41 protein-coding genes and 1 pseudogene (1 of these 42 cut by a window edge) are annotated in these 46,110 nt (G+C 62.7%); 29 read left to right on the top strand and 13 right to left on the bottom strand.

Going from position 1 to position 46,110, the window contains the following annotated elements:
• Nucleotides 1-362: 362 nt before the first annotated feature.
• The 7 genes from QFZ69_RS23190 (at nucleotide 363) to QFZ69_RS23160 (ending at nucleotide 5,238) form a co-directional block, all read left to right on the top strand.
• Nucleotides 363-1,019, top strand: a complete 657-nt coding sequence (locus tag QFZ69_RS23190) for a helicase associated domain-containing protein (RefSeq protein ID WP_307000812.1) — start codon at nucleotides 363-365, stop codon at nucleotides 1,017-1,019.
• A 348-nt stretch (nucleotides 1,020-1,367) separates the two neighbouring features.
• Nucleotides 1,368-1,799 carry a LexA family transcriptional regulator gene (locus QFZ69_RS23185; protein ID WP_307000810.1) on the top strand — a complete coding sequence of 144 codons (432 nt, stop codon included), beginning with the start codon at nucleotides 1,368-1,370 and terminating at the stop codon, nucleotides 1,797-1,799.
• On the top strand, nucleotides 1,792-3,090 hold the full coding sequence (locus tag QFZ69_RS23180) for a Y-family DNA polymerase (RefSeq protein WP_307000808.1): 1,299 nt from the start codon (nucleotides 1,792-1,794) through the stop codon (nucleotides 3,088-3,090). The genes QFZ69_RS23185 and QFZ69_RS23180 overlap by 8 nt, the downstream gene beginning before the upstream one ends.
• Nucleotides 3,091-3,134: 44 nt before the next feature.
• On the top strand, nucleotides 3,135-3,473 hold the full coding sequence (locus QFZ69_RS23175) for a hypothetical protein (protein ID WP_307000806.1): 339 nt from the start codon (nucleotides 3,135-3,137) through the stop codon (nucleotides 3,471-3,473).
• Nucleotides 3,470-3,886 carry a hypothetical protein gene (locus QFZ69_RS23170; protein ID WP_307000804.1) on the top strand — a complete coding sequence of 139 codons (417 nt, stop codon included), beginning with the start codon at nucleotides 3,470-3,472 and terminating at the stop codon, nucleotides 3,884-3,886. The genes QFZ69_RS23175 and QFZ69_RS23170 overlap by 4 nt, the downstream gene beginning before the upstream one ends.
• A gap of 43 nt (nucleotides 3,887-3,929) precedes the next feature.
• The gene (locus QFZ69_RS23165; RefSeq protein ID WP_307000802.1) at nucleotides 3,930-4,211 is read left to right on the top strand and encodes a hypothetical protein; all 282 of its coding nucleotides are present in this window, start codon (nucleotides 3,930-3,932) and stop codon (nucleotides 4,209-4,211) included.
• The gene (locus tag QFZ69_RS23160) at nucleotides 4,198-5,238 is read left to right on the top strand and encodes an ATP-dependent DNA ligase (RefSeq protein WP_307000800.1); all 1,041 of its coding nucleotides are present in this window, start codon (nucleotides 4,198-4,200) and stop codon (nucleotides 5,236-5,238) included. Before QFZ69_RS23165 ends, QFZ69_RS23160 begins: the two co-directional genes overlap by 14 nt.
• A gap of 67 nt (nucleotides 5,239-5,305) precedes the next feature.
• Here the strand turns inward: QFZ69_RS23160 and QFZ69_RS23155 are convergent, their stop codons facing one another.
• Together QFZ69_RS23155 and QFZ69_RS23150 are read right to left on the bottom strand one after the other, a co-directional pair.
• On the bottom strand, nucleotides 5,306-8,062 hold the full coding sequence (locus QFZ69_RS23155) for a DNA methyltransferase (protein WP_307000798.1): 2,757 nt from the start codon (nucleotides 8,060-8,062) through the stop codon (nucleotides 5,306-5,308).
• A gap of 554 nt (nucleotides 8,063-8,616) precedes the next feature.
• Nucleotides 8,617-9,657 (bottom strand): hypothetical protein, encoded by a 1,041-nt coding sequence (locus QFZ69_RS23150; RefSeq protein ID WP_307000796.1) that lies wholly within the window; start codon nucleotides 9,655-9,657, stop codon nucleotides 8,617-8,619.
• 424 nt (nucleotides 9,658-10,081) lie between these two features.
• Between QFZ69_RS23150 and QFZ69_RS23145 the strand changes: the two genes are divergently transcribed.
• Entirely contained in the window at nucleotides 10,082-10,765 is a 684-nt protein-coding gene (locus tag QFZ69_RS23145; RefSeq protein WP_307000793.1) for an Abi family protein, read from the top strand.
• Nucleotides 10,766-10,826: 61 nt separating this feature from the next.
• Nucleotides 10,827-11,222: a hypothetical protein gene (locus QFZ69_RS23140; protein WP_307000790.1), complete on the top strand. Its 396-nt coding sequence runs from the start codon at nucleotides 10,827-10,829 to the stop codon at nucleotides 11,220-11,222.
• Between the two features lie 87 nt (nucleotides 11,223-11,309).
• Here QFZ69_RS23140 and QFZ69_RS23135 read toward each other — a convergent pair whose 3' ends face one another.
• A complete protein-coding gene (locus QFZ69_RS23135; protein ID WP_307000788.1) occupies nucleotides 11,310-11,858 on the bottom strand; it encodes a recombinase family protein in 549 nt (182 codons plus the stop codon).
• Between the two features lie 750 nt (nucleotides 11,859-12,608).
• Here QFZ69_RS23135 and QFZ69_RS23130 point away from each other — a divergent pair.
• Nucleotides 12,609-12,911 carry a hypothetical protein gene (locus QFZ69_RS23130; protein WP_307000786.1) on the top strand — a complete coding sequence of 101 codons (303 nt, stop codon included), beginning with the start codon at nucleotides 12,609-12,611 and terminating at the stop codon, nucleotides 12,909-12,911.
• Here the strand turns inward: QFZ69_RS23130 and QFZ69_RS23125 are convergent.
• The 4 genes from QFZ69_RS23125 to QFZ69_RS23110 form a co-directional block, all read right to left on the bottom strand.
• Complete coding sequence (locus QFZ69_RS23125) at nucleotides 12,908-13,573, bottom strand: hypothetical protein (protein ID WP_307000784.1); 666 nt, start codon at nucleotides 13,571-13,573, stop codon at nucleotides 12,908-12,910. The two genes, QFZ69_RS23130 and QFZ69_RS23125, sit on opposite strands and share 4 nt — an antisense overlap.
• Nucleotides 13,570-14,394: a ParA family protein gene (locus QFZ69_RS23120; RefSeq protein ID WP_307000782.1), complete on the bottom strand. Its 825-nt coding sequence runs from the start codon at nucleotides 14,392-14,394 to the stop codon at nucleotides 13,570-13,572. Before QFZ69_RS23120 ends, QFZ69_RS23125 begins: the two co-directional genes overlap by 4 nt.
• Before the next feature lie 1,482 nt (nucleotides 14,395-15,876).
• A complete protein-coding gene (locus QFZ69_RS23115; protein WP_307000780.1) occupies nucleotides 15,877-17,727 on the bottom strand; it encodes a MarR family transcriptional regulator in 1,851 nt (616 codons plus the stop codon).
• A 194-nt stretch (nucleotides 17,728-17,921) separates the two neighbouring features.
• Nucleotides 17,922-18,155 (bottom strand): hypothetical protein, encoded by a 234-nt coding sequence (locus QFZ69_RS23110; RefSeq protein ID WP_011689691.1) that lies wholly within the window; start codon nucleotides 18,153-18,155, stop codon nucleotides 17,922-17,924.
• Nucleotides 18,156-18,672: 517 nt separating this feature from the next.
• On the opposite strand from QFZ69_RS23110, the gene QFZ69_RS23105 reads away from it, so the two are divergent.
• From QFZ69_RS23105 to QFZ69_RS23090, 4 genes are all read left to right on the top strand, one after another.
• A complete protein-coding gene (locus QFZ69_RS23105; RefSeq protein WP_307000778.1) occupies nucleotides 18,673-19,176 on the top strand; it encodes a hypothetical protein in 504 nt (167 codons plus the stop codon).
• On the top strand, nucleotides 19,176-20,162 hold the full coding sequence (locus tag QFZ69_RS23100; protein ID WP_307000776.1) for a hypothetical protein: 987 nt from the start codon (nucleotides 19,176-19,178) through the stop codon (nucleotides 20,160-20,162). Before QFZ69_RS23105 ends, QFZ69_RS23100 begins: the two co-directional genes overlap by 1 nt.
• 569 nt (nucleotides 20,163-20,731) lie before the next feature.
• Entirely contained in the window at nucleotides 20,732-21,313 is a 582-nt protein-coding gene (locus QFZ69_RS23095; protein WP_307000773.1) for a S9 family peptidase, read from the top strand.
• A gap of 80 nt (nucleotides 21,314-21,393) precedes the next feature.
• Nucleotides 21,394-21,789: a hypothetical protein gene (locus QFZ69_RS23090; protein ID WP_307000770.1), complete on the top strand. Its 396-nt coding sequence runs from the start codon at nucleotides 21,394-21,396 to the stop codon at nucleotides 21,787-21,789.
• Nucleotides 21,790-21,905: 116 nt separating this feature from the next.
• Here QFZ69_RS23090 and QFZ69_RS23085 read toward each other — a convergent pair whose 3' ends face one another.
• Entirely contained in the window at nucleotides 21,906-22,220 is a 315-nt protein-coding gene (locus tag QFZ69_RS23085; protein WP_307000768.1) for a helix-turn-helix transcriptional regulator, read from the bottom strand.
• Between the two features lie 101 nt (nucleotides 22,221-22,321).
• Between QFZ69_RS23085 and QFZ69_RS23080 the strand changes: the two genes are divergently transcribed.
• Genes QFZ69_RS23080 through QFZ69_RS23030 form a run of 11 tightly spaced genes read left to right on the top strand, consistent with a single transcriptional unit; the run spans nucleotide 22,322 to nucleotide 33,736 of the window.
• Nucleotides 22,322-23,398 (top strand): CHAP domain-containing protein, encoded by a 1,077-nt coding sequence (locus tag QFZ69_RS23080; RefSeq protein ID WP_307000765.1) that lies wholly within the window; start codon nucleotides 22,322-22,324, stop codon nucleotides 23,396-23,398.
• Nucleotides 23,395-23,910 carry a hypothetical protein gene (locus QFZ69_RS23075; RefSeq protein WP_307000760.1) on the top strand — a complete coding sequence of 172 codons (516 nt, stop codon included), beginning with the start codon at nucleotides 23,395-23,397 and terminating at the stop codon, nucleotides 23,908-23,910. Before QFZ69_RS23080 ends, QFZ69_RS23075 begins: the two co-directional genes overlap by 4 nt.
• A gap of 39 nt (nucleotides 23,911-23,949) precedes the next feature.
• Nucleotides 23,950-25,386, top strand: coding sequence for a chromosome partitioning protein ParA (locus QFZ69_RS23070; protein ID WP_307000758.1), 1,437 nt, complete (start codon nucleotides 23,950-23,952; stop codon nucleotides 25,384-25,386).
• A gap of 33 nt (nucleotides 25,387-25,419) precedes the next feature.
• Nucleotides 25,420-26,031 (top strand): DUF6668 family protein, encoded by a 612-nt coding sequence (locus QFZ69_RS23065; RefSeq protein WP_307000755.1) that lies wholly within the window; start codon nucleotides 25,420-25,422, stop codon nucleotides 26,029-26,031.
• 11 nt (nucleotides 26,032-26,042) lie between these two features.
• Nucleotides 26,043-26,312 (top strand): hypothetical protein, encoded by a 270-nt coding sequence (locus QFZ69_RS23060; RefSeq protein WP_307000751.1) that lies wholly within the window; start codon nucleotides 26,043-26,045, stop codon nucleotides 26,310-26,312.
• A gap of 26 nt (nucleotides 26,313-26,338) precedes the next feature.
• Entirely contained in the window at nucleotides 26,339-27,094 is a 756-nt protein-coding gene (locus QFZ69_RS23055; RefSeq protein ID WP_307000749.1) for a hypothetical protein, read from the top strand.
• 1 nt (nucleotide 27,095) lies between these two features.
• Nucleotides 27,096-28,406, top strand: a complete 1,311-nt coding sequence (locus QFZ69_RS23050; protein WP_307000748.1) for a hypothetical protein — start codon at nucleotides 27,096-27,098, stop codon at nucleotides 28,404-28,406.
• Nucleotides 28,393-29,901, top strand: a complete 1,509-nt coding sequence (locus tag QFZ69_RS23045) for an SCO6880 family protein (protein ID WP_307000745.1) — start codon at nucleotides 28,393-28,395, stop codon at nucleotides 29,899-29,901. Before QFZ69_RS23050 ends, QFZ69_RS23045 begins: the two co-directional genes overlap by 14 nt.
• The gene (locus QFZ69_RS23040) at nucleotides 29,901-31,490 is read left to right on the top strand and encodes a helicase HerA domain-containing protein (protein WP_307000743.1); all 1,590 of its coding nucleotides are present in this window, start codon (nucleotides 29,901-29,903) and stop codon (nucleotides 31,488-31,490) included. Before QFZ69_RS23045 ends, QFZ69_RS23040 begins: the two co-directional genes overlap by 1 nt.
• On the top strand, nucleotides 31,487-33,247 hold the full coding sequence (locus QFZ69_RS23035) for a type IV secretory system conjugative DNA transfer family protein (protein ID WP_307000741.1): 1,761 nt from the start codon (nucleotides 31,487-31,489) through the stop codon (nucleotides 33,245-33,247). Before QFZ69_RS23040 ends, QFZ69_RS23035 begins: the two co-directional genes overlap by 4 nt.
• A gap of 6 nt (nucleotides 33,248-33,253) precedes the next feature.
• Nucleotides 33,254-33,736 carry a DUF4913 domain-containing protein gene (locus QFZ69_RS23030; RefSeq protein ID WP_307000739.1) on the top strand — a complete coding sequence of 161 codons (483 nt, stop codon included), beginning with the start codon at nucleotides 33,254-33,256 and terminating at the stop codon, nucleotides 33,734-33,736.
• On the opposite strand, the gene QFZ69_RS23025 is transcribed toward QFZ69_RS23030, so the two are convergent.
• Nucleotides 33,726-34,376 carry a TetR/AcrR family transcriptional regulator gene (locus QFZ69_RS23025; protein ID WP_307000737.1) on the bottom strand — a complete coding sequence of 217 codons (651 nt, stop codon included), beginning with the start codon at nucleotides 34,374-34,376 and terminating at the stop codon, nucleotides 33,726-33,728. The two genes, QFZ69_RS23030 and QFZ69_RS23025, sit on opposite strands and share 11 nt — an antisense overlap.
• Nucleotides 34,377-34,521: 145 nt before the next feature.
• Here QFZ69_RS23025 and QFZ69_RS23020 point away from each other — a divergent pair.
• Nucleotides 34,522-35,363 (top strand): annotated as a pseudogene (locus QFZ69_RS23020) (IS5 family transposase); the annotation flags it as partial.
• Nucleotides 35,364-35,579: 216 nt separating this feature from the next.
• On the opposite strand, the gene QFZ69_RS23015 reads toward QFZ69_RS23020, so the two are convergent.
• Entirely contained in the window at nucleotides 35,580-35,891 is a 312-nt protein-coding gene (locus QFZ69_RS23015) for a hypothetical protein (RefSeq protein WP_307000734.1), read from the bottom strand.
• Nucleotides 35,892-36,061: 170 nt separating this feature from the next.
• Nucleotides 36,062-37,270 (bottom strand): LLM class flavin-dependent oxidoreductase, encoded by a 1,209-nt coding sequence (locus QFZ69_RS23010; protein WP_307000732.1) that lies wholly within the window; start codon nucleotides 37,268-37,270, stop codon nucleotides 36,062-36,064.
• A gap of 679 nt (nucleotides 37,271-37,949) precedes the next feature.
• Here QFZ69_RS23010 and QFZ69_RS23005 point away from each other — a divergent pair.
• Both QFZ69_RS23005 and QFZ69_RS23000 read left to right on the top strand, forming a co-directional pair.
• Nucleotides 37,950-38,537: a flavin reductase family protein gene (locus QFZ69_RS23005; protein ID WP_307000730.1), complete on the top strand. Its 588-nt coding sequence runs from the start codon at nucleotides 37,950-37,952 to the stop codon at nucleotides 38,535-38,537.
• Nucleotides 38,538-38,894: 357 nt separating this feature from the next.
• Nucleotides 38,895-40,490, top strand: coding sequence for a GMC family oxidoreductase (locus QFZ69_RS23000; protein WP_307000728.1), 1,596 nt, complete (start codon nucleotides 38,895-38,897; stop codon nucleotides 40,488-40,490).
• An 876-nt stretch (nucleotides 40,491-41,366) separates the two neighbouring features.
• Here QFZ69_RS23000 and QFZ69_RS22995 read toward each other — a convergent pair.
• Together QFZ69_RS22995 and QFZ69_RS22990 are read right to left on the bottom strand one after the other, a co-directional pair.
• The gene (locus tag QFZ69_RS22995) at nucleotides 41,367-42,935 is read right to left on the bottom strand and encodes a cation acetate symporter (RefSeq protein ID WP_307000726.1); all 1,569 of its coding nucleotides are present in this window, start codon (nucleotides 42,933-42,935) and stop codon (nucleotides 41,367-41,369) included.
• Entirely contained in the window at nucleotides 42,932-43,315 is a 384-nt protein-coding gene (locus QFZ69_RS22990) for a DUF485 domain-containing protein (protein ID WP_307000724.1), read from the bottom strand. Before QFZ69_RS22990 ends, QFZ69_RS22995 begins: the two co-directional genes overlap by 4 nt.
• 1,300 nt (nucleotides 43,316-44,615) lie before the next feature.
• On the opposite strand from QFZ69_RS22990, the gene acs reads away from it, so the two are divergent.
• A protein-coding gene (gene acs / locus QFZ69_RS22985) for an acetate--CoA ligase (protein WP_307000722.1) crosses the window boundary here: on the top strand, nucleotides 44,616-46,110 show its 5' portion. 506 nt of this gene lie beyond the right edge of the window; the window shows 1,495 of its 2,001 coding nt (coding positions 1-1,495); the start codon lies at nucleotides 44,616-44,618; its stop codon lies off the right edge, out of view.

Raw genomic sequence — 46,110 nt, 5'->3', positions numbered from 1 at the left:
GTTGCTGGCAAGCTTGCTTGCTCGGCGGCCGACGGAGGCCTGTCTACCCGCAGGGCAAGGGGCGGGAAATTCCCGGAGGAAATCACGACGCAGGAGCGCCGGAGGGACATTTCCTGCGCCGCAGGCCCCGGTGGAGCTTGCGGAACCGGGGCTAGACGGGGTGGAGCGGACGCCTAGAATCCGCAGGACAGCAACCAAAAAACGTCGAAGACGTAGACAAGGGCCAGGGCGGGCCGGAGCCCTGCGACGGACAGCACTGGACACCGACAGCCGGCCGCGCCAGCGGACGCCCGAAAGCAGTGTCCGTGGTCCCGCGGTGCCCGCCCGTCTTGTGGGAACGCCGTGGCAGGATGGGGTCCATCATGGACAGGCGGTTGCGGCGCGCTCCGGACGCCGAATGGGTGCTGATGTACCGGCTCGGACTGAGCCGGCAACGCATCGCTGCCCTCGTGCGCGTTCCGCCCGCCGCCGTCGGATACCACCTGGTCATCGCCCGCCGCCAGGATCCGGGACTCGAAGCCGAACACCAGGCCGCCGCCGGCGCCGACCCCGTTCCTTCCCCCTCCCCCTCAGACCTTGCCCGGTTGGAAGAGGTCATCTCCTGGGTCGCGGCCGAAGGCCGGCTCCCTGACGGCCGTTCCGGCGACCGGGGCGAACGGTCGATGGCTCGCTGGCTGTCCGGGCGCCGGCGCGAATCAGCCGAAGGGACCCTGGACCCGGCCTACCGCGACGGCCTTGACCGGATAACCGGGTGGCCCGACAACCGCCGCAAAGTGGAGGACGAAGCGCGGTGGAACGAGCGGCTGGCCGAGCTCGTGGCCCACCGCGAGGAAGGCAACGACTGGCCGCGCCACCACGACTATGACTCAGAACGTGAGCAAACCCTCGGGGTCTGGATACACGCGCAGCGGTACAAACGCCGCCGCGGCGAACTCGAGCCACTGAAGGTCAAGCTCCTGGACGATGCAGTCCCCGGGTGGCAGACCGGGCGGACCCGTGGCCGCCCTCCACGGCGGTGACCGGAAGGCCGCATCTCCAGCGGGCCAGGAAGTCAGGACCGCTAGTAGACTTACATCGGCTCTCCAGTCCCCCCAGCTTGGAGAGCCGGGAGCCTCCGCGCTTGAGTCCTGGACTCGCGCGGAGGCTTTCCTCATACGCCCCAGCAGAGACACGTTGCGGCCAAGCAGCAAACGACCCCACCAGGTTGTGCCCACTGGGGGCAGGTGGAGCCCTCCGCGCAGCTCAGAGCTGTCCCCACTGGCGTACAACCCGTCCCCTATTTGATCGTCGGAACCTTCGATAGTTCCTTTGTCGGGGGCACGATGTAGAGTTAGTGAATCGAACATATATTCGAATAAAGGTGTGTTGTGGGCGTTGTTGTCGGTCCCCGTGTGATAGATGCGGGCGCATCGTTGTTGTCGGTGCTGATATCTCCGGTACCCGTCGCGGCGGGGTATCCGTCGCCCGCGCAGGACTACTTCGATGGCCGGATCGACCTGAACGAGCACCTGATCAAGGACATCACCAGCACCTACGTCGTGCGGGTGTCCGGGGAATCGATGGAAGGCGCCGGCATCAGCGACGGCGATGAACTGATCGTCAACCGGGCCCTGGAACCGGTGGACGGGTCCGTGGTCGTCGCGGTCCTCGACGGAGAGCTGACCATCAAACGGCTGCGGATCACGGGAACCGGGGTAGTGCTGCAGGCGGAGAACCCGGCCTACCCGGACATCCGGGTCCCGTCGGTCTCGGACCTGGTCATCTGGGGCGTCGCGACCCGCTGCTTGCATCATGTCTAAGCCTGCGGTGATGCGGCGGCTGCCGCAGATCGCGCACGTTGATGTGAACTGCTTCTACGCCTCGGCCGAGCGGGCATTCAACCCGTCCCTGGAGGGCCGGCCCGTCATCGTCCTGTCCAACAACGACGGCTGTGCCGTCACCCGCTCCCCTGAAGCAAAACGCTTGGGCATCGCCATGGGTGAGCCATGGTTCAAACTCGCCCCGCGGGCCAAGGAATGGGGACTCGTTGCCCTCTCGAGCAACTACGAGCTCTATGGCGACATCAGCGCCCGCGTGATGGAACTCCTCGGCCGGTACTCGGCCTGGCTGGAGGTCTACAGCATCGACGAGGCCTTCCTCGGCGTCAAAGGCACCCCGGACCAGCTGCTGGCCCTGGGCCGGGACATGAAGGTGGCCGTGCGGCGCAACGTCGGGGTACCGGTCTGTGTCGGGATCGCGCCCACGAAGACTCTGGCGAAACTGGCCAACAAATGGGCAAAGAACAACCCTGCCTTCAACGGGGTCTGCCACTGGGACTCCGTGCCCGCCGCGGACAGGGAGTCTCTGATGCGCCGCCTGTCCGTCATCGAGATCTGGGGTGTCGCCGGCCGGCTGACCAAACGGCTCAACGCCCTGGGGATCCATTCGATCCTTGACCTGTCCCGGGCGGATCCGGTCATGATCCGGGACCGCTTCTCCGTGGTCATGATGCGCACCGTACTGGAACTGCAGGGCACCCCCTGCATCCCTATGGAGGAAGAACGGAGCGGCCGGGACCAGCTCATCTTTTCCCGCTCCTTCGCCACCCCCATCACCACCGCCGCCGGGATCCAGCAGGTCATGAGCGTCTACGGCCAGCAGGCCTCGGCACGGCTGGCCAAACACGGTCTCCAGGCCAAAGTCCTCACCGCGTTCGCCGGCACCTCACACTTCAACCCGAAAGACACCTCCTACCCCTCGGTCTGCGTGCCGCTGCCGATGCCCACCGCGGACCCGGTCCTGCTCACCAAGGCCGCTCACGCACTCCTCCCCCGCATCTGCGAGGGCATCAGGTACGCCAGGGCCGGGATCATGGTCACCGATCTGAGGCCCACCGGAAACCAGACACCCCTGGCCCTGTTCGAGAACCCGCACGAGGAGCGCCACGTCGGAACACTCCTGGAAGATATCACCCGCCGGTACGGGCGCGGCTCCATCGGCCTCGGCCACGGCGGAATCCGCGGGGGGCCGGACTGGACCATGAAACGGGACATGCTCTCCCCCCGCTACACCACCCACTGGGACGAACTCCCCCTCGTCAAAGCCGCCTAAACCAAACACGCCAGCACGACCGCACCACGAAAGAACACCACCCCATGACCACGACCGTCGAAGCTCCCACACGCGCCAATGACCTGCAGGTCCGGACCGACCCGGCAGGCAAACCCCTCGCCATTCGGCACGACGGACGGATCTGGCTGGTCGATCCCGACACGGAATCCCGGCACTGGTACGGAAGAGATGCCTGGTGGGACACCCGCCGCACAGCAGCCGTCGGCAGCGGCGACCTCGTCAGCATCGAATACTGGCAAGTTCAGGTCCGCTCCGGCACCCATTCGACCCTCCGGACCGCCACGCTGCGCCGGGAACCGCTCTCCACGCATTGGTTGCTGGAAAACATCAGTGACGCCGACGAAACAACCGACGAAGAGTGAACGGCCAACCCATCAACGATCAGACATGGGCAGCGATCCGGACGGAATTCACGCTGCCGACCCTTCAGCAGGTGCACCGCCGGCTCTCCGGGCTCATGGAAGACCCCGAACCGGTGATGCGGCAGCTGGTGCGCGTCTTCATCGACGACGGCACCTTTTGCCCGGGATTCCAGTTCCTCCCCGGCGGACAACTCCGCCCGCAGGTCATTGCCCTCTTTCAACGTGCGATGGAGCTGCAGATCCCACACAACTACTTCACCGTCTGGATGGTCACCCCCTCCAGGGAACTGGCCGGAGCCCGCCCCGTCGACCGCCTGAAAGGCGGCCCCGCTCCCCTGCTGCGCGCGCTGGAATCCTACCGCTGGCGTACTACCGCTGGCGTACTACCGCTGGCGTACTACCGCTGGCGCTAAAACTGGCTCTTGACCACGCCGGCGGGGTGGGTAGCGTTGGCCCATGGGACTCATCTACGACAGCCCGGACCTCGCGGCTCTGACGCTGACGCGGCTCGCCGCGGAAGAATCCGAAGGACCCGGCGCCCTGGAGGGGCGCATGCTCGACTATCTGGGCGACATCGAGCAGCGCAACGGCACCGCCTTCCTGGAGCTGGTGGCCATCACCCTCGCCCGGGTCCACTTCAAATCCCTGGACGTGGCCCGGGCCACCGGCGACGATCCGGCAGCATTGCTGGACGCCGCCGAGATAGAGGCGCTGGAAGCCCTCGATGGCGGCAGCTAGACCGCCGTCCGGGTCCGGGCTGCCGGCGGACCTTGTCCCGCCGCTGAAGGTGGCCCTGGCCCGGGCCGTGGCGAGGATGCCACGAGCTGGTGCGTTGCCCGGGAGCCTGTCCTATGAGCCCAAATGGGACGGTTACCGCTGCGTCGCGATCCACGACGATACCGGGGTGACCCTATGGTCCAGGCAGGGCAAAGAGCTCGCCGGGTACTTCCCCGAACTCACTGCAGCTCTCGCATCAGACGTCCCGCCCGGGTGCGTGGTCGACGGCGAAGCCGTGATCTGGGCCGGGGGGAGGCTGGATTTCTCGGCATTGCAGCAACGCCTGGGCGCCGGCCCCAGGACCCTCCCCGGACTGGTTCGGCAGACTCCGGCCAGTTACGTCGCCTTCGATGTTCTGGCCGTGGCCGGACATGATGCGAGGGCGCTGCCGCTGAGTCAGCGGCGGGCGCTCCTGGAAGAACTTGCCCGCGGGTGGGCGCCTCCGCTCTCGCTCTCCCCCACCACCACCAATCCGGACGAGGCGGCCAGGTGGCTCGAAGAGCTGCCTCACACCGGGATCGAGGGACTGGTCATCAAAGGCAACGACCAGCCATACACACCAGGTGCCCGTTCCTGGCTGAAACTCAAACACCGCGAAACCCTGGAAATCATCTGCGGAGCAGTCATCGGGCCGATCACCGAACCCCGCGAGATCGTGGCCGGGCTGGTCCTGGACGGGGAGCTGCGGATCGTCGGTAGATCCACGCCCTTGAAGACCGCAGCGGCGCGGGAACTGGCCCGGTGGCTGCAACCACCCGCCGGCGCCCACCCCTGGCCCACGACCGTGAAAGGCACCACCCTGGACCGGTTCAACCGCGACAAGAAACCAGTAGCGCTGACGCTCGTAGAACCCCTGGTGGTTGAGGTCTCCGCTGATACGGCATGGTCTGGCCGGTCGTTTCGGCATCCCCTCCGAGTGCACCGGGCCAGGCCCGAGCTATCCCCCGCCGGCCTCGTTCTTCCCGAAGGGTTGCGCTCTGCCCTTTGAGGGCGTTGCCCACTGGCGCAACATGAGGGTTTAAGTTTCCCTGCTGCGGATGTCCATGGGCATCTGCTTAGGCTGCTGCCTTCCGGGCAGCAGCCAGTGTCTCATAGAGCTCAAATAGCAGCGTTAAGCGCCGCTCATCCGTCTGTACTGACCTGCGGCCGAAAAACGCACGATCCACTGCCTTATCCAGCGCTGCGTGTGCCCTTATCAAATCCAGAGGCATTGCGTCCGGGTCGTACATCTGGGCCAGAGAGAGACTGGGGTGACTTTCACGGGCATTTTGGACGGCTTCGCCGGCCGCCACGATTTCCTTGCGTAGTTCGGGGGTCACCGCCGGCAAGGGAAGTGTGTTCCATACACCTAGCTTGGAGAACCGCAGATCACTCTTGATTCGGCCACCAACCGTCTTTTGCCAGACGACGTATGCCGTCGAAGAGATCACTGCGAACATGAAGCCGTCGGGATCATCAGCGACAAAATTGGCGTCGCCAGAGATCGTTGCCGGCGCTAACCGCTTAGCGGTGAAGAACAAACGCCGTTCCAGGACATGCCGGGGAATGCAAAGGTAGTTGGTGTCGGGCTGGGCTATTTGGCGGAACAGCCGCGCCATAGTGGCGTATTCGCGTGTAGAAGCCGCATCACTTGCCAGGCGGAATGCTTTCACGCGCTCCAACCGCTCGCGCAGCAGGGGCGAGTTCTTAAGGTCGGAGGGGTCAAGATCGACCATCCAGAGGCACCACCGGGGAATATCGTGCAGCAGCTCCTTAGTGCCGACAAAGGGACGAACGTACTTGGCAGCCGCGGGATCACTCATGAACTCCGCGTATTCATCGGCGCCGATGAAGAAGCCACCGCCATCTGTGGGCTTACTGCCGTACCGGACCTCCCCCAGGGCTGGGCTCAGCGGCTTCGATTGCGGATAGACAACCACGGACGGGCCTTCAACCAAATAAGGCGAGATGTTCGATACTTCCCTCATAACCGGCTCGCCCTTGATACTCGGGTAATCGAACAGCACCTTGCGTCCAAGCACACCGCCACGTGAGAACGCGACGATAACGACGTGAACAGAGGCTTTGCCACTTGCCTCAGATGTCCAAGCAAAAGTGCGATGGGCAAAATCAATCTCGAATCCGCGGCCCAGGATCGGACCCCACAGCGGAGCTACCTGCTCGCCTTGGCAAATGGAAGACGTGGAAACGAAACCAATTCGTCCCTTGTGCCCGCCCATGTAATCAGCAGCTTTGATGTACCAGCCGCTGACGTAATCGAGGCTGCCGTGATAGTGCTTTTTCCCCCAAACCGCTTTCAACTCGGCCGTCTGCCGATCAGTCCGGAGGCTGATTCCAATGAAAGGCGGGTTGCCGACCACAACAACGTTGTCCCCGGCGGGCAGTACAAGGTTCCAATCGAAGCCAAGGGCGTTGTCCCTGACGATCTTTGCGGAAGTGGTCAGAGGCAAACGATCAGGAGCCGACCCAACCGTCTCCATCATGTGGCGGTTGGCTTGATGGTCAGCAATGAACAGGGCGACCTCTGCGATCCTGGCCGGCCACTCTTCCAGCTCTATCCCGTGCATCTGCGCGAGGCTCACCTTCAGCCCCATATCTTCCCCGAGCAAGACCGTCTGACCGCCACCCGCCCGGAGCTGCTGCAGCTGCTCAATAATCCTTAGTTCCAGCGCCCTCAATTCCCTGTAGGTGACCACCAGGAAGTTTCCACATCCACACGCTGGGTCGAGGAACTTGAAGGACGAAATCCTGTCCCATAAGGCATTCAGACTCTTTACGCTGAATTGTGCAGCCTGGAACTCGGAGTGGAGCTGGTCAAGGAAGAGCGGCCCGATAGCGCGGAGGATGTCACGTTCTGTTGTGTAGTGCTCTCCCAGCCCTCGACGGGTTTCCTTTGACTTCACGGACTGGAACATCGACCCGAACACGGCCGGGGAGATTAACCCCCACTCAAAATCGCAGGCCGACAAGAGCGCATCGCGCATGGTTCGGTCAAAGTGAGCCGTGGGAATGACTTCTGTGAAGATCGACCCGTTCACGTAGGGCAGGCGCAGGAGCATCTCATCTGTGCGGGATGAGCGATCAATCTGAGCAGTGTCAAGGGTCTGGAAAATGTGTTGAATCCAGGAGCCAAGATCCGAACCGTCTGCGGCGGTTTTGTCCGCGATGATCTGACGAAATAAACCACGTTCAAGTAGGCCAGTGTCTTCCCCGAACAACAAGAAGAGAATGCGGGTGAGGAACACAGAGACGTGATGGTCCGAGAGCTTGTCATCCGTCAGCGCGTCGTAGAGTTGCGCCATTTTGGTGACTGCTTTGGCGTTAGCAGCTTGCTCCGAAACGGCAACGGACGGCTCCCGCGTGTAGCCGGCCATCCAAGTAAAAAGACCAATGCGGTTCGGCAGGGACTTCAAGTCAAACTCATGTGTGACCTTTGGGGTCACGGATACGTCATGGACGACGAATTTATTGAAGTCGCAGAGGACGATCAGCCTGGGCAGGTCTTTGTCGTCCAAGGAGTCCAGATAGTCGTAGGCCTGATCAGCAGCTTTGCGCAGGTCAGCACCACGTGATTTCTGCTCGACCAGGAGTTCACCAGGCCAGAAGACGTCGATGCGCCCGGACCCTCCGGTAGTGAAGCGGCTCGCGTGATGCTCAAAAACTACGAAACGGCGGGCGTCGATCCCAAAGGCGGCAAAGAACTCCGCCCAAAACATCTGGGTGTCAGCATTTTCCCGGCTAGCATCGCTCCACCGCCGAGAGAAACGACCCGCGTTGGCTCTTATTTCTGCCAGAGAAAGCTTTGACGCCACACCACACCCCATCTGAGAACCACAACAAGTCGAGCCAAATCTATCCCAGCGACTGGCGCCTAAGAGCCGTTGCGTGCTGTTTCGCACGCATGGGTAAGTGGGGACCTGCCGGGACCGATCGGACGGCCCCGGCAGGATCTAGAACCTGGTTAGAACCAGGGAGAATGCCAGGCGGCCAGGATCCACCGCAGAACATTCATGAAAGGCTCAACATGACCCAGGGGGCTGACGCTTGCAGCGCTTACGACATCGGCCGCGCCGTAGGCATCAGCCGGCAGTCCGCCCCCGAACGCTGGGTCGACAAACAATAAACCCATGCCCAATCTGGTCAGAGCTGGCAGCGGATAATGTGCAACTGCCGGGCCTTACCGGAGGCTGATTTCATCAGCCTTTATGTCACTTTGCGGAAACCCTGCGGCCCAGGAATGCGATGGCCTGTAGCTCGCCGCGACTCTCCCTGACCCGCATGTAGCGCTTGATCTTCTCCCCTGCATCGGCGTCCGAGAGGTCTGCAACAAAGGAGTCAACCGCCTGACAAGAGCCGGATGAGTCGATTACTTCTTGGTCTGCTTCGTACGCCGCCGGCTGCTCTCTGCCATGGCGATCGAGGTCGCCGTAGGAGCGGGTTTCTTCGCTAAGACCTTCGCCCGCTTGGTCTCAGTTTCCTTGTCCTCCACCACGGCGTCACCCTGAAGCATGTAGACCTTGCGGAGCTTTTCCGTTGTAAACGACACCAGAGTCCCCGGGGGGCCTACTGGCCGGCGTATCGTGTCCAGCAGGTAGGCATTCTCGAGTTCCTTGGTTCCGCGGGACCGCATGGAAGCGCTGATGCCAAAGCGGTCAGGAAAGTTCTCGGTAGTGAACCAGACTTCGCGTCCCTGTGGGGCATAGCGCAATGCCTTAAGGAACTGACTCTCACTGGGCTTATACCCACCCTCCTCCAAGAGGATCAACAGCATGGCCAAACCAGAAGCACTCAGCTGCTGGAGCTCACCCGAGGTCCACAGCTTGCTCGAAACCTTAAAATACAGGTCACGCTTCAGCCCACCCCGAGAATAGGCCGTCGACGGAACCTCGTAGTCGGAACCGTCACCTGACTCATCGAGAAGAGTTACCCTCGAGGCCTCACCATGCACTTTGTCGAGCTTGATGAGCCGGAGGCCATCCAGAGTCCGCAAAGCGTTAGCGATTCGCCGAGCGCCCTTACCGGAAGGATCAGGCAGACCCAAGAGTTCGGCCCACTTCCGCGCAGGGAGCTTCACGTCAAAGGGCTTTTTCGCGCACTTCCAGATCAGGGCGACGTAGAGCATCACAGGAACAGCAGCACCGCGGCCGCCTCCGCCCGAAACCAACCTTTTTAACGGCGCATCCTCGTCTGGGTTGTCATTGCGGACGAAAGAGTTCCGGATCGGCACGGCTTTTCGGGCGCCTACGCTCCCGTCTACGACCTTGGCTATTGCTTTGGAGAGCTCAAGCACCTGCGCCAGGGAATCAGCCTGCTGAACCACTCTCGTGGCCTGACTCAATGCTTCAACTTCCCCTTCGGCACCGACTTTTTCGGTTGCTGACGACGAGGCTGCTTTACGGGCATGCACGGTAATCGTAATGTCCTATCTTCTTCTAAGGTCAGCGACGAACGTACTCCTCGACTATAGTAGCGCTGCCTGAGCGGCTAGCGTGCCTACAATTTTGCAACAACAACTATCGATGGGTCTTCTAGCCCTGTAGGAACAGGGAAGCCACGCTTTCTTATGTGCTAGCGTTGTTCCATCGAGTTGCAACGTTGATGTTTGCAGCAGGAACTGAGCACTCGAGACGCACGAGCCTGGGGTTGGTTACCCAGTGTCTTGCGGAGAAGCGTTATCGGGGCCGTGCCGCAGATGCGCTTAAAGTAAAACAGCCCCGGACGAACTGATCGGATCGTGAGATCTACAGGACGTTTATCCAGGGCCTTCGTCCAAAACTATACCCACAAACCGACCTGCATGTAAAACGCCGGGAACGAAGAGTAGGAGTGATGTGTCCGTCACCACGGAGTACGACCACGAAGCCGTGTGTTCAGTCTTGCCAACGGAACGGTTCGAATCCTATCTCGTCGCAATGGGGGGAGATCAGGAAAAAGCCTTGGCCCTCTATGCGTGGAACACTGCAGTCAGCGCAGCCCTTTGGGGAGTCCTAGGACACGCGGAAGTAACCGTTCGGCATGCAATTGATACGGCGATGCAGGGTCGTCACAAGTATCTGAAGCGTTCCGGTGATTGGATGGACGATCCCGCGGGAGAGTTCAATGACCGGACTTGGTATGACCTAGAAGACGCCCGCGAATCGGCCGCCAAGAACAGGGAGCGAGACGGCCAGCAGGTAACGCGAGGCCACATCGTAGCCGAGCTCTCTTTCGGCTTTTGGCGCTTCATGCTGGCGAAAGAAAACGAGGACATCTTCGGTGGTGCCATTACTCGCCGGTTCAAGCATGCACCTCTACGTACCTCAGCTAAGGACATGGACTACCTTCGCACTCTAGTCGTGCCGCTGTACAAGCTCCGAAATCGCATCGCCCACAATGAACCAATCTGGAACACCTCGTCCCTCGTAAACCGGCATTATGATGCGCTGAGGATAATCAGCTATGTCGACCCTGATCTCAAGCTCTGGGTGGCGACAAATAGCCGATTTGATGCCGTGATGGAAGAACGCCCTTACTGAGCTGCACCGCCACGAACATGACCACCGCTACGGCTCACAGGGGCTGACAGAGGCTGCAACTATGCTCTCCAGCATGCACTCCTTCACCCGCCGCGGACTGCGGTCACGCCGCTTTCCGGAAGTAACCCGCCAGGACATCGCTGCCTTCCTCGCTCTGGACGAGAACAAACAATTCGAAGACTTGCGCACTCTCCGCACCCGTGCAGCGCACCTGAGCGGCGGCAGTCTGGGCGCCTACACCGCGCTCTACGTTGGCGTCATCCTGGTTGCCCTCCCCTTGCTCGGCTCGGCAACAGCATCATGGCTGGGACCCTTCGCCTCATCTCTGTGCATAGCCCTGATAATCCTTCTCGCCGGATGCTGGATCGCCTACTCGTTCGTCCATGACCAGCACGACATGGCACGCGCGGCCACCCGTCTTGCGTTCTACGAAGAAGCCCTCAAAACCCAAATATGAAATCAGCCCCTGAGAACCAGGGCTGATATCCGAAACTGCAAAACTCTTCGCGAGATTCAACTGGACCTCGAGCTGCAACCGCTACGCCTATAGGAGGTACCGGTAAACCGTGGCGCGGGAGACTCCGAGCATCTTGCCAATGTCGGAGGCACTGACCCCTTTGCCCTTGAGTTGTCTGGCCCGGGCAGCGGCCGCGTCATCGACTTTGCGGGGCCTTCCGCCGTGGCGGTTGTTGGCTGCGGCGGCAGCGAGGCCGGCTCTCGTGCGTTCGATCATCGTGTCGCGCTCCAGTTGCGCGAACGCGGCCATGATCGTCAGCATGGCGGTGCCCATGGGCCCGGTCGTGTCGAGTCCTTCGGTCAGGGACCGGAAGCCTGCTCCCCTCTCCCGGATGTTCTCGATGATGTCCAGGACGTGCCTAGTGTTCCGGCCCAGGCGGTCGAGCTTCCACACGGTGAGCACGTCGCCGGCCTCCAGCCGGTCCAGAGCTCGGGACAGCTGAGGGCGTTCAACCGTGGAACCGCTGACGCCGTAATCGGAAAAGGTCCGGGCTGCGCCGGCTGACTTGAGTGCAGTGAGCTGCAGATCGAGGTTCTGTTCCGCAGTGGAAACCCTTGCGTACCCGATTACAGCCATGGGCTTCCCCGTATTCTCTTAAAGCCGGGCAATTTGCCGTTGCGAGACTACCCGTTATTGGACGGCATTCTGAGAATTCAGAGGGGCGTGTTGAATCTCCAATTCCTCGACATTCCTTACGCCATCTCAAAAGCGGTCCTGCCGTCTCAGTAATGGATCGTTATCGAGACGAACGGAAACCGAGCTGGCCCATCAGGCGATACCTTCACTACCCGGGCCGTGGAAAATGCAGACCCACAACGGCGCCATCGCCCAGCGGGACTGGACTACTGAGGAGTGGACCTAGCAGGGGGCCATGCACCCCTGCTGCCGGGCCGCTGTCCGCTTCGCCGAAGGAAACGAACGTCGACACGATCATCGGCGAGAACTTCGACGAGACGTCCTGGTGAGCCCGGCGCGGGGCCGCGTCAACGGCTTCCGGCCGGATGGCGGGCAGCACGCTACCGTCGAGAATTCCGACACGGTGGTCACACTCTCCCCCACTGCCGAGCGTATGCGCTCCATCGCCGCACGCCGCAGCGGGCAGCTGATCTGGAAGGAACAGCAGGACTTCTGGAGGCAGCAACCGCGTCAGCAGCGATCGAGATTCTGGAGGTCCTTGCCCAGGCTGCAAAGATCAGCTGCCGCAGGGACGGCAACGAGATCGTCTTCGTCAGCGCCGTCGACGCCATTGGCTCCCTGATCGTCAGCGGGGACGACTTCCTGGATCCAGACGGCCCCTGGTTCAAGGACCGCAACTTCCAGAGAGCGGTGCGCCGCACCGAAGAGGACCTCGAGGCGGCGGAGGCCTACATCGACCGTTGGATCGACATCGACGTCAATGATGCCATCGCCAAGGCCCGGGCACGGCTGGAACAGGAGACCACGCCGGACCTGGCCGCTGCTCCCCTGACGCCTGGCCAGCGCGAACTACTCGTCAAGGCGCCCAAGGAGGCGCACTCGATGGTGCCGGAGTTCATGCACCGCGGCTATCCGGCAGAGGACGTCGAGCACAGGCAGCTCCAGGACGATCTCGGCAGGTTCCTCGGGTACCACGGCCCGTCCGCTGGCTAGGTCTCCAACGGCCGGCCGCGCGGGACGCTGCCCGGGTCTGCGGTGAACATTTCCCCGTTGTTGTACTGACGCTCCAGCGCCTCAACCTCGCGCTCCACGGCGGCGAGGATGAAATCCGAAAGCGTCCTTGAGGCGGTCAGGTGCCGGGTCGCCATGTAGGTGGACCGCATCCGGGCACCTGACTCCTTGGACTGGAAGAAGCTGGTCTTCCGGTACGTCTTCTTCTCGATTACCGGCGGCTCGGGGTCCGGCTGCCGGAGCTGGAACTGTTGCGGTGCCTGCTGCGCGGGAGGCACGTAAGCGGCGGGCTGCCGGGGCTCCTGCTGGGAGGGCTGGGCATAAGTGGACTGCGGCACAGGTTGGGCTACTGGCTGCTGCGCAGGGGCATGTTGCACCGGGGCGGGCTGGACTTCAGGTCCAGCCGGCGCCGAAGTTGGCTCCGGTGTCTGCTCCTGGGCCGACGGTGCGTGGTCCTCCGGTTCAGCGGGCGAATCGTGGACGACGTGCAGCGCTGCGTGCTGCGGCTCTTCCTCCTCAACCCGGGTCATCTCGGCGATGACGCTGGTGTTCCTGGCCTTCTTGAGCCCGCTTTTCTTGCGAAGGGCCTCAAGGGCGATAGGCGTTCCGCCGCGCTCAGCGGCCGGTCCGGGGCGGGTCGTCATGACTGTGCACCTTTCCAGATCTGGGTGGCCAGCTGGACCAGGTCGGCCCGGTGCGGGGCGGCTTCGGAGCCCCATGCCCGCAGCGGCTGCGAGGCGGCCTGCGCCTTGGCGAACACTTCGCGGTCCTGCAGCATCGGTTCGAGGACGAGGTCGCCGAAGTTGGCGTTCACTTTCTCGATCCAGTGCATCTGGTCGGCGCGCTTCTTCTGCTTGTTGACGATGACACCCAGGAGCTCGATGTTCTCGTTCAGATTCTCCTGGACCTCGGAGATGGTGGTGACGATCTCGGAGAGCCCTTCGACGGAGGCAACTCGCGGCTCAGTTACCAGGAGCGCGTGTGTTGCGGCCGTCAGTGCGTTCACCGTCAACAGGCCGAGTGAAGGAGCACAGTCGATCAGGACGATGTCGTATTCCTCGGCGACGCCTTTGAGGGCGATACGCAGACGGTGCTCGCGGGCCATCATGGAATCTCGTTCACGGGAGGCCAGGTTCCGCTCGGCCGCGATCAGGTCTAGCCGCGGGAAACTCTCGTTCTTGTCCGCCCGGGGCTGCCAGGCCTCCCCCGCCGGCATGATGGCGTCGCCGGCGACTCCGGCCATGATTTTCTGGTTGTTCGCCTCGTCACCGTAAAGGACGTCGTTGAGAGTGAACTCGGGCGCCGTCACGCCCAGGGCGGAGGTCACGTTGTATTGCGGGTCGGCGTCGATGACGAGGACCTTCTTGCCTAGCGTCCTGGAAAAGACCTCAGCCAGGCCGGTCACGAGGGTCGTCTTGCCGACGCCACCCTTCTGGTTGCAAACGGCGATGATGATTGCCGGCATGTCTTGGGTACCTTCCGTAGCACTGCTCGTAAAAACACGGCGCGGCAGGGGGCCCACTTGTGGCAGGAACTCATCGCCGGCAACCGATAGAGCCAGACTAGCCGCGCCCGCTCTGATCCCCGGGAGCCACGCGGCGTGTCGACGCAAATGGAACCTTTCGCGCGAATGGCACGATTAGCGCAAATGGAACCATATGAGCGATTGAGGTAAGGCCGTAAAAAGTACCATTTACGCCCGCGCCACCCATGGCAGGCCTCTTGCGCATGGACCGCCCGGCAGCGTTTCTGCTAGGGGCTCCGCAAATGGTTCCATTTGCTCTAGGGCGCGCTTGCGCGTTGACCCTGGGACTCGTCTCTGAGCACGAATGTATTGGTTCCATTTGCGCCCGCTGCTTATGACATGGCTGTGTTACAACGACGGGCGAAGAGAAAGAAGGCCGTCACGCCGAGCATGCGCAAATGGTTCCTTTTGCGACCGTCGTCGTGGCTGCGCTGCGTGCGGGTATGGTGGCATTTGCGCCCCAAGGCCTCCAAGAGCGGCCTGCACCCTATCGTGGCATTGGGCTTGACGCGGCATACGGCGCCGCGGCATGCAATGGTGGCATTTGCTCAAGTACTGCTGCCGCCCCGTCATAATCTCTTTTGCGCAAATTGCGGCATAAAAGAATTCACCACCCTAGACGCACAAGGTTCCTTTTTCGCCAAAGGGTGGTATTTGCGTATGGTCCGGCGCGGGCGCAAAAGGGGTCTTATGCGCAATTGGTGGCATTAGCTCAGCGGGTTGACCGTGGCCTGCTCGGCATCTAGGTCGGTATCGCATGCGCAGCCTGGTCCGGCGCACTTGGCGAGAGACTGACGACCCTCAACCGGCTCTGCCATGGGGGTGACGCCGGCGGCTTGAGCTGGTGCAGTCTGTGAATGACCGAGACGCAGCTGCGTAGCGGGGCACCCGGACCGCGACGGTCCCCTGCTGAGTCCGTGGTACCGCGCTGGCGGAGAATCGAGCGCAAATAGAACCCTTAAGCGTCGGGGAATGGTTCCATTTGCGAACGCTCCAACAAGATAGCTCAACCCCGGGGGAGTGGAGCAACGAGGGAGGGCCCTGGGCCAGCATGCGCAAAAGGTTGCATTTGCGCCCGCGAGAAGGCGAGGCCTTCCCTTGGTGATCTCTGCGGGAGTGCGCCGGCACGGGTATTCAGGCCGCAGCCTGGCTAACAGCGGGACTGCAGGGGGAGTGGGCCGGCGGTGCCGGCGGGGAAGGGGACTCTGGTTATGGTGCCATTTCCGGAAAAGGAACCATTTGCGCTTGCCTTCACGCAGGTAGCTCTGCCCGCGTCGGAGCGTCACTGATGTGCTGTCTTCGAGCCCCGAAACCAGGTGGCTCGGCATCGGGGAGTGGGAGAGCGGCTGCCCAGGTTGCGGCCGTTACTGCACTGCCCGTCAACGGAAAAATTCGCGTCAGGTCACCGATCCGTCAAGCAAATCAGCTGGCCCTGGTGAACGCCATATCCGCCAGGGCCCACTCGTCCGGCGGACCCTCGAAAGTCTCCCATGGGTAATCCTCGCCGGGGGAGAGGAGCTCCGCGACAGTGTTGACGTTCTTGGACAGCCATTCCTTCCAGAGGATCCGTTCGATCTTGTACTTGTGCAGCTGCGCGGCCACGGCTTCGAGGACGCCGAAATGCTCGGCTATGTCCGTCAGCGACGTCGTTGCCACCACAGACCAGCTCCGGTCCGTGGCCCGGGAGACCATGTTCCAGGCGGCCATCACTTCGAGTGCCTCGGCGACAGCGGTTCGGGAAAGCCTGGTCAGTTTCACCAACTCGGCCGTTGACAGAGCGGGGGAGTGCTCCAATGCCTCGTATACGAAGGCGGCCGGCAGGCCCAGTTCCCGGAAAACAGGCCTCAGGGCGTGAATCTTGCCCTTGCGCCAGGCGAGGTCTTCGGCCGCTGACTTCACATCCTCCGGAACGGTCAGCATGTAGAGGTCACCCTTCGTGCCGCGGCCCGATTCGACATGTGTGACCAAGGGATCCGTCTCGCCGCGGAGCTCCCTCAGGTGCACGCCGACGGTTGTGTGATCGAGGCCGGTGGCGACAGCGATGGATCTCACGCCGAATTCGATGAAACGGGATGCCGTCATATGGGCTGCCTCCCCCAGCGACCTCAGCACCATCCTTCTCGCCATGCCGGTCCTTGAGTCGGCGTAGCTGTGTTCCTTCAACCGGAGCGCGTTTCGCCAGGTCCGGATGAACCGATGCTCTGCCTCGGGATTTGAAGAGACCGGATTCCCTTGTATCCCTTGGGGCTGTGTATTTGGCTGGCTTGTGGGGGATCTACGGGCATTGTTCTTTCCTTCGCTGGATCCCGGGTTTTTCCGCAGATAGTCGACGGCTTTCAACCAGTCCCGGCGCAGTGCCGGAACCCGGTGACGGGAGGCGTAGCGGGCGTAGAAGGATGCCAGGCCGGGCCAAGTCCCCTGCATCATCCGGCGCTCGACGTCGAAGAATTCCAGGCCGGCAGCCGCGGCCCCGGTGACGATGGCCTGTCGGGCCTCGGAATCGGAGGCATACCGGTTCGTGTCGTACAGCCCGGTTTGGGCCATGAGCTGCATGGTCCGGGACATGGGCCCGGCTGGGTGCTGGATTCGGGGCGTCTCGCCGGTGGCGTGTGTGGACGTGCCTGCGAGACGGAGTGCCTTGATAGCGGCGATCTCGCCTGCCAAGTCGGCGTTCATGGTTGCCCAAATGGTGGCTGAGTTGGGCCTGCGGGCTATGTCGTAGGCCATTGACAATGACATGGCGAGTTCCTGGTGGCCGCCGAGCTTGTGCGGGGAGCCGGGGGTGCGCATGCAGCCATGCAGAAGGTTCTGGTGCGGGGTCTTGTCCAGGCTCCGGTGCCGGGTGCCGAGAGCCTCAACAAGATCACGCGCTTCGGAGAAGGTCACCCGCTTCTCGAGCGGGATATATACGTGGCGGCCGCCGTTGGGGGAGTAGTCCTCGATCCAACGGGCCCCACAGCTGTGCAACCAGGCCTGGACGGCGCGGACGTCAGCCTGGACCCTGTCGACACCGGCGACGGAGGAGTCGAAGTCGAGAAAGATAGCGGTGCAAGTGCCGTCTTTTCCGAAGATCCGGACCGCGGCAGGGAACGTGGGGAGCGCCTCTGTCAGGGTCCGTTCGTGTTTCTGAGGGTACGTCTTGCCGACGTCCCGAGACAGGCGAACTCTGGGTTGACCTGCGAGAAGAGGCGCCAAGGCAGCCCACGCCTGTGCGGGGCTGTACGCGGAGGATTGCCCGTGCGACACGCCAGCGCTGTATATGGCTGGCAGCACGCGGGCGTGCTGTTGTACGATGATGCTGTTCCTGTCGAGGGAATGAATGAGGACCGATCTTGCAGGATCGGTTTTGCAACACAATTGAAGCCCTGTGAAGGTCTTCCATACGATTCACGATCTGTTCGCCGGCAAGCTTCCCGGATCGTCAATCTTCAGCTTCGAAGGCCCGCCTCGTGCGGGCCTTCTTCTGTTTATGAGGCTATGCGGATGGGCAGTTCCTCCTGGTGCGCGAAATGATCCAGCAATGCCAGGTCTTCGCGCAGCGACCGGTCGACGGCGGAGGAAACGTAGTCAGTGACAGTCATGCCTTTTGCGGCAGCGATCATTTGAACGTCCTCCGCGGTCTTGGCCTGCGTGCGGAAGCCAATGTATTTGCGGAGGCCCTTGCTGGGCCGTCCGCCTCCACGATTGATTACTGCGCTCATGGTCATGTCCTTTGAATCTCGCACAACCTGCGGTTGTGGCTGCTTCATCGCTGGTGCTACTCGCAGTCGATGACCGTAAGGTTTCTGTTTACAGCTATCGACTGAGTCGAAAATAGCACTGCCTCCAGTGGCATCCGGGGATTTGTTTACAGAAAACGGCCCCGCGTGTCGTGCCGCACTTATCTCGCGCCCTGACCACCCGGGCTGAAACCCTTCCTCCCCGGCGGCCCTGCAGCCCACCGCGCCGACCTGAGTAGTTCCTTCGGCGGCCCCGCCGAACCGAAAGATTGCCGTCGGAACTGCTTCATTCGGACGCGCCAGGGGGTGTGAGCATCTCACGGACGGCCACGGACGGCCCTCCTTTTCCCTGACGATGACAAGCACTTCGGAGTCCCTCTTGATATGGTTGGGCCCGTTCTGCCCGGGATATGCTGAACCTTGAACCAGCCTAGAACATGTTTGAAACATGTTTCAACCCAGCCTATCCCCGTTAAAGCTATTGAAGGGTCATGTTGTTGTGACGCAAGCTCTGCGTTCCCTGTCTGTAACTACGTCTGAACAGGCTTTCCGCGATGCATCCGGTGCATTCGCAGCATTGGAACTGCCAGGCGGCCTGACTCTGAGTCTGCTTCTGGGCGTCATCGAAGACATCCGCGGCAAGCGGATCCGGATTCGTGCCACCGAGAAGTTGGTCGGCACATCCGTCTGTGGTCTGTGGCTGCCGGGGGCGAAGATCGAGTGGGTGTTTCATCCACCGACGCCCTGGGAGCTGCAGCGTCAGCAGTTCATTCTTCACGAACTTGCTCACATGGTCCTGGGCCACGACACAACACCCGGTGCGGGTACCGTCTTAAAGAGCGGCTTTCGTGGCCTGTCTCCGGAGATCGTGCGGAGGGCCCTCATGCGGACCGAGTTCCGGACCTTAGAAGAGGCCACGGCCGAGTACCTTGCTGATCTCATGGCTGAGGCGTTGAGGGCGGGGCCTGGTGAACCGGGCGCCTTCGAGGACGTCTTCGGCTAATGGAGATCATCGCAGCGGGGCTGATGGTCAGCCTGACGCTCATCGTCATCGCGTCACGCGGCCAAGGTAAAGACACCAGCATCCTATGGGCATCGGTGCTGATTTCCGTGTCCATGGTCCTCAATATTAACCCTGTATACCTGCGAGCAGACGGCTGGGTCGGCGGGGGGAACTATGTGGACCTGGGAGCAAACCTTCTCCTGCTGGCGGGCGTCTATTTTCTCGCCCGGGCCATTCATCGGGCTGCACAACCGGCATCCTACGGCAGGCGATCCTCGTACGACGTGTCGGCTAAAGCAGGACTTGTGGGCACGGCGATATCGGCAACCATTCTGTTCATTCTGATCGATGCTCCTGTTACGTCGACGTCGTTCATGCGGGATTACGGATGGCAGTGGGCGGCGGGCCTGTATTCGGCCGGGCAGTATCTCTACATAGGCGCGGTTATGGCCGCCGCAGGCTGGACCTGCGTGCGCTTTCGGAAGGCTTGGACCACCGGAATCTACAGCGCAGCGTTCGCGCTCGTTGGCTTGGGGTGTCTGTTCGCCGTTCTGTTCGTCGTTAATGTGCTCGTACTCGATGCACTTCACGTGCTCGGTATGGTTGAGGCACTCTCCGCCTTTTCCGGAATATATGCGGTGTTGAATTCGGCTACGTTCCTTTTTCTTTGCACCGGTATGGCGTTGCCTCCCGCCAGCCGCAAAGTCACTGCCGTGTACGAAACGGCGCGAACCAGCTCGGTGCTTGCGGGCCTGGAACCTGTCTGGGGGCAGGCAGTAGCCGGGAATGCCGGGCTGACGCTGGACCTTGGTGTGGTTCCGAAACGCCCGGACCGCCGGCGCAGCGAGCTGCACCGCATGATTGTGGAGATCCAGGACTCCCTGGCCCGGGATCCCGAAGTAAGAGACAGAATTGGTGTCGAAGGCCTCGGAAAATTGGCCAGCGCCTCCGAGCACCTCGAGCGGTTGTCGTGGCGTCCTCGCTGAAGGCTGTTGCCTGGGCCGGGTTACTGGGTGCTGCGGGCGCCATTGCAGGTGCGGCATGGGCAGCCCGTCAGGCGACTTCAGCGACGTATAGGCGCCGCTATGGCATCGTCCCTCTAGCAATTTCCGATAACGAGATCGAGCTCCCAGCCACGAGACACACGCTGGCGCCGGGGCAGTTCGGTCTACAGCTCTCGGCAGGCGGCCCTCCGGCCGTCATCGGTTCGGTCATATCCACGCGTGACGGCAAAGTCACACGGCGCCTCCTTCATCGGCCCGCGGGCCTGTCCCTGGAGTCCAGGGGACGGTGGAGTGGCATCGTATCGGTCGATCCATCGTCCGTTGCAGCTGACGTGCTCGAGACTTTTGTCGAGACAGCTCTCGGCCCAGCCCCTGCGTGGATGATCGACCGGGCAACTGACCGCTGGGCCATTCATGTCCATGGGCAGGGAAGTGCCAGGGCACAGACGCTGCGTGGGGTTGAGAGCGCATCGCGTATGGGACTCAGCTCATTGGTCATCTCCTATCGGAACGACGGCGAAGGCCCACGCTCGGGGGACGCTAGATCCCATTTGGGCGAATCGGAATGGCGCGATCTAGAAGCAGCTCTTCGGTTTGTTGCGGAGCGCGGCGGAACTGAATGTGTGGTGTTCGGCTGGTCACTCGGGGCAACAATGGCTCTAAATACCGTGCAGCGGTCATCCTTGGCGGAGATGATCAAGGGCCTCATTATGGTCTCGCCGGTTTTGGTCTGGGAGGACGTGCTGCGTGCCAACGCCCGCCATCATCGCCGACCACAACTCCTTGGCTCACTCATAGCCCGGCTCCTGGCGCTCAGCGGATTCAGCAGACTGGCCGGCCTCGAGGGGCCGTTGGAGGTGCGCGGTGCTGACCGGGCCAGATTCCACGGCGCCGTGAGTATCCCGGTCCTGATCCTCCACAACAGGAATGACTGGTCCGTTCCCTTTGAAACTTCCGTTCGCTTCGCGCAAACCCACAAAGACCGGATAGAACTCGTGGAGTTCGACTGTTCCGGACACACACAAGAATGGAATTCCGACCCGGTAGGGTGGAATCTAGCTGTCCGCCGCTGGTACGAATATTGGTTCCTGCCGGGCCCGGCCGGAGAACAGGCTGCGGCAAACAGCGAATGAAATTGGATGGGGTTGAAGTTATGGTTGGCGGTGACAGTCCCCGCGATCGGCTAGAGCGGGCGGAGACCCTTGCTCGCAAGGTGAACCTCCTCCTGGACGTCGTGGTTGCCGAAGGCGGAGAACCCTATGAGTTCGCCGACATCCAGGCAGGCGTGCGCGAAAACGGGTACGAGCTCTCTCGAACGCGCTGGTGGCGAATTCGCTCCGGTGAGTCACCCGATACTGTCCCCAAAGAAGCCCTGGTTGCGATGGCCAAATTCTTCAAAGTGGAACCGGCATACCTGACCGATGAATCCGGTGAACTTCCGGAACGAATTGAGCGGGAGCTGCAGCTCCTGAAGAAGATGCGCCGGAACAAGTTGAAGAACATCGCGGCCCGAACTCTCGGGGACATCGACATTAAGACCCTCGAGGCGATCAACGCACTCCTGGACGACGTGGACACTTACGAAAGCAACGATCCCGAGTCTGACTGAATCATGTTTGAAACATGTTTCGGTCCTGCTATCGTGGACATGTGCCCACCGCGATAAGTTGTACGCCCGCCCACGGAGCACCGGCATACCGCCGGCCCGCCCCGGGACAGTCGCGGTCACATGCCTTGGACGTAGCTGGTGTACTCCTGGGTCAGCTCTCGGACCCGAGCGGAGTGAACCATATAGACGACATCCTTGCCGTGGCGCATACCTGCCGGGGGGTCGGTCTGCACCAAACCCACCTTGGCGAGAAAATCAAGGTGTCGGTTCAGGCTTGGTCGGCTGATATCCACCGCAGCCTGCAGACGTCCAATGGTCGACGGGCCGAGCATCGACAGGCGGCGCAGGATATTTACCCGGGCACGGTTCCCCATAAGACTGATCGCCACCTCAACTTCGGGCGGCATTTTTGGTCGAATCAAGCTTGGCATGGATCCATCTTGCCTGACGCAATGGCGAACCAATGCCTCTTTTGCCGACTCACTCTATTACTAAGCAATAGAGTTTATAACGGCTTAAGTCTGTGGCCCGCATGAAGCCGACGGGACTGCTGATCGGAACTGCGGTTATTGTGCCGATGCTCTTTCTGGGTTTGGTCCTGTCGATCGTTCTGCTCTTCGGGCCGGCACCTGCTGCGGCCGACTGCGGCCCGGCCGCTTCCGTCGTCATCGACGGCAACACCAAGGTTGAGGGCTACACCCAGGAGCAGCTGAAGAACGCCGCTGCCATCATTGGCGCAGGCAAGGCACTGGACTTGTCTGTCAACGGGCAGATGATCAGCGTGATGGTGGCCCTGGGGGAGTCGGGGTTGCGGGTGCTGGATACCGGCGACGGCGCCGGTCCGGATTCGCGGGGGTTGTTCCAGCAGCGGGACAACGGCGCGTGGGGCTCTTACGCAGACCGCATGGACCCCACCACGAGCGCGACGAACTTCATCAACGCCCTGCAGGCCGTGGCCGGCTGGGAGCTGTTGGAACCGACCATTGCCGGTAACAAGGTCCAGCGCAACGCCGATCCCTACCACTACCAGAAGTACTGGCCCGAAGCCGTCAAACTCGTCCAAGCCCTCTCGAACTCAAAGTTCTCCTTGCAAGGCAGCGACTGCGCCATCCCGGGACAATCCGGCGAGGGGGATGACTACCCGTGGAAGAACTCCCCGACCTGGTTGCAGGTCGGCGCAACCTCGGCCAGCACTTCGCCGCTGGGCATGTATTACCGCGAGTGCGTGGACTTCGCCCTGTGGCGGGTGAACCAACAGATGGGGTCAACCAGCGCACCGTTCAAGTTCCTCAACGGCACGTTCCGTCCCGACGGGAAGGGCCTCGGCTCGGCCCTGACCTGGAAGGCCGGCTGGGATGCCAAGGGCTGGGCTGCCGGCAACACACCCCGGGTCGGTGCCGTTGTCTGGTACGCGCCCGGCGCCGGGGGAGCGGACCCGAGCTTCGGCCACGTCGCCGTGGTCAAAGAAGTCAAGGACAACGGGACCTACGTCGAAGAGGGCTACAACGGCAACCCGGCCCCGGCGGACCACAGCTACTACACCCGGACAGTGGCCAACGCCGTCCCCTCAGCTTTCCTGTACCTGCCCACCCAAGAGGAGAAGAAGTGAAGAAGCCCTTGACCCTGCTCGCCGTGGCGCTGCTCTGCGCGTCCTGCGCACCGATAGCGAACACGACGCTGACACCGGCGGAATCAACCAGCCAGCCAACAGCGTCCGCGCCGGTCTCACTGAGCGCCAACAGCGGACCCCAGGCACCGGGCGGCACGATCCCCGCCACCATCGGCATCACCTGGGATCAGGCCAGCAAGGACCGCGCGGTGGAGGTCGCCGAGAACGCCATGACGGACTTCGCCCGCCCCGCGGTGGAGGAAAAGCAGTGGGCCAATGACCTGGCCCGGTGGCTGACCCCGCAGGCCACCGCCGACTACTCGGCAGTGGACCCGGCCAACATCCCCGCATCCCGCGTTACCGGGACCGCAACCCTGAGCGTCGATGAAACCAACGGCTTCGGCGTCATGGCAGCGGTCCCCACCAACGCCGGGACCTACACGGTGCAGCTGCTCCGCACGGGCAAGGACGCCCCGTGGAAGGTCAACCGGCTCACCCCGCCCCCGTCCTAACCGCCGCACCTCCATCCCACACACGTAAGGAAGAAGCTCATGGGCACTACACAAACCGAGGTCATGGCCTTTCCCAACATCCGCGCCATTGTCCGGGACAACGGAACCGCCGAGGTCGTCGTCGCGGGCAACTCCCGCATCGTCCCTGCCGGAGACTCCGTGCAGGAACTCCGCAACAACGCCCTGGCCCTCATCGTGGGCGAAGCGCAGACCCTCCAGCGCCCCGTTCGGGTCCGCATCGAGGACCCCGAAGGACACGGCGAACTCATCGTCCACCCGGACAACAAGATCGAATCCGTCTCCTACGAGCCCGCTCCGGCCCGCCGCCGGGCAGAAGCCCCCGAAACCACACCCACGACCGTAGCGCCGGCCGTCATTGATGCCGTCCCCGCACCCGCATCGGAGCCCGTGGCCGCTCCTGCCACTGCAGCACCGGTGGACGCCCGACCGTGGACGCCCGCCCCCGCGACGGCCACCCCGGAACCGCAGACAGCTGCCGTTGTTGAGGAAGCCGCGCCGACCCGGCGCAGCCTGAAGGAAACCTCATTCCTGGTCAGCGCCCCGGTGCTGGAACCTGCCACCCGGGGATGGCGCGGAACACTGACGCGACTGGGGCTCCGGATGGATCCCTCGGCGGAAGAACTTACCGAACGGGAAGACATCCGCTCGGTCAGCCAGCACTGGCCCGGTCCCCGGACCATCGCCGTGGTCAACCGCAAGGGCGGGGCCAACAAGACCCCCACCGTCGTCATGCTCTCCGCCATCCTCGCCCGTTACAGCGGCGCGGCCACGGTCGCATGGGACAACAACGAATCCCAGGGCACCCTCGGATGGCGGACCGAAAAAGGCTTCCACGACCGCAGCGTCCTGGACCTGATCGATGCCTCCACCGAACTGCTCTCCCCGTCAACGAACGCGGCCGAAATCGCCAAGTTCGTCCACCACCAGACCGCCGACAAGTTCGACGTCCTCCGCTCGGATGAAAACGAAGAAGGCGACCATGAAGTCACCGCCGAGGAAGTCGACATCGCCCACCAGGTGCTCACCCGCTATTACCGGCTCGTGGTCATGGACTCCGGCAACACCGCCCGGGCCGCGAACTGGCGCCGGATGATCGACCACACCAACCAGCTCGTCGTGCCCGTCACCGCAATCGAAGACCGCGCCGAAGCCGCCAGACTGACGCTGCAGACCCTGGAATCCCGTGGTGGCCACGATGCGGAGCTGGCCCGCAATGCCGTAGTCATCGTCTCGGAGTCTACCGACGCCAAGCGCAGCATGAGCGGCGAGGCGCTGAAGCGGGCCAAGGACGAGGCCCAGCGGATCGCTGACGGCTTCGCCCCGTTCGTCCGGGCCGTCGTTCGGATTCCTTACGATCCGGCCCTGGTCAACGGACCCATCCGATACGAAGCCCTCCAGCCCGCCACCCAGCGGGCATGGCTGGCCGCCGCGGCCGCCGTCGCCGCAGGCTTCTAAACCACCCACTACCGGACACCGAAAAAAGAAACCATGCAACAGTCCCTGAACCCCTGGATCACCCGCCCGGCCGCGGCCGAAGGCGCGGACACCGCAGCGCCGGAAGCGCACACGCCCCCTGCGGCCGTGATCAACGCGCCGCTCAGGGGAATGGTCGAACCGGACGCCGCAGACAGGCTGGGCCGCCGCACCGTGGCTGGCTCTGCAGCGCTGTGGGTCACCGGCGCCCACGGGGGTTCCGGTGAAAGCCGCACCGCTGATCTGATCGACGGGGCACGCATCACCGATCACTGCTGGCCCGTCCTCCAGGACGGCAGCAAGCCGCGGGTGCTGCTGGTCTGCCGCGCCGACATGCGGGGACTGACAGCGGCCCGGAGCGCTCTCACCCAGTGGGCATCAGGCGCGGCACCCGCGGTTGATCTGCTCGGCCTCACCGTCCTGGCCGACGCCCCGGGGAAGACTCCCAAAGCACTTCGGGACTTCGCCGCCATCGTCGGCGGGGGAGCCCCCCGCTTCTGGACCCTGCCCTGGGTAGAAGCCTGGCGACACGGGGAATCCACGTCCCCACCGCCGGCCCGCGAGTACCAACGCTTCATCACTGACTTAGCCGCCCTGTCTACCGACACACTCAGCACCACCAACTGAAAGGTCTCACCATGAACTCCTTCTCCGCACTTGCAGCAAGCGTCATCCCGACCCCGACCCCCGTTGTCCCGGAACAGGCCAAAGGCCTGCTGACCGTCCTGAACTGGGCCTCCGGCATCGGACTGGTCCTCGGCGTCCTGGGCGTGATCATCGTCGGCATCGGCATGGTCATCCAGCTCCGCCGCGGCGAAGGCGGCGAGTCCATTGGCAAACTCGGCTGGGTCCTGGCCGGCTGCATCATCATCACCGGCGCCTCCGGCATCGTCCGCGCCTTCGTCTAAACCCGCAACTACCGGAGAGGTTCATCATGAGCGAATCCACCCAAAGCAGTACCGAACGCAGCCCGTTCACCAAGCCCGGATTCATCATCTCGGCCGCCCTGGTCGTCGCACTAATCGCCGCCGTCGTCGTGATCTTCTTCCTCCCCAAGGCAGACAGCACCGCCCAGCCCGCCCCGGCCTCATCAGCGGCCGGTGCCTCCTCGGCGCCATCAAAGTCAGCCGACGCGGCGGGAAAGAGTGTTTGCGGGCTGCCCTCAAGCACGGAGACGGCTCTGGGCGCAGCACCGAAGTCCAAGTGGGAACTCGTCGGCAAAATGGCAGCCCCCACTGACCCCAAGACATTGGGGCCGGGGCTGACGGACGACAGCGGATTCAGGTCCTGCTTTGCTCACTCGCCAACCGGCGCCGTCTACTCTGCCGTCAACCTGGTGGCCCTTGGCTCGTCCAAGTCACAGCAAATGAATATCAAACTGGCAGACAAGCTCATGACCCCCGGTGCTGGGCGTGACGCAGCCAAACAGCAAGCAACGACGTTGGATCCTTCCACCGGCTCAAGTGACACCGTTCAGGTACGAGGGTTCCTGCTCAAGTCGTACATGCCGACCGAAGCCAACGTTGATCTGGCTTTTCAAACCTCCGGCGGAAAATTGTTTCACGCAGTTCTTCCGCTCCAGTGGCTCGATGGGGATTGGAAAGTCAAGGTTTCCGATGCCGGACAGCTCATAAACGAGGTTGCCCCGCTCAGCGACATGAGCGGCTTTATCGCATGGGCCGGGGTCTGACATGGCCGAGTGCGTTCCCCTGGATGTCATCTGTCAGGGCGGCAATGCGGTTTCCGGGATGCTCGACGACGCCATTGGCAATTTGGCCAAGTCGATCACGGAGGGCATGAGCCAGATGGTGACGACGCTCTCCACTTTCTGGGTGTCCATGCCCACGGCCAACCTCGCATCCCAGGACGGGCTCACCCCCACTCCTGTGGTCGGGTTCGTCAATTCGGAACTGGGCTACTGGACGCTGGCTTTGGCGGTATTGTCGGTCATTCTTGGGGGTACCCGGATGATCTGGGAGCAGCGCGGGGCGCCGTTGAAAGACCTGCTCCGGTCCCTGCTGACCCTGACGTTGGTGTCCGGGCTCGGGCTGGCGGTGATTTCCATTCTGGTGATCGCTGCCGATGCGTTCTCGGCCTCGATCATTGACCGGGCAACCGACGGCAAGGGCTTCGCCCACGCGATGGCCATCCTGGTGATGACGAACCAGACCGGCGTCGGGGTCTTCATTCTGATCATCCTGGGCCTGGTGGGTTTGCTTGCCTCGCTGGTGCAGATCGTCCTCATGATCGTCCGCGGCGGCATGCTGGTGATCCTCGCCGGCATCCTGCCGACCACGGCTGCGTTCACCAACACCGAGATGGGACGCCAATGGTTCCAGAAAGCCGTGGGCTGGACCATCGCCTTCATTCTCTACAAGCCCGCCGCGGCCGTCGTCTACGCCGTGGCCTTCAAGCTCATGGGATCCTCGGGCGGCAACGTCCTGCTGGGATCCATTACCGGGTTCGCCCTCATGATTGTCGCGCTGCTGGCGCTGCCGGCATTGATGCGCTTCGTCACCCCGATGGTCGGAGCTGTCGCTTCCGGTTCCGGCGGGGGAGCAGGAGCGGCGGTGGGAGCCCTTGCCACCGGTGCCGTCTCGATGGGCCGCTCGGGGAGTGGGCGCGGCAACGCATCGCCCACACCGGGCAGCCAACTCGGCCAGAGCGCCAGCGCACAGGGCAGCAAGGGCACAGGCGGCAGTAACGGCGGCAACGGCAAACCCACCCCTGGCTCAACGGGCCCCGGAGGGGCGCCCGTCAAGGGCACCACCGGAAGCGCCGCCACCGCCGGGGCAGGCACCGCCGGGGCAGGCACCGCCGGCTCAGTCGCAGGAGCCGGCGCGGGCACCGCCGGTGCCGGGGCCGCGGCGGGAGCAGCGAAAGCCGCCGGCCCGGCCGGACTCGCCGTCGCCGCAGGAGCACAAGCAGCGTCCAAGGCCTCTCAGGCCGCACAACAGACCGCGCAGGATTCAACCGGGGAGGGCCCCAGTGGCAGCAATTAATACCGAATACAAGGAACCGTCCTACGGCAACTGGCGCGTTCCCCGCTCCGCAGGGCTGGGAAGCCTGGGCGCGATCGGCACCGGCATCGTGATGAGCGGTCTGTTGGCCGGCATCATCACCTTCGCGTTTCTTGGCCTGCTGCCGGGCCTGAGCGTCCTTGCCGTCGCCGGGCTGCTCGTGCTGCTGCTGAGCCTCAAGGACAAGCACGGGCAGTCCACCGTGGACCGGTTCGCGACGCGGATGAACTTCCGGCTCGCCCGTTCCGGCGGGACCAACCTCTACCGTTCCGGCCCGCTCGGGGTCACCGGGTGGGGCATGTTCCAGCTCCCCGGCCTGGCCGCGAAGTCCCGGCTGTACGAGTTCAATGACTCCTATAACCGCCCGTTCGCCATGCTTCACGTCCCCACCACGAACCACTTCACCGTGGTCTTCTCCACCGAACCAGACGGTGCGTCCCTGGTGGATCCGGAACAGGTCGACGCGTGGGTGGCGAACTGGGGCGGCTGGATCGCCGGACTCGGGGATGAAGCCGGGTTGGAGGCCGCGGCCGTGACCGTGGAGACCGCCCCGGATTCCGGTTACCGGTTGCGCAACGAGGTCGAAATGAACATCCACCCGGGTGCCCCGGAGGCCGCCAAGGCGATCCTCCGCGAGGTTGTCCGCACCTATCCGGAAGGCTCGGCCACCGTCCGGGCCTGGGTGTCCCTGACCTTCAGCGCCGCGCTGCGCTGCGGATCCCGGAAGCGCGAACCCGAAGATGTCGCCCGCGACCTGGCATCCCGGATCCCCGGACTCGGTGCCCGGCTGCAGGCCACCGGCGCCGGCATCGCCCGGCCCATGTCCGCACAGGAACTCTGCGAAGTCGTCCGGACCGCCTACGACCCGCCCGCGGCATTGATCATTGATGAAGCCCACGCCGCTGGATCCCCGGTCGCCCTCACCTGGGGCGAAGTCGGCCCCTCCGCGACGCAGGCAAGCTGGGATGACTACCGGCACGACGGCGCGTTCTCTGCCTCCTGGACCATGACCGGCGCCCCCCGCGGATCGGTGAACTCCTCCGTTCTTTCCCGGCTGCTGGCCCCGCACGGGGACATCGACCGCAAGCGCGTTTCCCTGCTCTACCGTCCGATGGATTCGGCCCGGGCCGCCGCCGTGGTCGAGCGGGATCAGAACAACGCCAACGTCCGCACCACCTCCGGGAACCGGCCCAGCGCCCGGGCCCTGGTCGATGCCCGCTCCGCCGCACAAACTGCCCAGGAGGAAGCCCAGGGTGCCGGGCTCGTGAACTTCGGCATGGTCATCACTGCCACTGTCACCGACGCCACCCGGCTTCCGGATGCGGTGGCCGCGATCGAGCAGACCTCAGGTACCGCCCGGGTGTTGCTGCGCCGGGCCTACGGCTCGCAGGACACCGCCTTCGCCGCGTCCCTGCCGCTCGGGCTCGTGCTGCCCAGGCACATCCTGCTGCCCACCGAAATCAGGGAGGCCCTGTAATGCAGAAGCTCTTTCGACGGCAGAAGAAGAATTCGCTCCTTGACGGTGTGGAATCCGAAGCCCGTGACCGCCGCGTGGCCACTGGTCGTCCGGCCCGGTTGCGTGTCCCGGGATCCCGCGGCTGGGGCGGCCGTGGGGGCGGGGCTGCCGCACTGGTCCCGGCGGTGCGTGAATACCGTGGGACCACGGTGCAGGTCTGCGGGCTGTGGCCGTTTTCCTCGGGCACGTCCTCGCCCATGATCGGTGTGCCGCTGGGCCGGCACGAGGAAACACAGGCCACTGTCTGCTGTGATCCGATCAGCTGGTTCCAGCGCGCCCACCTGATTTCCAACCCCTCCGCGTTCGTCCTGGGCAAGCCCGGTCTGGGGAAGTCCACGCTCGTGCGGCGCATGGTGCTGGGCCTTTCCGGCCAGGGCGTCCATCCCCTCGTGCTCGGGGATTTGAAGGGCGAACACGTGGACGCCATTAGCGCCATTGGCGGGCAGGTCATCGAACTCGGCCGTGACCGCGGCTACCTGAACATCCTCGATCCGGGACAGGCCATTGAGGTCGCCCAGCTCCTCGAGGAGCGCGGCCACCACGAAGCTGCCGTCCGGGTCCGGGCCGACGCCCACGGCCGGCGCCTGAACATGGTCGTTTCCCTGATCACGATCAGCCGGAACAACCCGCCCACGGATCAGGAACAGACCATTTTGGACCGTGCCCTGCGCGTCCTCGATGAATCCTTCGACGGTGTTCCGGTCCTGAAAGACCTGCTCGACGTCATCATCGCCGCACCGGACGAGCTGCGCCAGGTCGCGCTGGACCGCGGGGATATGACCGTCTACCTGCAGGAAACCCGGGCGCTGGAAGCGACCCTGCTTGGCCTGACCGGTGGCGGGAAACTCGGGGAAGTCTTCTCCCGGCACACCACGAACCCGATGCGGCGCGACCGGGCCGTGGTCTTTGACGTCTCCAGCATCGATGAGACCGAAACGGACCTGCAGGCCGCCGTGCTGCTGGCCTGCTGGTCCTACGGCTTCGGCACCGTCAACGTCGCCAACGCCCTCGCCGACGCGGGACTGGAACCGCGCCGGAACTACTTCGTCGTCCTCGACGAGCTCTGGCGGGCACTGCGCGCCGGCAAGGGCATGGTCGACCGGGTGGACGCCCTGACCCGGCTCAACCGGTCCGTCGGTGTCGGGCAGGTCATGATCTCCCACACCATGTCCGACCTGCTCGCGCTCCCGGCAGAAGAGGACCGGATGAAAGCCCGCGGCTTCGTCGAACGCTCCGGCATGGTTATCTGCGGCGGGCTCCCGGCCTCCGAGATGCCGCTGCTGACCGCAGCGATTCCGCTCTCGCGGCAGGAACAGCAGAAGCTCATCTCCTGGCAGGACCCGCCCGCCTGGGACTCCCGCGGCGGCGACGTCGAACCCCCCGGACGCGGGAAATTCCTGATCAAGGTCGGCGGCCGCCCCGGGATCCCCGTCCAGATCGGCCTCACTTCCATCGAGGCGACCCTGAATGACACCAACAAGCGCTGGCGTGCACCGGCAGAAACCCTATTGCAGGTGCCAGCTAAGATGCGGGAAGAAGGTGCGGCATGAGTGCTCCGACCCGTAAAGGCACAGGGCTCGGCGATGGGCTGGGGATCTGGCTGGCCATCGGCGCAGCTGTCGTCATTGGGGGCGGCAGCTGGGTCGCGGCCCATCTCGGATCCTGGATGGCCGGTCTTGCCGCGCCCCCGGCCCACCCGATTGATCTTGTGGCCGGGCTGGTCAAGGGCCGGGTGCCCTGGCCGGTCCAGTCCACCATCGTCGCCTGCGTGCTCCTCGGAATATTGATTGCCCTGACGGTGACCGTGTTGGTGATCCGCTCCGGAACGGCGCACAAGCGCACCCGCGTGGATAAGGCCGCCGCCCACATGGGCCGCGGCAAAGACCTCGATCACCTGGGCACCAAAGGGGCCACCGCCACGGCCGTGCGGCTTGGCGTAGAGAACTCCACGGGTGTGCGGCTTGGCCGCAGCGTCGCCGGGAAACGCCCGCTGTGGGCGTCCTGGGAGGACATGCTGATCCTCATCGCCGGTCCCCGCACGATGAAGACCACCTCCTACGCCGTCCCGGCAATCCTGGACGCACCGGGGGCAGTGATCGCCACGTCGAACAAGCGCGACATCGTGGACGTCACCCGTCCGATCCGTTCCGAGGCCGGTGAGGTGTGGGTCTTTGACCCGCAGGCCGTCGCCGAAGAAGACCCTTCCTGGTGGTGGAACCCCCTGTCCTATGTGAAGAACGAAGCGACGGCCGGGAACCTGGCCCAGCACTTCGCCAACGGCTCCCGGGAACCCGGGACCAAGCCGGATGCCTACTTCGACCCGGCAGGGCAGAACCTGCTCAAAGCCTTCCTGCTCGCCGCCTCACTCGACTCGGCCCCGGTCACGCAGGTCTACACGTGGTTGACCCGCCCGCACGACGGGGCCCCCGCAGAACTGCTGAGGACCGCAGGGTATGACCTGCTCTCGGACATGGTGATGGGCCACATCCGGGAACCGGAGAAGCAGCGGGCCGGTGTTTATGGCACCGCCCGGCAAATGGTTTCCTGCCTGACCGACCGCGAGGTCAGCCAATGGGTGGCCCCGCTGCGGGACATGACGGTGGCCACCGACCCGCGGCCGCAGTTCGTCCCCGAAGAGTTCGTGCGCGGCAAAGGCACGCTCTACAGCCTCTCCCGCGAAGGCGTCGGCACCGCCGGCCCCCTCGTCACCGCCCTGACCGTCGCCGTCGTCGAAGCGGCCGAGAAGTACGCCACCTCCCAGCCCGGCGGACGGCTCGCGACACCTCTGCTGGGGATCCTCGATGAGGCCGCGAACGTCTGCCGATGGAAGGCCCTGCCGGACCAGTACAGCCACTACGGCTCCCGCGGGATTATCCTCATGACCATCCTGCAGTCCTGGTCCCAGGGCGTGGAAGTCTGGTCTCTGGAAGGCATGCGGAAGCTCTGGTCCGCGTCGAACGTGAAAATCTACGGCGGCGGTGTTTCCGAAGTCGGCTACCTCGACGAGCTCTCCCGCCTGATCGGCCAATACAGCTACATCAACGTCTCCCGCAGCCACAGCAAGAACGGGTCCTCCTCCTCACGCCAGGAGAACAAAGACGAGATCCTGTCCGTCGCCGACCTGACCGCACTGCCCCGGTTCCGAGCCATCCTGCTCGCCTCCGGAGCCCCGGCAACCATGATCGAAACCATCCCCTGGATGAACGGCCCCCCACGCCCAAAAAGTCAAAGACTCCCTCGCCACCCAGGAGTTGGTCGATCGCGAGCCTGTTGCCGTTCCCGCGCACAACCCCTGGACCGACGGTGACACGGCGTGAGTGAAGAATTCGGGGACGCCTTCGGCGACGAAGAGGCCCAGCCCACACCGAGCGGTCACAGCCCTGCCGAGCCCGAATCGGAGCTGGTGTACTCCAGCGCCGTGGAGTTCTTCACCGAGCTCCTGGCCCAGTCCTACGTCCGGGAAGTCAACGAAGGCGCAGCCTACGCCTGGTGCCCCGAGTGGTACAAACACCCCGAAGCCCTGATTCGAATGGAAGCCATCTGGCGGGCCTGGGAACACTTACGGCTGGAGCCCGCCCTCGGCATCAGCACCTGGTGGCTGAACCACGCCGACCCACACATGCGCATCCTCATGGACAAGGAAGGCCCGTTCAAAAAATGCGCCTACGACGGACACAAGCGCCCACGCACGACCGACCTTGCGCGCCCTACCGCACACCGCGCCCGAGGCCCGAATTTTCTATTAGGTGAGAGCTTGAGGGTGTGTGCTAGCGGCGCAAAGAGGGCTAATTTCTGACGACCAGGCCATCAAGTACCAGGTCCGCGTAGGCCACACCGACTGCCTGGGCGCTGGCTGGCGCGTTCTTCGGATCGAACCACCGACTCGTCCACGCAAGCAGCCCGAAAATTCCATAGGCGATAACGGAAGCCGGCGCATTACTCCGGAAGACGCCCTCTTTCATGCCATCTTCCACGGTCTGAACGACGATCCGCTCGTATTCCCGGTTGATGTCGCGCATGGACCGGGCCCAGGTAGCGTCGCGCCCCTGCATTTGGCTCAGGTTCTCCTGAATATACACGTACAGGAAAGGATAATGTCGCTCATATGACTCCATTAGTTCCACCATCAGCGTGCGGAGCTTTTCCTTGGTCCCGAGATCAGAGTCTCTGATCTCCCTTGCTCGCTCAAGGTTCGCCCGGACGGGATCGGAGACGACGCCGTCGAGTAGCTCAACTTTGCTGCCAACGTAGTAGTAGAGGTTCGCCCGGTCCGTATTCATAAAGTCAGCAATGTCCGAAAGACTCGTGCCACGGAAGCCTTGCTTCTTGAAAACATGGCCAGCCGCCTCGAAAATCTGCTGACGCCTTTCGTGGTAAGAAACGTTTGAGGTCCCCATTTGAGCGGCTCGTCTTCGACGGCCAATTCCGCTACTCATAGGTCTCTCCATTCTTCATCTCGGCCGGTCATGACTCGACACTGTACAGGCAATGTTGCGTGGTAAGGACGAAGATGAAACCCCGGAACTGCTGGGGGGGCGTAGGGTGCGTCTCCCAAATAGGCGGACTCTTGGCTGGAAAACTTTGGAGCGTGCCGCTCGTGTTCAGGTTGTTACTAATGATCAGTGGGCCCGCGTTGAGCCGTTCTGCCGCGTTCTGATGTCCGGCGCGGGCGCCGCTCCGGAACCACCCGTCAGGTCGTCAAGGGCATCGCTTACCGGTACCCGTGCGGAATCGCGTGGCTGGACCTGCCGGAGCAGTCCGGTGGGTGGCAGACCGTGTGGAAGCGCCACCGTCGTTTCGCGGCAGAGGGGCACTGGGACCGGGTCCACGCTGTGCTGCTGACCCACGCCGACGCCCCGGGAAATCGACGGAACCGTGTCGTGGACACCAGGATCAACCGCGTCCACCAGCACGGAACGAACCTTCCCGCAGTACAGGGGGATCCGCTGAATTACCAGAATCGCTGGACCGAGCCTTACGACCACTCCTTCGGCCCTTCCCGGGGCGGGCTGTGCGCGAAGATCCATCAGGCCTGCGACGGGAACGGCAGGCCCCTGGCATTCATCATCGGACCGGGCCAGGGCTCGGACTCGCGGATGTTGGCCCACGTCATTGGCCATCAACGTCTCGCGCGCCCCGACGCCTGATGGGTGACAAGGGCTAGTCCTCCATGGCCATACCGTGAGTTGTTGCGGGCCCGGAAAATCAAGACCGTCATTCCCGAGCCCAGGGTCCAGATCGCCAACCGCAAACGCGAAGGCGCCCGCGGCGGCCGCCCCGTGGACTTCGACCGCGATGCCCACTAGGGCCGGTCCATGGTGGAGCAGTCCTGCAACATCTTCAAACAATGGCGCAGCATCGCCACCCGATACGACAAGGTGGCCATCACCGACCGCTCCGGGGCCGCCGTCCACGCAGTGCTAGGTCTGCGCCACTACGGCTCGTACTGCCGCCCAAGCCCTAGCACTGCGTTCTCCACCGGTAACCCGCGCCGGCCCGCCGCACTATGCCCCGATCAGGCGGAGGAGTCTGGCGTGGCAGGGCCTCCGTCGGAGTTGCAGTTTCCTCGTACGACATGCCTCGGCGGGGTGCTCCGACATCGTCGGGTGCGGGCGCAGGGGAGGATTTCTTTCGCTACTCTATGATCTGTACTCGACGTGCAGTCGCACGGCGCCCTCCTCGTTCATCCAACCTGATGCAGCCGCGTAGTCGATCATCGCGTCGAACTGCTTGATCCATTCCGGAGTTGCAGCCATGCCCCTGGCCAGGGTCACGATGTCATTAGGCTGGATGAATACATGTGCGTCGCCCACCCATTTTCCGAGGCGGAGGGCCACTTCAGGACCTTGGAACGCATCTCCTGCAATGACAAGCTTCAACGCCCGGAAGTTTTCTGCATCGAGCAGACGCGGCAACAAATGCCCGTGGCTCGGATCGATTTCGATGTACATCGTCGACGGCTCCTTTGGAGGGACGTTCGCGGCAGGAATCTGGGTATGGACGCCTCAGCCGCGGCCAGGGAAAGTTTCACCGAAGCTTACGTATGGATGCTGCATTAAGTGGCGTTTGCGTGTCGGTTCCCGCCGTGCCTGCGTCACAGCGGGAACCCACCGAACGGAGGCTAGTGGATCGTTGCCTCTTTCTTGGACCGCGCCTCTCGTAGAGCGCTCTCGTCGGCGTGCTTGGCACTGAACGCCTGGATCGCAGCCCAGTTCTCTGCGGTCCTCTGCTCGCGAACAGAGCGCGTCCACTTCTCGTTCGCCTGCAGCCGGGGCAGCGTGCCCTGGAACTGAGGCATCACGTAGTTGGCGAAGAGGTGGTAGTGGTACTTTTTCGCGTCCCAGTTGGCCCAGTTGTGGTCGAACAGCAGCATCGTCCCGAAACCACCGTTGGATTGATCCCACAATCGCTCGATCTGGGCAATTGCATCCCTGTACGTGCCGATCACTCCGGTGCCACTCTCAATCACCCATTCAATGCGTTCCTTGGTGGTCGTACCCTGAACAGCCATCTGCGGAGTTGAGGCCGTATGCTGCAGATAGTCGCACCAAGCATCGATCCCAAAGGCCACGTCCTTGATCGCTTGATCCTTGGTCTCGGCGATGTGGAATGGAGCGACCAGGCGCCATGAACTACGGTCAGGCTCATGACCGAACTCGTGGGCGCGCTCGGTAAGGGTCGCCCAGTGGTGGGCCACTGCGTCGAAGCCCCCGGCGCTCGTCGCACCGATCGAGATCATGCCCAGGTTATGTTTGCCGGCGAGACGTGGGCCGGAGGGCGACACGATGGCGGCCGTGGCGACCTCGGGGCGCGGGCTCGTGTAACTGTCGAGCTGCAGCCGTGCATCAACGAGCTTATAGCGCGGCGTCTCGATAGAGATAGGTTCGTCGTTGGTCAGCAGGTGCATGAGCACGTCGGTATCCGTCTCAAGGGCGTCGCGTAGCTCGGACGCGTCAAGTCCGACCATATTGGCATCGGTGCTTAGCGCGCCAGGGCCGAGGCCGAGCATCGCGCGGCCCTTCGTGAGGTGGTCAAGGAAAACGAAGCTGTCGGCAACCCATAGGGGATTGTGATAGGGGAGGGACAGTACTCCCGTTCCCAGTCTGATCGTGCTCGTTTGTGCGGCTACGTGAGCAATCATCAGCATGGGATCGCCGATCGGCTCAACGCCACACGAATGGTGTTCGCCGAACCACGCTTCTTCGAAGCCCATGGTCTCTATCGACTTCACGATCTCCACGTCGCGCTGGAGCGAGTAGGTGGGGTTCTGAACAACTGGCACATGGTGCGACGGAAGGAACGCACCGAATTTCAGCCTTCTGCGGGTCATGCAAACTCCTTCGTTCTGATACTCGAAGCTCTGCTCCGTTGCAGAGAACTTCGTGTCCGTCCGCCCGTGAGCGAATGGCGCTGACTGAGAGCATCACACATGTCTATGGCTTGTCAACAGATTTGTTGATACTGGCTGGAGCGAGTCCTTATATGTGACGACGATCATTCACGTGGACCCAAGCATGGGCGCGGCATGCCGCTGTCTGCGCCTGCGGGGCAGATCAATATGACGTCTCATTTCGGCCATTGGTGCAATTTTTGAAGACGCCGGCCGGCCCCCTCACCCCATGCCGGCGAAGGCTCCTGTCGTAATTGCTTAGCCGAAGTTGGAAAGTCAACAAGACTATTGACTCGCTTCGAGAGAGGCTATAGCTTTTCAACATTAGTGTTGAGGCGCATCAAGGTGGTCTCGGCGATGCCTTGGCTTTCCTAGAGAGGGACACATTGAGGCGCTCCGGTTTATCATCACTGCTTGGCTGCGCACAGTTCTGATTCTGTCCGGGTACTCCGCGGCCGGTGACGTGCCGACGGTGTAGTCCGTAGCGTGAAGTTGAGCGGATCGTTCCCCACATACCGACAGCGGCGGTAGGCGAACATCTAACAGTTCAGCCTGCATTCAAGAAGCAGCGGAATCTCTGAGTGACGAACGATTTCACGTCTGAAAAAAGGAAACCCAAATGACCGTGCAAAAATTCGCGACCAAAACATCGTCCCCGGGTGATCGCGGCACAATCCTGATGAAGCCAAATGACCCCATTACGGCTGATGAGTTCAAGTTGGCCTTCCGAAACTACCCCGGGGGCGTTGCCGTCATCACGGCTGACGCCGGGGACGGCCCTGTCGGGCTCACGGCAACGTCGGTCACTTCGGTGAATCTCGACCCTCCATTGCTCATGTTCTCCATATCGGACCTGTCGTCGAGCACTCCGACCATCCGCCGTGCCGACACAGTTGTCGTGCACCTGCTTGGTGCTGATCAGCTGCACCTTGCAAAGTTGTGCGCGACGAGTGGCATTGACCGTTTTGAAGACACCTCACTTTGGACCCGGCTCGCAACGGGTGAGCCGCTGTTCCGATCCGCACACACATGGATTCGCGGTTCCATCGTGAACACCCTGGAGGCGGGCGCATCCACGATCGTTGTGGTCCAGGCCCAGGAAGCTTCAGTTTCAGTTTCAAGCCCAGCGGACAACACCGAGGAGGAAGCCCTCGTGTATCACAACCGCGCGTGGCACGCTCTCGGGCCCCACTCGAAGATCGAGTGAAGTTCGCGGCCTGTGTCGGCGGCATCTGATGCGTGCCGGCGCTTGAAGCCATGTCAGCGACGCGTACCCTGCACCGCCCGGCCATCGCCCGGCTGTGGGAACCGCCAGAATCCCAATCGTGCCGTTCTTGGCCCAGGACGTGGATTCCGGCGGGTCGTTTGCTGTGGCCGCCATAGCGGGGCCGTCATTGCCGGGCACATGATGGAGCACGTGAGTCAGGGTCGTTATTGCATAGGTGGCACAACACCGTCGGCGATTTCTTTCCAGGACATTCTAGAGTCGGCGAAAAGGTGCTTGAGCTAACCCCTTTACTGTTCCGCTCACGCATCACCCAATCCTAGAAAGGGCATTCGAGTTATGGACTTCGATTACATCGTTGTGGGTGCTGGCGCGGCCGGAGCGGTTCTCGCCAACCGGTTGTCAGAGAATCCGAAGAACAACGTTCTCTTGTTGGAGTACGGTCCGGGGGACTGGAACCCGCTGCACTACATCCCCAAAGGCTTCTTCTTCACCCTGAATGGTGACCGGTACACGTACCACTACAAGACCCAGCCGATCCCCGGGACCGCGTCGCCGGAAACCTGGACACGGGGGAAAGTGCTAGGGGGATCTACGACGGTGAACGGCATGATGTACAGCCGCGGCTCGAAGACCGATTTTGACGCGTTAGAAGCACATGTCGGAGCCCAACAATGGGGTTGGACGAACGTCCTTGCCGCATACCGCACACTCGAGGATCACCAGCTCGGTGCATCCGAGCTGCGGGGCGAAGGCGGCCCAGTCGGAATCTCGATCGGCGAACGCAGCGAGCAGGTCACGGATGCATTGATGCAGGCCGGGCAAGCGGTAGGTTGGCGTCGCACCGATGACCTGAACGCCGACGAGGACGAGAGAATCGGGTTCACCCCCTCGACAGTAAAGAACGGACGACGCGTCACCACCGCGAGTGCGTTTCTGCATCCTCTCCGCGGCCGCAGAAATCTCATCGTCCAGGCGGATTCACGGGCCGGTTACCTCCTGTTCGAGGGCAAGCGAGTGGTTGGGGTGCGCGCCAGCCATCGTGGGGCCGTTCAGGATTTCGTGGCTCGGCGGGAAGTGATCGTCTCGGCGGGCACTATCGAATCCACTCTGCTGTTGGAGCGTTCCGGCATCGGGAACCCGGAGGTGCTGCGGTCTGCCGGTGTCGGGGTGGTCGCGGAGAGCCCGAACGTGGGGGAACGGGTGATTGAACAACACGGGGTTGCTATGCAGGTGAAGTTCAAGCAGCCGATCGGTCCGACGACCGAGCTTAATTCGCTCCCGAAGCAAGGCATCCAAGGGGTCAAATACCTTCTGACACACAAGGGTCCGTTATCGACCGCCGGGTATGACGTGACCTCGCAGTTCAAGTCGACACCGGATGTGGATCGTCCGGATATCGCGGCGGCATGGGTGCCGTTGGCGTTGGATACCTCTTCTGCGCCGATGAAGCTTGCTAAGCATGGTGGCATCTTGCTGATGGGCTACCAGTTGCGACCTGAAACTCAGAGTGCCATCCATATCACCGGTGGGCTCCCGCAGAATCTGCCTATGATCAGCCCACACTATTTCGAGACCGAAATAGACCGGAAGGTAACCTCGACGATCCTCGATCACGGAAGAGAAGTCTTCGCCCAAGGCCCCCTGGCCGATTTGATCGCCGAGGAAGAATATCCGGGCGCAGCGGTCTCCACACCGGAACAGGCGCTTGCGTACGCTACGAATACAGGGGCGACTATCTATCACGCGGTAGGCGCGAACGCGATGGGTCCCAACGACGATGACGTAGTCGATGCCGAGCTCCGGGTTCGAGGAGTCGAGGGTCTGCGCGTCGTGGATGCGTCCGTGATTCCGTTCCAGCTTTCAGGCAACACGGCGGCGCCCACTATGGCCGTTGGCTGGATTGCCTCGGACCTCATCCTCAAAGCCAACTAGATGGATGGTGTTTTTGGAGATCCGGCCGTTGGTGGCGTTCCCGGCGCTACCACGAACATTTCCAGGTTCCTCAGATCGACCCGGAATCGACCACAGGGAGCTTCGTCTGGACGGTGAGCTGGCGGGAAGCCGTCGAGACCTTACGTCAGTGGAGTGCGCGCCAGATCAGCTCGTCCGGTCCCGGGGTGTCGTACTCATGGAAGTACGCTGCCAATTGCCGCAAGGACTCCGGGGGAACCGGTTCCAGGCCCCTTGGAAAAACCCAGACGCTCGTTGGTAATGCACCCATAAGCTCGTCCACAAGATCATCCGGAATGGAACGCGGCGCCAGGACGGCCGCCTTCTGCCTCAACGGCGCACGACGCATTGCCGGCGTCTCCTCCAGCGGGCTGCGGTGCGCGAGCCGAGCCAGACGCTCCGGACTCTCCGGCACCGGGTCCACCCCGGCCGGCCATCAAAGCGGCATGGAAGGCATAGAACAAGTAAGAACGGCCTGCGCGTGATTGATCGTCGCCGGCGGAGACCCGGCAGCCAACGGGCACCCCCACTAACCGAAAGTCGTTTGGCCCCGAACCTCAGTAAGTGACCGTTTCCGAGCCTGCTTTTGCTCATTCACCCACGGGGCCCTCTCCTCAGCGGCGACCATGGTCGCGCTGGGCTCCTCCAAGTCTCAGTCGCTGCGCTAAACCGACCGACAAGCTGCTGGTTCCCGGGGCAGGATATAGCAATGAGGGACTCAGCAACCATGGCTCTATCCGGGGTCGAGGACGCTTCACCAAGGGGCGGGCTACCAGAAGCAGGGCTCCGGCCAGGAGCCCGGGTGAACGTGACAAATACCGCTTCCGTTCACCCGGAACTCTTCCCACGCGGCAGCCGTTAAGCCTGCCGCCCAGTCCGGCCGGCTGGCAGTTCCTCTGCCGGAACATGCAAACCTGTGTTGATCCGGACACGGATTTCGTCGTAGCTAATCTCCCCGGTTGGAGCTTGTCCCTGCCGGGAGAACGAGAAGTTCAGCAGGGTACCCACGTAGCACCCCAGGAAGCCAAGCGGTACTGACACCAGCGCCGGGTTGGTGAGAGGGAATGGTGCATTCGCTCCCATTCCGGTTGGTCCCAGCATGATTAGTCCCACCGAGGCGACGAGTCCCGTGAGCATCCCGGTGACGGCGCCTGAGGTGTTGAATTTCTTCCAGTACAGCGTCAACAGGATGACGGGGAAGTTTGCACTCGCCGCGATAACAAGGGGCACCGCCACCAGAATGGCGATATTCACGTTCCGCAGCCCGAGCGAGAGAAGGATGGCCAGGGTGCAGACGAGAATCGAGGTGATGCGGCCTGCCCTAAACTGCTCCCGCTCGGTCGCCTTGCCTTTGCGGATGATGTTGTTGTAGATATCGTGCGCTATGCCACCCGAGGCTGCGATCACCAGTCCAGCCATGATTGCAATGATCGTTGCGAACGCAATTGCTGAAACATACGCCAGCAGCATCGTTCCACCTAGCGCTCCGGCCAGCATGGGGGCAGCCATGTTTCCTCCTTGGCCCTCATTGGCGATAGGGTCCCGGCCGACAATCAATGCCGCCCCATAGCCAATGATCGGAATGGTGACTATGGCAATGACCGTGGTCCACACCAGGTAGGCCGCAGAACTTCGAGCGGCCTTAGCATCACGAACGGTGAAGAAGCGGATGAGAACATGCGGCAGGCCCGGCACTCCAAAAAAGAGCGCCATGCCCAGTGACAACGCGCCGAGACCCGCCATAAGGCCGTGCGGCGGTGTAAGTGCTTCGGCCCCAAGTCGAGCGGAAGTCTCGTTGAAGACAGCCACAGGGTTGAATTCAAATCTCACCAACACCAAGAATGCCAGCACGAAGAAGGCCGTTAGGAGCAGTAATGCCTTGACGAGCTGGATCCAAGTGGTGGCCATCATGCCACCCACAGTGATGTAAATAGCAATAAGAATTCCGATGGCGATAACCGAAAAAACGTAATTCGCCCCAAGCAGAAGCTCAAGGATCGCGCCCGCACCAACAAGCTGGGTAATGAGATAGGGAACGCTGATCACGATGGTGGTAAAAGCGGCCACCGAGCGCACTGCCGTCGTATTGAAGCGGCTTGTGAGCGCGTCGCCGACCGTGTATCTGCCAAGGTTCCGCAGCGGCTCCGCTATGAGGAAGAGGAGGAATAGAAGGGCCACTGCGCCGCCCACCATGAGATAAAATCCCGAAAAGCCAACGAGTGCTATAAGCCCCGTATACCCAAGAAAGGTAGCCGCAGACAAAAAGTCCCCGGAGATCGCCAGGCCGTTCTGCCAGCCCTTGATCTGGCCGCCCGCCACATAGTGACTGCTTGCATCGTTGGTTTTCCTTGAGGCCCAAATAGTGATCCCGAGCGTCAAGGCTATCAACACTGCGAAAATGACGATGGTAGGTGTATCCGCGCTCATCCAACTCTCCTTTCGGTGGCTTCTGCAAGTGCTTGCTGGGCGAGGTCATCCCATTTGGATGCCTGCCGCCGATACAAGGAAAGCAGTATCAGCATCAATGGAAACTGTGAAAAGCCGTAGACATAGGCCAAGGGCATCTCGCCGATGGTCGGTGCATCCAACAATGTCGTGAAACCGCCCAGAATCGGCCATGCCAGATAGAAGACCGAGAAGAAGACCACCGATGGAAGGATGAAGGCCTTTTTCTTCTTCATCAGTTCCTGGAATGCTGGAGCTTGAAGCACGTCCTGCCAGCGAGGAGCGTGGTCAATGTCCGTTTGGAGACGATGCGGCACGGTCACCCCCTCATTCCCGCTAAATGTCGTATTATTCTGGTGCATGGTGCCTCCGATGATTCGGTTTTGAGAGGTTTAAATGCCGGACCGCCGCAGCTCTCTCGGAGCACCTAAGCCGGATTTTCCGGATCTTTTACTGGCGGGGTCAGTGGCAATTCTTTGATGAAATTACTTCGACATGACTTTTTGAATAAAACGATGTTGTCGCCGTCAACACCGGTGGACTCCAGGGTGGCGGGTTGACGGATCGACAGTCACCACCTCCATCCAAAGGCGTTCCTTTGGCGGCGAGAAGGCTTCCCGGTGCGTGCGTCTCCTGCCCAGCATCTCTCGTGCAGCTTGTCCCAGCTGGTCATACGGCGCCTCAGGCATCATTGGTGCCTGATTCATGCCACCTCCTTGCGAAGTTTGAATTAAGATAGCTTACTGGACGATTAGTAGAAAATATACCTCACGCGGGTTGCATGATTGCGTCTGAGCAAATGGACCCTGGGGCCTGAGCGCGCGGTGAGTTCGATACGGTTGCGCCCATGCCGTTGGCTTGCGGGACGTTCCGGTATTTGCATACTGCCAACTGGCGGAAAGCGACCTTGGCAGTGAGGAGAAGAATCCCGGCGCTGTGATCGCGAACGTGGCTAGTGAGTTCGTTGTGGACCTACGGATGGCGGCCGGCGACTTCCGCTTTTTGGGCCGGGTCCACGAATCGGTGTGCTCTAGTACCGCCGCAAGGCGTCGTCGAGCTCCGGTGTTGCCTGCGAATAGGGCTTGCGGCCCGGTCCCTCAAAATTTTGCTGGTCGTATGTCTTGCCCCTACTGTGATGTCCGCCCGCTCAGAAGTCCGTCTCTTTGCTTACATTGTTGCCACGCCGCCTGGTTAGATGCGACCCGGTCCTTGACAGCCTCCCCAACGGCCATTACGGTGCTTATTGATCGCTTAGCAAGTCCCTGAACCCGCCAAGACAACGTGGGAAACGCAGAGTGGTGAACGTCCGGTTACTTGCCGGCTAGCCGGGCGATATGCCTTCGCCACGATTCCCTCGTAGACAGGCAGCTAGGTTCAAGCGGGACCAGTCAAGGCTAAGTGCTCCTGCAGGATGCCCGTCTCGGTGCGCTAACCGTTAGGGAGACGGGCATCAAGGGATGCTGGCGGTGGCCGTGCGGGAACGGAGCACGTCCTCACTCACTGAAGACCGCGGGGGCTCCACATCGGTGACCCCAGGGTTGCAGTTTGCAGGACGGGCCAGCGACGTAACCGGGGCACACAGGAATCAACAATGAGCCCACCCGACGTTGAGGATCACCTTGGCCGATACGCGCGCCACCAAACAATTGAGGGAGACTAAAAATGAGTGTTCCACCGGTCTTGGATAGCAGAGACGCCTTCGAAAACCTGTCCCAGGAGAACCGCCGTTTCGCGCCCTCGGCTGAGTTCGCGGCGAATGCGGTGGTCACCGAAGCCGACTACGCGGACGCAAACGCGGACCGTCCCGCATTCTGGGCGAAGCAGGCCCGCGACCTCCTGAGCTGGAACAAAGACTTCACCCAGACGCTGGACTGGTCCACGCCTCCCTTCGCCAAATGGTTCGTCGGCGGAGAGGTCAACGCCGCCTACAACGCCCTGGACCGCCACGTCGAAGCCGGCAACGGAGACAGGGTCGCCATCTATTTCGAGGGCGAGCCCGGTGATACCCGGACGTACACCTACGCGCAGCTCACAGAAGAGGTGAAGAAGGCCGCGAACGGGTTCGAATCCCTGGGCGTGGCCAAAGGTGACCGTGTCGCCGTGTACCTGCCCATGATTCCCGAGGCCGTGATCACGCTGCTGGCGTGCGCCCGGATCGGCGCCATCCACTCGGTGGTGTTCGGCGGTTTCTCCGCCGACGCCCTGCGCTCCCGAATCGACGACGCCGAGGCCAAGCTCGTGGTCACCGCGGACGGCACCTACCGCCGGGGCAAGCCCAGCGCCCTGAAGCCGGCCGTCGATGAGGCCCTGGCACACAACGGCCATACCGTCCAGAACGTCGTCGTCGTCAAGCGCAACGGCCAGGACGTGGACTGGCACGAGGGCCGCGACCACTGGTGGGCGGACACCGTGGGAATGGCCTCCCCGGAGCACACCGCTGTGGGGCACGACTCCGAGCACCCGCTCTTCATCCTCTACACGTCCGGCACCACGGGCAAGCCCAAGGGCATCCTGCACACCACCGGCGGCTACCTCACCCAGACCGCCTACACGCACAAGGCGGTCTTCGACCTGCACCCGGAGACGGATGTCTACTGGTGCACCGCCGACGTCGGCTGGGTCACCGGGCACTCCTACGTCGCCTACGCCCCGCTCATCAACGGCGCCACCCAGGTCATGTACGAGGGCACCCCGGACTCCCCGCACCAGGGCCGCTGGTGGGAAATCGTGGAGAAGTACAAGGTCTCCATCCTGTACACCGCCCCGACCGCCATCCGCACCTTTATGAAGTGGGGCAAGGAGATCCCGGCCCGGTATGATCTCTCCTCGATCCGCGTCCTCGGTTCGGTCGGCGAACCCATCAACCCGGAGGCCTGGATGTGGTACCGCGAGGTCATCGGCGCCAACGCGGGCAAGAACGGCGAACGGAAAGACACCCCGGCGCCGGTCGTGGACACCTGGTGGCAGACCGAAACCGGGGCGCAGATGATCGCCCCGCTGCCCGGCGTCACGGCCACCAAGCCCGGCTCGGCCCAGGTTCCGCTCCCCGGCATCGCCGTGGACGTCGTGGATGAGCTCGGCGAGTCCGTGCCCAACGGCCACGGCGGCTTCCTGGTGATCCGCGAACCGTGGCCGGCCATGCTGCGCGGCATCTGGG

The organism is Arthrobacter sp. V1I7, assembly GCF_030817015.1.
In the GTDB taxonomy this organism is placed as follows: Bacteria; Actinomycetota; Actinomycetes; order Actinomycetales; family Micrococcaceae; genus Arthrobacter.
This window is presented reverse-complemented; position numbering and strand designations above follow the sequence as displayed.

Excerpts from the sequence above, each read along its gene's own strand:
- QFZ69_RS23100 (WP_307000776.1), top strand. The coding sequence starts at position 19,176 with ATGGAGATCATCGCAGCGGGGCTGATGGTCAGCCTGACGCTCATCGTC.
- QFZ69_RS23175 (WP_307000806.1), top strand. The coding sequence starts at position 3,135 with ATGACCACGACCGTCGAAGCTCCCACACGCGCCAATGACCTGCAGGTC.
- QFZ69_RS23160 (WP_307000800.1), top strand. The coding sequence starts at position 4,198 with ATGGCGGCAGCTAGACCGCCGTCCGGGTCCGGGCTGCCGGCGGACCTT.
- QFZ69_RS23040 (WP_307000743.1), top strand. The coding sequence starts at position 29,901 with ATGCAGAAGCTCTTTCGACGGCAGAAGAAGAATTCGCTCCTTGACGGT.
- QFZ69_RS23060 (WP_307000751.1), top strand. The coding sequence starts at position 26,043 with ATGAACTCCTTCTCCGCACTTGCAGCAAGCGTCATCCCGACCCCGACC.
- QFZ69_RS23180 (WP_307000808.1), top strand. The coding sequence starts at position 1,792 with ATGTCTAAGCCTGCGGTGATGCGGCGGCTGCCGCAGATCGCGCACGTT.
- QFZ69_RS23140 (WP_307000790.1), top strand. The coding sequence starts at position 10,827 with ATGCTCTCCAGCATGCACTCCTTCACCCGCCGCGGACTGCGGTCACGC.
- QFZ69_RS23120 (WP_307000782.1), bottom strand. The coding sequence starts at position 14,394 with ATGCCGGCAATCATCATCGCCGTTTGCAACCAGAAGGGTGGCGTCGGC.
- QFZ69_RS23080 (WP_307000765.1), top strand. The coding sequence starts at position 22,322 with ATGAAGCCGACGGGACTGCTGATCGGAACTGCGGTTATTGTGCCGATG.
- QFZ69_RS23025 (WP_307000737.1), bottom strand. The coding sequence starts at position 34,376 with ATGAGTAGCGGAATTGGCCGTCGAAGACGAGCCGCTCAAATGGGGACC.
- QFZ69_RS23065 (WP_307000755.1), top strand. The coding sequence starts at position 25,420 with ATGCAACAGTCCCTGAACCCCTGGATCACCCGCCCGGCCGCGGCCGAA.
- QFZ69_RS23000 (WP_307000728.1), top strand. The coding sequence starts at position 38,895 with ATGGACTTCGATTACATCGTTGTGGGTGCTGGCGCGGCCGGAGCGGTT.
- QFZ69_RS23110 (WP_011689691.1), bottom strand. The coding sequence starts at position 18,155 with ATGAGCGCAGTAATCAATCGTGGAGGCGGACGGCCCAGCAAGGGCCTC.
- QFZ69_RS23005 (WP_307000730.1), top strand. The coding sequence starts at position 37,950 with ATGACCGTGCAAAAATTCGCGACCAAAACATCGTCCCCGGGTGATCGC.
- QFZ69_RS23165 (WP_307000802.1), top strand. The coding sequence starts at position 3,930 with ATGGGACTCATCTACGACAGCCCGGACCTCGCGGCTCTGACGCTGACG.
- QFZ69_RS23010 (WP_307000732.1), bottom strand. The coding sequence starts at position 37,270 with ATGACCCGCAGAAGGCTGAAATTCGGTGCGTTCCTTCCGTCGCACCAT.
- QFZ69_RS23125 (WP_307000784.1), bottom strand. The coding sequence starts at position 13,573 with ATGACGACCCGCCCCGGACCGGCCGCTGAGCGCGGCGGAACGCCTATC.
- QFZ69_RS23135 (WP_307000788.1), bottom strand. The coding sequence starts at position 11,858 with ATGGCTGTAATCGGGTACGCAAGGGTTTCCACTGCGGAACAGAACCTC.
- QFZ69_RS23085 (WP_307000768.1), bottom strand. The coding sequence starts at position 22,220 with ATGCCAAGCTTGATTCGACCAAAAATGCCGCCCGAAGTTGAGGTGGCG.
- QFZ69_RS23035 (WP_307000741.1), top strand. The coding sequence starts at position 31,487 with ATGAGTGCTCCGACCCGTAAAGGCACAGGGCTCGGCGATGGGCTGGGG.
- QFZ69_RS22990 (WP_307000724.1), bottom strand. The coding sequence starts at position 43,315 with ATGCACCAGAATAATACGACATTTAGCGGGAATGAGGGGGTGACCGTG.
- QFZ69_RS23190 (WP_307000812.1), top strand. The coding sequence starts at position 363 with ATGGACAGGCGGTTGCGGCGCGCTCCGGACGCCGAATGGGTGCTGATG.
- QFZ69_RS23070 (WP_307000758.1), top strand. The coding sequence starts at position 23,950 with ATGGGCACTACACAAACCGAGGTCATGGCCTTTCCCAACATCCGCGCC.
- QFZ69_RS23015 (WP_307000734.1), bottom strand. The coding sequence starts at position 35,891 with ATGTACATCGAAATCGATCCGAGCCACGGGCATTTGTTGCCGCGTCTG.
- QFZ69_RS23050 (WP_307000748.1), top strand. The coding sequence starts at position 27,096 with ATGGCCGAGTGCGTTCCCCTGGATGTCATCTGTCAGGGCGGCAATGCG.
- QFZ69_RS23055 (WP_307000749.1), top strand. The coding sequence starts at position 26,339 with ATGAGCGAATCCACCCAAAGCAGTACCGAACGCAGCCCGTTCACCAAG.
- QFZ69_RS22995 (WP_307000726.1), bottom strand. The coding sequence starts at position 42,935 with ATGAGCGCGGATACACCTACCATCGTCATTTTCGCAGTGTTGATAGCC.